We start from the raw sequence: 57671 nt of genomic DNA, 5'->3' as shown, positions 1-57671 counted from the left end.
ACCCTACCATTAAGAGTTAAATGGTCATTCGCATAGTAGTTAACAGAAACGTCAAACAGACTGTAGGCAGCTAGTTCCTCAGAAAAATCAGGTCGCTTACCCACATATTGGTAGCCAAGCGATAGGTCAAATTGCTCAAAACCGGCAACAGCGTTGTATTTATAAGTTTCTTTTGCTCTACGAATAAGCTGCTCACCTTCTTGATCTTCAGGATTTTTAAAGTCCGCACTCAATTGGTGAGATATAAAGCTAGTCTCAAACTCTGCCACAAGCTCTAGTCCTCTCAACTGGCTTTCTCCAGGAGAATTGTAGTATTTGCTTGTGCTAAAGTTATAGTCGATCAAGCTATCAACATTAGTGTCATAGCCCGTAATGGACCAATTCACGTCACTTACTACACCGCTAAATGTTAGCTCAAAAGACTCCGCCTTCTCAGCTTCAAGCGTTTCGTTGCCATAATAACTATATAATTGATACAAGTTTGGCGCTTTAAATGATGTGCCATAGGATGCTTTAACAACCAACCACTCAGAAAAACGATAGCCAGCACCAGTGTTATATGTTGATTCTGTCCCAAACTGTTCGTTGTCATCTAGGCGAGCACTCAGTTCTCCAAAAGCTTTCTCATAATCTGCATTAAGCGCAACGAAATAAGCTACATTGGTTCGATCATATTCAGTATTGGCTGGCTTAACAATGTAAGCTTCGTTGCGCCAGTCAATACCACCACTAAATACTAACGATGAACTGAATGCGTAAGATGAAGTCCACTGAAGGTTAGTCTGTTCCAATTCATCGGATGAAACTGACGAAGAGTGCTTACCTTCACTCTTTTCATAATCCCAATTATCTTGATTTTGATAGTTAACCAAGAAGTGGGAATTGAGTTGCGCTCCTGAATAATCGATACCACCTACCAACGCAACATTCTGTACTTCCGACTCCTTTAACGAATAAACATAGGTATTACTTATATAATCTAGGTAACTACCATCATACTGTGAAAAGTTTTCGAACAATCGGATGTTCGCATAACCCTTCCACTGCTGATCAATGTCGTGGACATAGCCGATTATGGCATTTCGAGATTCAAAACCATGACGATCATTATCGTTAACGCCAGAGATTGGATGAACATTATATCCTTGATCGGAATCGTAACCGACGGACAGGCTTACATGCCCATTTTTACCTACTTTAAATCCAGATACCAAGTTCAATTCTTGGTAGTCAAGGCTACCTAACCCGGCAGTGAGTTTCGTCGTTTCTTTGTTAGACTTGGCGTGTGTAATAATGTTGATGACCCCACCAATCGCCTCAGAGCCATACATTGAAGCTCTCGCCCCTCGAACGTACTCGACTCGCTCAACATAATTGATCGGTACTTGGCTAAAATCCACACCACCTTTCGCAGCACGGGCAAAACGCACACCATCAATGAGCACAAGGACTTGATCTGAGTTTGCTCCGCGAACAAAAATTGAAGCTTGCTGTCCACGGCCACCATTCTGCGTTACCTGAACCCCAGTCAACCTCTTAAATACATCAGTCAAAGACTTTGCTTGAATGCGTTCAATGTCGTCACGAGTTACGACTTCGATCTGAGCTACAACGCTCTTTGTGTTTTGCTCAAAACGATTCGCCGTCACCACCATGGTTTCATCAGCCGCGGCTTCTTGGGCCAAACTCGAGGTAGCAGGAAGTAGCGATGCCACTGCTATCGCTAGAATAGATTTGTTCATTATATTGTTCCTAAATCGCGTAAATCCTACTGAGTTCTGGCGGATGCCGTTGATGGAACTCAGCTGCTGGCAGGTATTCGGACTTAAGAGCTGTTGGCCTACTGCCTCGACTTCCCACACCTCCCGTGGTGCAGTGTCGTGTTGAGGGGTCGTTCTCTTTTACCGCTGCGCGTCAGTTCTGGATTTGCACCAGATTCCCTTTTCAGCCATCTATACATCTAGATAGCACCAGCTTGAAGGCATAGTATTGAGCCTGACGGTGTTTGTCTAGTGATAGATGGCTATAAGCTATAGTTTTACAGTGCGCATTGCGCCCGTTTCGCGACCAAGACTGGACATCAGACGGGGATTGAATAAAATCTGCGCTCTTAAATGGCAAACACCACCCAGGTAATCACCCCAAAGGTACTATTCATGGCGACTCTTGATGTAAACCCGCAGCACTACCAGCAGCAACTCGATGACAAAATCTCTCGTTTGACCGAGATGTTTTCCTGTTACGAGGCGCCTGAGTTGGAAGTGTTCAAATCTCCAGAGCAGCACTATCGCATGCGCGCCGAATTTCGCGTGTGGCACGAAGGGGATGATCTCTATTACATCATGTTTAACCAACAGACTCGTGAAAAGTACCGCGTCGATCAGTTTCCGGCGGCCAGTCGTCTTATCAATGACTTAATGCCGCTGCTTCTCGAAGCAATGAAAGATAACGACACACTGCGCCGCAAGCTCTTTCAAGTCGATTTTCTCTCGACACTGAGCGGCGAAATCTTGGTCTCGCTGCTATACCATCGTCAGCTCGATGATGCCTGGACAGTGGAAGCAAAAGCGCTGAAACAACGCTTAAATGACGAAGGGTTCAACCTCAACCTGATTGGCCGTGCGCGTAAAATGAAGATCGTGCTCGATAGAGATTATGTGGTAGAGAAACTGGATGTGAACGGCCAGCCTTATGTTTACCAGCAGGTCGAAAACAGCTTTACGCAGCCTAACGGAAAAGTGGCAGAAAAAATGCTGGAATGGGCCGTCGACTGCACCCAGGAGAGCCAAGGCGATCTGCTTGAGCTCTACTGCGGTAACGGCAACTTTTCACTGGCACTGGCACAAAACTTCGACCGTGTATTAGCGACCGAACTCGCCAAGCCTTCCGTTGAATCCGCGCAGTACAACATCGCAGCTAACAACATAGACAACGTACAGATCCTCAGATTGTCAGCCGAAGAGTTTACTCAAGCGATCGAAGGCAAACGAGAATTCCGCCGCTTAAAAGACGCCAATGTGGATTTAAGCAGCTACAACTGCAACACCATTTTTGTCGATCCGCCTCGCTCAGGCATGGATATCGATACCTGTAAGATGGTGCAAAACTATCAACGTATCGTCTACATCTCATGCAACCCTGATACGCTCAAAGAGAATTTGGACGTGTTATCGCAAACGCACAAGATCACTCGATTCGCCCTGTTTGACCAATTCCCTTACACCCACCATATGGAAGCGGGTGTGATGCTTGAGCGAATTAAATAAGGGCTCAATCAACTTATTACTGTCTAAAAAGTGACCCTGGGTACGGCTCAGGGTACGGATTCAAGAAAACACTAGAACGAATGAAAAGAACACTATCTTTAAAAGCTCTAAACAGTGTGGCATAGAGCTGACCTTTCCCCGAGATTAGTACCATCACCTCGATGAAGTTTCTTATCTTCACGCCGCTTGATTGGCATACTCAACTGGCGTCGTGTAATTGAGAGAGCTATGAGGCCGAACGTGGTTGTAATGCTCTCTACATAGATTTATTTCGTAACGTGCCTCATCCAGAGTTCTGAACCAGTGTTGATTGAGACATTCATTTCTGAATTTGCCATTTAAGCTCTCCACAAAGGCGTTTTGAGTTGGTTTACCAGGCTGGATAAAGGCAAGTGTTACCGAGGTCGCCTTACCCCAAAAGAACATAGCCTTACTGGTGAACTCTGTGCCGTTATCGCAAACAATATTGTCAGGCTTACTGCGCACCTCGGTCAGTGGAGTCAAAAATCGAGCAACCTGCTGACCACTGATTGATACGGACACCAGTTGTCCAATGATCTCTCGTGAAAAGTCATCAACGATATTGAGTACGCGAAAACGTCTTCCATTACTCAACTGATCAGATACAAAATCCATCGACCAGCGTTGATTAGCTCGGGTAGGGAGATCCATAACCAATCGAGGGCGATGTAGCTTTTTGCGCTTCTTCGTTCTGACTTGAAGCCTTTCTTCCGTGTATAGACGATAGGTGTGCTTCTTATTCACAACTAGACCTTCCGCTTTTAGTAAGCCATGGAGCATTAGGTAGCCGTAGCGAGAATATTGTGCCGCTAGCTCTTTCAAGCGTTCGCGTAACCCAATATCTGACGGGGTTTTAGGGCAGTATCGAAACGCCGTTCGACTCAAACACGCAAGCTTACAGGCCACTCTCTCACTCAGTCGATGAGTATCAATGAGATATCGGACAACAAGCTTTCGAGAAGATGGTGTTACCACTTTTTTGAGACAACGTCCTTCATCGCTTCAACTTCGAGCAGTTTCTCAGCCAACAATTTCTTGAGCTTATTATTCTCAGACTCGAGTTCCCTGAGCCTTTTTGCTTCGTTCACTTCAAGCCCAGCGTATTTGCTGCGCCAGTTGTAAAACGTGCCAGATGATATTCCCATGTCACGACAAATGTCGTCCACCTTAGCGCCAGCCTCGTGCTGCTTTATCGCCTTAATGATTTGTTCTTCCGTGTATCGTTTTTTCATTTTGAGATCTCCACTGTTTCTAGTGTATTAGAAATCTCATCAAAGTCATGGTGTTAATTTAGGGGGAAAGGTCAGAGCCACTAGCGATATTGGTGGCTTTGAGCGGGGCCTAGACTGAAGTAGTTGTGTTGCACAGCATTGTCAGCATGCGTACCGCTAGCACACCTGGAGTACTTCTGTATCCCAAAAGTCAAACAGTACAGGTTTTCCGTCACCGAAGGAAAACTCAAGTTTAAGACGTTGATCTCTGTTTGCTACACACCATCAGTTCCCTGTCCCGATACAAGCAAAGTTCTTTCACAATGCACCCTAATTAGTAATTAATTCATATTCCAGTTTGGTTAAAATCGCTGGCGCCAAATCTTCTAAGCCAACCGCACTGTAGCCATAGAAATTAGGTTTGATTTGCTGGCGTAAATTGACCAAAGCTGACGTAGAGTTTTCTTCCATCATTAACTTGTCATTAAACGTGGCTAACAGCTGTATTTGGCCCTTGGTGAGGTTAGATAGGTATTCGCTGTATCCACCGACTGAATTGTAAAGTAACGCATAGCGCCCTCCCTCCGCTTCTTCAATATAGTAATTACCACTTCTAGCTAGATTGGAAATAGCCTCTAGCGGAGTTGTTGAATCAGCGAAGGCGGTTTGCAAGTAGGTGTCGTTGCCCGCATGATACTTTATCTCTGGGACAAAACCAGGTTTCGGAAACACTAAAAATGCGTCTATTGTACCATTGGATGTAATAGCAGATAGAATAAACTTGCTGTCTTTATAGTACTTAATCTCAACTTCACCATTTGAATATTTTGTATATACGGGCGAGCCAAAGGTTTCTTCTAACACACCACTTGATGCTCGAATATATACGTTTGATAAGCGTTCATTTGACGGAGAATCTGAGAAATTTGAGACCAACAAATCCCAACCTTTTCCCGTCATATCAATGGCATCATTGAACTGACCAGCAGCGATAATAAGTGCCATAATCGCCAGAATTGGGTTGGGTGTCTTTTCCCTTAGTTTATCGAGAATAGCTTTTTCTGTTTCTACTGAAGCGATTGACGGCTCTTCAGGTACTTGCACTGCTTGTTTTTGCATCCTGACCTCTTACTCTGTCACTATCTGAGGTAGTCGAGCAACAACACGAGTACATAGATATTCGTCAACATCTTTTTCAACTGATATCGATTCAGCCACCCAAGTGTATTTCATTAGTTGGTTTGTTAGCAGCTTCGTTGTTGATGTCGCGGTTACCGTTGTTGTTACAATGTTGTCTTTGCGATCAGCTGTGACAATTTTTTTCTTTTCAGCCGTTCGGTTTGTTTCTAACTCTTGCTGCACCATAGCTTCTAAAGAAGCGGCAAGTGACGCGCGAGCTTCCATAGCAGCAACATCCATGTCTAAAGTTAGATCTCCCATACTTTCAACACATGCAACTCCAGCGATCAAACCTTCATCTAATTCTGCTTGTGGGTTCATGTGCCAGTCAGGAAACTCAGTGTTCGCAGATACTTGAAACACCAACGCTGTCATTGCAGTAAGGAGTAGAGTCTTTTTCATGTTAAATCCCTAAATCATGTTTTTTTTCGTAGTTAAGTTCTGCTTTGTGTACTTTCTTTAGGTAATTGCGAGTTTCCGCTGCAGAGTGTTTTTTCTGAATCGTGCTGAACACTTTTTCAGAAGTAAGCTGATTGATGTTTTTAACGGCAACAGAACGTTTGCCACCAAATATTTGGTAGATGGGCCCCATACCACCATTGTAGGCAGCAATAACACAGTATTTCAGGCTCTCTTCATCTTCAATGCCTTTGAAGTAGCGAGAGCGGAGAAGGTGAATGTAAGCAGTACCTACTTCAATGTTCTTTTCTGGGTCAAATAAGTAGTCTCGTTTTAGCAGCTGTTGCTCACCAAAAAGAAAGCTTGTAGCATCAAGGCCAGCAGAACTAGGAACGATCTGCATTAGACCAAAGGCTGGAATGTGTGAAACCGCGGTTGGATCAAAGGCACTTTCTGTTTTGATGATAGAAAGCACAAATTCCGGCTCAAGACCATATTTAGTTGAGTATGTTTCAACAGCGTCGTAGAAACGTTTCTCTTTGCGATTTAACCATGTAGGCGGAAAGCTAATTTGTGCTTCAATAATGCTGTTACCCTTACTGTCGATAGACTCTGTTATGACAACCTCTTCAAGGGCTTTTTCTAGCTCTTGAAGTTGAACATCCTGCTCTTCAGACACAGGGAGTAATGGTTGGTTGCTGAGTTCTTCGATTTCGGTTTCTTCGATCAAAGTGGCAGTAAACACATCCGCTTTTTGTGCTTCACCAATAGTAATTTGTGATGTGGCCCAAATCTCTTCTTTTAGCTCTTCAATACTCGTTTCTTCACCAGCGAGACTCGTTACTTTGATAACGTTCTTTTCAAAGTTCACTTCACGTCTGAGTTCCAGGGTCGGACTGTAGCTCACCCAAGAGTATTGATCACTAAAGTTAGGCTTGTCCCATTTCTTTGACACTGTGTTTTTAAATTCGTTAAAAGTCTTTTGAGCATTGGCGAGGTATTGGTCAAATTCACAGTTCTTTTGAACTTTGTATAAGTCGAATTTTGCCTCGCTGCAGAGTTTATATTTTTCAAACTCGTCTTTTGCTTCGAAAGGTTGACTAACAAAATGTTCCACGCTCGTGCATTGATTTTCAGCGATGTCAAGTTCACAAGCTTGCTGCAAAGTTTCAGCGTAGCTCAATGGGCTTGTGAGTATTAATACGAGAGGCGACAAGCACAAAATAGTATTCTTCATGATTTTCCTTTGCATTGTCCGATTAGTTTTCGCTAATCGATAGTCGTTCCATGACAAAATCGCATTGTTCTAAATAACTGAGAATTAGACCAAAGCCAGGGGTATCTATTGAAAGGCGTGACTCATCCAGCTTTTCAAATCGTGAGGTATCAATCTTAGTAGGACACAGCAATGCGATATTGGTGTCGTAAGTTTCTTTTCCTTGGTTCAAAAGTGCTTCAATTCCGTCATAGAGCTTTTTGTCTGGGAACTCGATATGCGTTTTTTTCTCTACATACTGGTTTTCAAGTAAGACACCAGTACTTCCATCTTCATAAACCTGAAATAGAGATAAGTAACCGGATTTTTTAGCTGACAGGTTAATGAAGTAGTACTCTCCTGCGTTCAATCGAGCATTGGTCGATGCAAGAGTAAGAGAAGAAGAGTGATGATTGAAAAACAGATGGTTGTACTGTGCTTCAGGTAAAACCAAATGTCCTGAGCTGTTTGTCAATTGCCAGCCACCAGCAAAACGCTCAATGTCAATATGAGGTAAGCATTGGTGCTTTTCTACCCAATTCTGAAGCAGTGCAGTCTTTGACCAATAAGGGTGGAGTTCGCTGTTGCATTGGGAGTCTTTTAACCAATATGACAGCTTTTGTGCAAAAGAAGTGGGATCATACTGAACTTCAAGATAGAACTTCCCTTCAATTTTTTCACTCTTACTGATGGTGACATTGTTTCGAAATACGATGTCAGAGAAAGAGGTCTTATTGGAAGAAGCGCTCTTAGTTAACTTACCGTTTTGAAATTCTATAGATGAACTTGTTTCACCAATCACTCGACTCTCGAGCGATTTCGCTAAATCATGGTAAGCATTGTCTTTGGCTTGTTGATAAGTACCCCCTTGACCGAAACCATAAATGAGATTGGCGTCAAAAGGCACTTCCCCGTACCACGACGGGGAAGCAAAAACACAAGAGCTAACCAAGGCTGATAGTATGACTATGTGTTTCATTAGTCTTCTTTCTTACCTGGGTAAGGGGCTTGCATAATTGTCCAACTCGCATCTAAACCATATTTATTATAAATATTAATAGCGATAGTCTTACCATTCTGGCTTGCGGACATAACGTAACTATTTCTGTAAACACCAAAATTAAGGTTGTTTTCAGAGTTTTTAATTATTTTGTTGTAAATTGTTTCTTGAGTTATAGCTAATTGATTTCCTTCTAAAGGTCCATTCATTACTTGGCCTGTACGCTTATCGTTGTTTGAACATCCAATATTGTTAGCTGGTTTAAAGAAGCTCCAAGTCAAGCGACCATTTGAAGTAGCTGAAGGCCCTTCAACAAACCAACTACAATTATTAGTATCTAAATAATGCCCAGGAATGAGTTGGTTAGCACTTGCAAACGCAACAGATTTGACAGAGCTGATATTTTTGAATATCAAGTTACCGTTTTTATCTGCTGCAAATTCAGCACTCATATCAAAGAATTGAGTTTCACCAGTATCCTTATTAGTTACAGGTACACGCAGCATAGTGATCTGGTTACCAGCACCTTGAAAATGAGCACCTTGGAAAGCTATATCAAGATTGGTATTGTCAACGTCAGCGGCAAAAGTAGAGGTTGCAAAGAGTGCAGCAGTCGTTGTTAATAGAGTTTTCTTAAACATGGATGTAAGCCTTAATCAATGTTTTCAATAAAGTTAAAGTGAAATGGTTTGGTTACCAGTGATGGTTGGGTGCTGACGTTTTAGATCACCCATCTCAAATGAAGCCGACTTTACTTGGTCGTAGACTTCTTGGTAAAGCGTACCGATATCGCGATTACCTTCGATCATGGATTTCATTAGGTAGTAGCTAAATAGGCGGTGACCTTTCTCCTGATACATATTGGAGTATTCTTTGTCTCGACCTGCTGTCATTACCACCATACGCTCAGGATCGATACTGACTTTCTTCGGAGCAAGGCGGGATGCCGCGACCCCTTTAATTACTGACACGCCATCAGTCGCGCCACTAAAGCAGCTGTCAACCATCACCACGATCTTGCCTGCTTTACTATTGGAAAGAGTTTTGTAAACGTTATCGAGCTTGAAAAACGGGTCATCAGTTACGTAATCAGGGATCTTATCTTGCGGTAGAATGTAAGGATCGTTATCTGGGATTGCAGGGATACCGTGACCACTGTAGTAGAAATAAACTGTATCACCTTCAGCTACGTTATCTAACATCAAACGTAGCTTGTCTTTGATTGCACCACTTGTTGCATCTCGGTCAATAAGCTCGTAGACATGACGTTCTGGAACACCCAATACCTTACTTGCAACGTCAGACATGAGCTCGCCACTATTACGTGCGAAGGCCACTTGGTCAGAGTTCGCGTAGTTTTCAATAGAAAGATTGAAGAACCAAGCTGATTTATTGGCTTCAACGGGTATAGCTTTGGCAAGTAGCGCTTTCAACTCATCAGCAGCTGTTTTATCACTTGCCGATAAACGCGAATCGACCTCAAAACTGTCAATCAAATTCGGGTTTTGCATCTCTAAACCCGGTACCGCCACAGATGATTTGCTATCAAGTACGACAGATATTGCTTCGGGCTTGAATTGACTTTTCGCTATGTCTCCTGCGAACTCACTCTTATGATAAGAACCTGAAATATTTACCAACTCAAGCTGATCTTGGTTGTAACTGTAGGTCAGGGCGAGATCTAATTCGTTAATCTTATTGTATAGTTCACGCGCTTGCTCCAGAGGGACATTAAGTACTATGTCACGTTGATAGTTTTGATTAGACGCCTTAAATAGCAAATGCATCTGTTGATTCTCAGCATCATAACTTTTCGTTGTAACAACGGGTTTACCCATTACATCTCTGAATGCTCGAGCAACAAGCTGAGACTTTTTCTCATCTAAACTGTCTTTTCGCTGATCAACATTGCTCTGTAGCGCGCGAATTTTTGCATTTCTTGCTTCAACCTGTTCACGATACTTCTGCTGAATTGCGGCAATTTCTTGCTGACGTTCAAGACGAATTTTATCTACGCGCTCTTCAAATTGAGCTTTCGTTTCAAATTGGTCTTTAACGATTTTTGGCGCTTCAGGTAGGTCGGGTTCAGGAATTGGGGCAGGAATATCTGCACTACTTAAACTGGTAAACTGCTTTTCGTATAAAGAAGCTACAGCACCAACCAAAGCGATAGGATCATCACTTTGAATACAGCCGATAGCATCTGTCATAAAGTGCTGTGTTGTAGAGTCTCCTTTACCAACTAGTGCAGCAAGGGAGTTACTGGATAGATTTACGCCCTCACGAGTAATTAGTGTTCCATTGATGGTAATAGGAGCATCAACCTTTAATTCTCCACCAAGTAGCCAAACATCTGGGTTTTCAGAGCAAACGGTGCCATGAAGGGTATTTGAAAACTCAAATTGATTATTAGTTGATGCCGAAAAAGCAATGGTTGGACATAGCGCGAACAGTAAGCCACTGACGATTTGATTCCGCTTCATTTGATTGAAATTCCATATGAGATTGATATCACACTAAAATACAACCTATATATCCCGTAATATGGATACAAGGATAACTTCTGAGAATGAGAGCACTGTCAAGAATATAACTATAAAGTCTGAGTCAACCTTGCGAAATTATCTGTACAGATATCTAATTTCCCTTTAAATTTATAATTTTAAACACATTGCATACGTGCTAGATGCATAGTGAGCTACGCGTTTTACAAGGTGTATAATACTTAAGTTTATCGTCCTGGCCCTTATCCTTTTTGGGGTGTTTATCGGCGTTCAGTGCTCTGATGAGATTCAAAGTGCTGTTAAAGAAAATCATATCGAGCAGTTGAGAGATAGTGCCGAAACTATTGTCGATACAGTGGAAGAGTTGTGCAACTAATGCAGGGCAACTATCAGATGCTTGAGAAGAAAGACTAACCCCTTAAATGAACAAACGAGCCGCTGGGCTCGTTTGTTGTTTAGGAATGTGTTGTCGCGTGCTTATCGCTCGGCGCCAATGTAGCCGAGCTTTTTACCGATCCACAGCAGCAACAAGAGTGAGACGATGATCGAAAAGAAGTTTGAACCGGCCTCTGGGTATTGCGCTTTCACAAATGCGGAGTGACCAAACGCACCGACGAAAAAGCACGCGAGCCCGACAAGAGGAATATCCTCAGATACCGGATGACGGAGATACTCTTGGTACAAGGCCTGTAAGGAGAGCACCAAAGCGATCAACGGAAAGATAGAGAAAGTGACCTCACTCATCGTCAACCAAGACAACATGGCATCACCGCACATACCTGCGATTAATGCCAAAATGAGGGTTTTCTTTTCAGAACCACGATCGACTGGGTTTGTTTCGTTCGACATTAGTTTATCCCACCTTTTAATCGGTTACGTTCACGTTCTTTGCGATACCAATAAGCCCCTTTGGCTATCATTCGCAACTGCATTATCAGACGCTCGGCCAGTTCATCGCGCTCACGTCTGTCTAGATCTAACGCTTCGGCCCCAGAGCTAAATACCAGCGTCACGGACGCTTGTGCCTGGGTAAATGCCTCTTCACGAGACATGCCTGAGCTGATTAAATACTCGGTCAATTCGGCGCAGAAGTGTTGCATCTCACGGGCAACCGCAGTACGAAACTCAAAAGACGTTCCGGAGCGCTCACGCAGTAGCAAACGAAACACGTTGGGACTACTTGCGATAAACTCCATAAACGTCTCGACCGAGGTGCGAATCACACTGCCTTCTTTGACGATTCTCTGCCGCGCTTGGCGCATCAATTGACGCAGCAACAATCCGCCTTCATCGACCATGGTCAACCCCAACTCATCCATGTCTTTGAAGTGGCGATAAAAAGACGTCGGTGCAATCCCGGCCTCTCGTGCCACTTCTCGCAAGCTCAGGTTCGAGAAACTGCGATCAGCACTTAATTGACTGAAGGCCGCATCAATCAATGAGCGACGAGTTTTCTCTTTTTGTTGTGCGCGTATTCCCATGGATTTCATCGTTGGTATCTGTGTTTAACCTCAATGCCAGTCAATATACAACGATTGGCTTACGGAGATAACCTCAATTCGTTGTTTAGTGAAGAATCGCTATTAAAACACGCCCGCGTAATTGAAGGCAAAATTCCCTCTCACTTGCCCGCCTATCCTGTGCGCCAGACCGAAGATTCACTTCACGCACTTATTCTCGTGATCTCATCGACTCTCTCAGTCGCTTTTTTTTCTTTGCCTCGTGGAATCAGTTAAAATCTCGCTACAGCAATGTTAACACTCTATAACAAGGATAAAACTATGGCTCAGAGCAACCACTTTGATGTGATCGTAATAGGTAGTGGCCCTGGTGGTGAAGGGGCAGCTATGGGATTGACCAAAGCGGGGCTCAACGTCGCGATAGTAGAGAAAGAGAGCAGTGTCGGTGGCGGGTGTACCCACTGGGGCACGATCCCCTCCAAAGCGCTGCGTCACGCGGTGAGCCGAATCATTGAATTCAACAACAACCCGCTATTTTGCCACAATAACAGCAGCTTACACTCGACCTTTTCCAACATTCTTGGTCATGCTAAGTCGGTCATCGACAAACAAACTCGATTGCGCCAGGGATTTTATGATCGCAACCAATGCTCGTTGATTTTTGGTACGGCGCGCTTTGTGGATAAATACACCATCGCGGTGATGCAAAGCGATGGCACCGAAGAGACCTACAGCGCCGACAGATTTGTGATTGCGACTGGCTCACGCCCCTATCAACCGGCGGATGTCGATTTCCTCCACGAGCGTATTTACGACAGCGATTCTATTTTGAGCCTGAAACACGACCCGCGCCACATCATCATTTACGGCGCAGGCGTGATCGGCTGTGAATACGCCTCTATCTTCCGTGGCCTTGGGGTGAAAACCGATCTCATCAATACACGTGATCGCTTGCTGTCCTTTTTGGACAACGAAGTGTCTGACGCACTCTCCTACCACTTCTGGAATAGCGGCGTGGTGATTCGCAACGATGAAACCTACGAGAAGATCGAGGGCACTGAAGACGGCGTGATCGTCCACCTCCAATCGGGTAAGAAAATGCGCGCCGACTGTTTGCTCTACGCCAACGGCCGCACCGGCAATACCGACAAGCTCAACTTAAGCGCGGTAGGGCTTGAAGCCGACTCTCGCGGTCAGTTGAAAGTAGATACTAACTACCGCACGCCAGTTGAGCACATCTATGCGGTCGGTGATGTGATTGGCTATCCAAGTTTGGCCAGTGCGGCGTATGACCAAGGCCGATTTGTGGCGCAGGCCATTACCAAAGGTCAAGCGGATGGCTACTTGATTGATGATATCCCAACTGGCATTTACACCATCCCTGAAATCAGCTCTGTGGGGAAAACTGAACAAGAACTGACAGCGGCGAAAGTCCCGTATGAGGTTGGACGCTCGTCGTTCAAACATTTGGCTCGCGCCCAGATTGCAGGCAAAGATATTGGCAGTTTGAAGATCCTTTTCCACCGTGAAACTAAAGAGATTCTAGGCATTCACTGTTTTGGTGAGCGAGCGGCTGAGATCATCCATATCGGGCAAGCCATCATGGAACAAAAAGGCGAAGCGAATACCATCGAGTATTTCGTCAATACCACCTTTAACTACCCAACCATGGCGGAGGCCTACCGCGTCGCCGCCCTCAATGGTTTGAATCGCTTGTTTTAACCCTTACTCGCGACTTTCATCTCATTCGACACGGCATCAGGCTCTGCTTGGCGCCGTGTTTTTTCTCAGCCGTGGCCTCAAATCGACTCAGGAAAGAACGCGCCCGCTCGCCACTGGCGATACAAAATCCACCCTAATGCCATGCCTCGCGCGGCCATAAAACAGAGCATCGATAACCAAAGCGCGTGGTTTTGCAACGCCTCAAACAGCCAGAATAGAATGAAGAACCCACAGGTGGCGACAAACATGCTGTTTCTCATTTCTCGTCCTTTCGTCGCGCCGACAAAAATACCGTCGAGTAGAAAACACCACATAGAAACCAACGGCATGGCCACCAGCCAAGGAAGAAAGTGCAGCGCTTGCTGCTGGACGGACTCAATATCCGTGATCATTGCGATCAAGGGCGATCCCAGTTGAGCAAATGCCAATGTCAGAGCGGAGCAAATGATCAGACTCCAGAAAAAGGTGCCCAGCAATGACTGCGTCAGTTGATGACGATCTCTTGCGCCGATGGCCTTACCGACCATTGCCTCCATCGCATAGGCAAAGCCATCCATTGCGTAAGAGATCATCATCAAGAAACTCATCAAGACGGCATTGGCCGCGACAATCTCATCGCCATAGTTTGCGCCTTGAAAGGTCATAAAGGTAAACACCGCTTGTAGGCAGAGCGAGCGAAGGAAGATATCTCGATTCAGTCTGATAAAACGGCTTAGCCCACGGGTGGTGGCACGCAACACATCACCAATAGGCGGTAGGTTCTGCTGGTGCCATGTTCGCCATACGCAGAAAAAACCAAAACTCATACCGGTGTAATCGGCCAATACCGACGCCCAAGCCGCCCCTTCGACTTGCCACTCCAACCCGATCACAAACAGCAGATCGAGTGCAATATTGGTCGCGTTGGTGATCACCACCATCCACATGGGCGCTTTTGCGTTTTGTGTTCCAAGCAGCCAGCCAAGCAGCACAAAATTGGCTAACGCCGCAGGGGCGCTCCAAACACGGATGGAAAAGTATTGTTCACCATAAAATTTGACTTGCTCGCTGGCCTCACTGAACTGAAAGACGATATCGGCCACTGAAGCATGCACGATGAGAAACAGCAGCGCAAAAAGCCACGCCATCGCGAGCCCTTGCGTCAACACAAGCGCCAACCCATGCCCTGACTTCCCGCCATACGCTTGGGCCGCTAAACCTGTGGTGGCCATGCGCAGAAACCCGAGCAACCAGAAAGTCACACTGATCATGGTGGTGCCTAGCGCGACACCGCCTAAATACCACGCATGTTCTAAATGACCAATAACCGCGGCATCGACCAGCCCCAACAGAGGCACAGTGATGTTGGACAGCACCATAGGAATGGCGATCCACAAGACTTTTTTGTGAAGAGAGAGATTGGAAAGAGTATCAAGGATCTGCACGGGTGGAATTCAGTTTAGGACGATGTGTCCAGTGTACCCCTATCACCAGCGCAGCTGAACCACCACGGGCGTTAAACGATGCTTAAGGCGATGAATTTTTCTCAGCCATCGCTGCCACAGTTTCCAACGATGACAGTGCTGATCTAAAGGCGAAAAGAGTTTCACTGAACTTGCCCAAGGCAGTATGCGTCTAACCGTCTCATCGGCCGACTTATAACCATGCGCGTAGTGTGATGAGCCCATTTTCTGCCCCAATGCACTGGGGGTTAGGTCTCCGGCCAACACTAAGCACGCTCTGGCACTGTCAAAGTGACACCCCATGGCTTGAATGAAACGGGCAATTTGTCGTTCATTGCCATCAAGCAGTGCACATTCGCACACAATCATCACTGGCGATTTTTCCTCGATAGGTAGAGACGACATCCAACTCAAATCGGTAACACTGCCGCATAAATGGTGGTAGCGCTCACTGCGATGAAACAGCTTTTGCCGCCACAACAGATTTTCGGTGACATCCAGTTCAAGCCAATGGCAACGGCCATTGTCCACTCGGTAGAACCGAGTATCCAGCCCAGCGCCGACATTGATGATCCAGCCGTCTGGGTTATGTTGGATAAAGTGTTTCACTTGCTGGTCACACAGCTGTGTAATGGTCGCATGGAGCAGCTGTTTTTGAGGAATATCGCCCGATAGACACTCTGGCGCTAACTCACAATGTCGGCACGCGTTAGCAGCGATAGGATCGTAAACCAAGCCATTATCGACAAGGCTTTCACGACTGCGAAGCCACAAGGGCTGCAAAAGATTGGCGGGGATTTGATAGCGCGAATGCGCGTTGTGGTGCCGGGAAGCCATGTTCATTATCTCTCTATCGCGAATGAAAAGATGATAATGAATATCAATTGCAACATCAAGCGCGAGCGAACGCATCTTGATGTTGCTCTCAAAGGCAAGACTGACTCAGCGGACTCGACGTCGAATTACATCCAGTCAGTATTGCGAATGATGCCAACCGCTAGGCCTTCAATTGCCAGGCTTTGGCTAGTTAAATCGACCTTGATTGGCGAAAATTCTTCATTTTCAGCGTGAAGCAGTACCGTTGACCCTTTACGTTCCAAACGCTTTACCGTCACGTCATCATCGACACGCGCGACAATCACTTGGCCATCACGAACGTCTTGTGTCTTATGCACCGCCAGTAGATCGCCATCCATAATGCCGATGTCTTTCATACTCTCACCGTGAACGCGCAGTAGGAAGTCAGCCTGTGGCTTAAACATACTCGGGTCCACTTGGTAGTGTGCCTCAACATGTTCCTGAGCCAAGATAGGCTCACCCGCAGCGACTTGACCAATCAGTGGCAGCCCTTCGTCGTCATTAGCGGCATCGTTCAACAACACACGAATACCTCTTGAGGCACCGGGAATGATTTCAATCACTTGCTTACGTGCGAGCGCTTTCAAGTGCTCTTCCGCTGCATTGGCAGAGCGAAAACCGAGCTCACGGGCAATTTCAGCGCGGGTTGGTGGCATTCCGGTCTCATCAATTTTACTTTTGATGAGGTCAAAAACTTGTTGTTGGCGCGGCGTTAAGGGCTTCATAAGTCACCTGTCTTTTTATACAGTTAACTGTGAGTATATCCAGTATTGAGAAAAAGGAAAGGACTAATGACGGATTTTATTTTCTGGTCGGGCTTAAGCTATTTACCTCACATTGATGCTTTCATGCTCAATTATCGTTAAAAGGTTTGACCAGTTTCTGCTATCCTTGCCAGCTGAAAACCCGCTTGGGCTTATTTCCACTTCTCAGGAGGCTCGGTGAGAGGCGTTAAACGCTCACACCCAACGGCCGTGACAGAAGTGGAAATGCGCTTTGGCATACTTTTGATTTTTGAGGCTAAGAACCTTTATGTCTTCTGGACACTCTTTCTCGCGATCTTTGTTAAAGCTGCCACTGTCAGTCTTAGTCAAAGGGACGGCGATTCCTTCCGATCCGATTGCTGATCACAATATCGATGTCGACAAACCGATTATCTACGCATTGCCATACCGCTCAAGTGTTGACTTGCTCGCCCTACAAAAGCAGACGCAAAGACTTGGCTTGCCGGATCCGTTAACGCCGCTCGAAATCAACGGCAAATGTTTCCATCGCTACGTATTCACCTCGGCGCGCAATACGGTGGTGAGCCGAGACGATGATGTGCCTCGCGAATCCGTGGCGCTATTTTCTGAGCTGCTCGAACTGCACAAATTCGATAGCGAACTGGACGTTCAGATGATCCCTGCCACCGTGTTGTGGGGACGAAAACCTGGCCGAGAGTCTTCACACAAGCCTTATTTGCAGTCGCTAAACGGCCCACAAAAAGCCAAAGCAGTGCTGTTTTCTGGTCGAGATTGTTTAGTACGCATCAGCCCTGTGGTCTCTCTACGCTATATGGCGGATGCGCATGGGACCGATTCATCCATTGCACACAAACTCGCTCGTGTGGCGCGCATTCATTTCTCGCGTCAGAAACTGGCCGCCTCTGGGCCAAACTTACCGAGTCGCCAAGCACTATTTCAACGCTTACTCAAATCCAAAGCGATTGAGAAAGCGATTGAGGATGAAGCGAAAGCCAAAGATATTTCCATTGAAAAAGCGCGCAAAGCGGCGCATGACATCATGGATGAAATCGCGGCTGACTTTTCTTACTCCTTGGTCAAAAGCGGCGATCGCATTTTGGGCTGGCTGTGGAACCGAATTTATCAAGGCTTGAACATCAACAATGCCACAGCGGTACGTAAGCTTGCTCAAGATGGCCACGAGATTGTCTACGTGCCATGCCATCGTAGCCATATGGATTACCTATTGCTCTCTTACGTGTTGTATCACGAGGGCATGGTACCGCCTCACATCGCGGCTGGTATTAACCTGAACTTTTTCCCCGCCGGACCGATATTCCGTCGCGGCGGCGCCTTCTTTATTCGCCGCAGTTTTAAAGGCAACAAACTTTACTCGACGATTTTCCGCGAGTACCTTGCTGAACTGTTTGCCAAAGGCTACTCGGTTGAGTACTTCTCTGAGGGCGGGCGTTCGCGCACCGGACGTTTACTGCAAGCCAAAACCGGTATGCTTGCGATGACCATCCAAGCGATGCTACGCGGACTCAATCGTCCGGTGACACTTGTGCCTGTCTACATCGGCTACGAGCACGTGATGGAAGTGGGGACGTACGCTAAAGAGCTGCGCGGCAAGCGCAAAGAGAAGGAAAATGCGAGCTTAGTGCTGCGAACCATCCGTAAACTGCGTAACTTCGGCCAAGGCTACGTCAACTTTGGTGAGCCGATCCCACTCAACCAGTTCCTCAATGAGCAGGCACCGGAGTGGACGAAAGATATCGATCCGATGGGCGCTTCTAGGCCTCAGTGGCTCAACCCAGTGGTCAATACGTTAGCGACCAAAATGATGACCCACATTAACGATGCGGCCGCGACCAATGCGCTGACCTTGTGTGCCACGGCGCTGCTCGCATCAAGGCAGCGAGCGTTATCGCGCGATAATCTCGTCAGCCAAATCGATTGTTATCTCTCGATTTTGCGCAATGTGCCTTACTCATCGACCTACACGGTACCGACAGAGAGCGCAGAAGCGTTAGTGCAACACGCTGAAACGTTGGATAAGTTTGTGCTAGAAACCGACTCGATGGGCGAGATTGTGTCACTCGATCGCAACCAATCGATTTTGATGACCTACTACCGCAACAACATCATCCATCTGCTCGCCTTGCCTTCATTGATTGCCCAAATGTTGGTGCGTCACCAAGCGATGAGCCTAGAGCAGATCAAACAAAACGTTGCCTTAGTGTACCCGTTCTTAAAGCAAGAGCTGTTTTTGAGTATTGAGGAGTCTCGACTCGATGAACTCACCGAGTCCTACATCGAAGAGATTGCGCGCCAAGGCCTGGTGAACATCGACCACAAAGAGCAGGTCTCCATCAACCAAGCCAACAGCCAAGTGCTGGTCCTGCTTGGTCGCACCATCAGCGAGACATTGCAGCGCTACGCAATTGCGCTCAACTTGTTGGTGGCCAACCCAGAACTAGGCAAGAGCGATTTGGAGCAGCAGAGCCAAGACATTGCACAGCGCCTTGGTCGACTGCATGGCATTAACGCACCTGAGTTCTTCGATAAAGGGGTGTTTGCGGCGTTATTCACGACGCTCAAGCAGCAAGGCTACCTCGATGTGGAAGGCAACTGCGATTTAGACAAGAGCCAAGCCTACGCATCATTGCTCTACTCGATGCTCTACCCTGAAGTGCGTTTGACCATTCAAGAAAGCATTTATCAATCGGTGGATGCGACGCGATAAACCACAAAGGGCACGATGATCGTGCCCTTTGTCTTATCTCTCCTCTCTTATCTAGAGACCCTTAGCTCTCGAAATAGGAGAGTGACGAAACGGTTACCAAAACGCGATAGCCAGTCCTATCGCGACACTCAACCCCACATAGTTGTTATTGAGGAAGGCGCGAAAGCACAAGTCTCGCTCACGATGACGAATCAAGTGCTGCTGAAACACAAACAGCGCCCCAACCACCAGTAAGCTCCAGTAGTAACTCGCGCCAAGCGCATAGTAGACACCCACATAAATCAGCATCGCTAGCGTGGTCAGTTGCAGCGCGCCAATAATGGTTTTATCACGGCGACCAAACAGAATCGCAGTCGACTTAATGCCTATCTTCAAGTCATCGTCACGATCAACCATGGCGTATTGAGTGTCATAAGCAATCGTCCACAGCGCGTTAATGGCAAAAATAAACCACGCCATCATCGGCAAGGTATTCGCCTGCGCAGCCCAAGCCATTGGAATGGACCAACTGAACGCTAAGCCAAGAAACAGCTGAGGTAGATGGGTGTAGCGCTTCATAAATGGATAGATGAACGCCAAAAACAGCCCAACAAACGACAGTTGGATGGTGAGCGGATTCATGGTCAGCACTAATAGAAATGAGGCCACGGCCAAGATAAGAAACAGACCGACCGCTTCTTTCGCCGACACGCGCCCGGACGGTAACGGACGCTGCTGCGTACGCTTAACATGGCCATCAACACGACGGTCGGCAAAGTCATTAATCACGCACCCTGCGGCGCGCATAAAGATGACGCCCAGAACAAAGACAATCAGCACCATAGGATCAGGGCGCCCTTGCCCGGCAATGATCAATGCCCATAGTGTCGGCCAAAGCAGCAGTAGCGTCCCTATCGGTTTGTCCATTCGCATCAGTTGCCAATAGGCGATGGCTTTTGAAGCGCTCATTGCACACTCTCCTTAGTGTAAATCGGGGCGGTAGGCAGAAACAGCTCGGCAACCAGCATGGGTTTATGGTTCATCCACAATCGGGAGCGGCGCGCCAATAAACGGCCTCCCTCGACCTGTGCCCAGCCAACTTGCAGCGCATCACGCTTGACGTTGTCGGCGCTAAAGACGGTCAGTCCAAGTGGGATCTCGCCTTGCGCGGTCAAATCAACATGCTGCTCTTGCAGTGAGGATTGAGGAATTAAGGTTCGCCCTAACACCCAAGCGGTCTCATCGCCTTTCAATACCACTTTACGTAACAAACACGCTTCGTGGCTCAACAAGGCGATCTCTTGGGCATTCAAACGTTCCGAGGACACAATGCGGTTGTGCAGCAAATCGACACTTAAGGTTTGGCAATACGATTCCAATAAACGTGACAATGAGCCCTGTTCTAACAACCAATCTTTGGCGATCGGCGTTGGAAAGCTAAACTGGTCGGGATCATGCCATTCGACCTCTCGTAGGGCAGACAAACAATGCGAAGTTGATGGATTCATACTAGTATTCAATAGTCAGCTTTATATCGTAAAATAAAGCTTAAATAACAACGTTAACCACGGTATCGAGTGTTCAACGCCTCTTTTAATCACAGACAGAGGCAACATTGTAACAAGACTCTGACCTTTCGAATATCGTGAAAAGAAGAAAGAAAATCGCCCACTATGATGAAACGTTACCTAGCGCAGCTTTTTGTTGCTGCGAGTCTGCTCGTTAGCCTCCCTACCTTGGCAGAAAAGGAAGGTGGGCCTCAACTCGCGTATTTCACGCTGGAACCGGATCTCACCACGAATTTTTATACCAAGGGTAAAGATTTGGGCTATGTTCAGGTGCGCATTGACATCATGGTTGCTAATCAAGCCGATTTGGCGGTGATTGAGCTGCATCAGCCTTTGATTCGTGATGCCGTGATCGAGTTGCTCGGGCAGCAGTCAAAAGACACCATCACCTCGCTGGCAGGACGCGAAGACTTGCGTAAAAGCCTAGTCGAGGAGCTCAACTCGATTTTACTGCCGGAAACCGGAAAAACCGTCATCGCGGATCTGCTGTTTACTAAATATCTCTACCAGTAAACGTGCACCCGTCAATCTCGATAGGTCTGTCAACGCCGCTAACGCGGCGTTTTCTATTTTTTTAGCCTACCTACCCTTGGTATTTGGCTTTACTCGCATCGAGTAACCCTAAGCCAACCCCAGACAACAGCCCCACCAAGTGAGCGGTATTGGCAATGGCCATAAAGGGCTGCATAAAGCCAAGCACCAACCAAACCAACATAAACCCAATCACCTGTTTTGGCATCATCAAACCGAGCGCGGGCGCCTTGTAGCCCATCATCCAGATGTAGCCGACCAACGCGTACACCACGCCAGAGAGGCCGCCAAAGTTGGCGCCTTCAACCCAATACTGCCCAGCGCCTGAGAGTGCCGCCGACAGGACAAACAGTTGCAACAGCTTCCCTTGACCCAGTCGCTGCTCTATATCACCGCCAAGTTGCCACCACCAAAGTAAATTGAACACGATGTGCAACGCCGAAAAATGCAACACCGCATGACTGAGCCAGCGCCAGAGCTGCCATTGCTGGCTAGCGTCCGCAGGGAAGTGAAGCGCGAGGAAAATCGCTCGCCCTTGACCTATCTGCTGAAGCACAAAAATCACCACACATAGCAGCATGACGGCTAAAGTGATCGGCCCGGCTTTCGCTTTGATCATCGCGATGAAACTGGGTGAACGGTACTGGAAAGGATTGACTCGGGTATCCGCCACCTCCCACGACGCAGCGTGGTACTTATCTGCATTCGGGTTAGCCAGAAATTGCTCAAGCTCCTGCATCACCAGATCATAATGCTCACTTTCTTTGAGGAATAAGACAAAATCGTCACTCTCCTCATCGCGCATCATGCCAACGGTGACTCTACGAGCCGCCATGTAATCAACAAAAGCTTGGCCCATTCTGGCGTTCTTGATGGTGGTCACTCTTACCATTAGGTTATCCTGAAAGATTGGGGTTAAGCCGTCTGCACGGTAGGTAGCCCAGCGCGATGCCAGGCTTCAAAACCACCATCCACACTGTATACCTGCTCAAACCCTTGGTTCACTAAATATTGCGCCGCACCTTGGCTGCTGATCCCGTGATAACACATCACCAAAACCGGCTGATCAAACTCCACCTCGTCCATAAAGGCCACCATGGTGTCGTTGGTCAGATGATACGCATGCGTAGCATGCGCGACGGCAAAGGATTGTGGATCACGAATATCCACTAGGCGGGCGCCTTGCTGCTCAATCATTTGCTGCGCAGAGGCAACATCGATGTGCTGAAACTGGTCCATTTACTTTCTCTTTATGCTTTTATTGTCTGCGCTCATTGTAACCTATCCAACGGAGGACAAGTACTGTCGGTTAATAAGGTTATCCACCAGCGATCAAAATGACGTCATCTGTGGATAAAATTGTGGATTGCGTTGATAAAGTGTTTGAATTAAAAAAGATCCACAATATGTAGTGATGATCATAACTATTCTGTGAGTGATTCAAAACATATCCCCATAGAAAAACCCGCCATTAGGCCTTTATTCACCCTGCTTTCTGACATCTAGCAAAGAAATTCCCCACAGAGTTATACACAGGAGCGAGCGTTGAAATGATCGCCAACTGGTTAATATAAAATGCTTTATACGATCCAAACAAAAAGCCGAGGTCACAAGACCTCGGCTTTTCATGTTTGTGTTTCGCGCTTTGCGTTAGCGGATTAAAACTCGCCGACTGCGGCTTTGAGCTTCTTCATCGCGTTTTTCTCAAGCTGGCGAATACGCTCAGCAGATACGCTGTAGGTATCAGCCAACTCTTGCAACGTCGCTTTGTTGTCATCTAACCAGCGAGAGCGAACGATATGTTGGCTACGCTCATCAAGACTTGAAAGCGCTAGGCTCAAGCGATTGTTGGTATGAGCTTCCCAGTTGGCCGCTTCGATATTTTCTGCGACGTCAGAGGCTTTATCTTCAAGGTAAAGCATCGGAGCCGAGTAAGACGTACCGGTGTCATCGTCATCACTAGACAGCTCAAAGGTCGCGTCTTGCGCGGCGAGACGAGATTCCATCTCACGCACTTCTGAAGGCTCAACACCCAACTCTCTTGCGACGGTTTCCACCTCGCCGTTGTTGAACCAGCCTAAGCGTTTCTTCGACTTACGCAGGTTGAAAAAGAGTTTGCGCTGCGCTTTGGTCGTGGCGATCTTGACGATACGCCAGTTGCGAAGTACGTATTCATGGATCTCCGCTTTGATCCAGTGCACGGCGAACGAGACAAGACGTACACCGACTTCGGGATTGAAGCGTTTGACCGCTTTCATCAAACCGATGTTGCCTTCTTGAACTAAGTCGGCCATAGGTAGGCCGTAACCAGAATAACCACGAGCCACATGCACAACGAAACGAAGGTGCGAAAGGATCAATCCTTTAGCGGCTTCAATTTCACCGTCATAGTGTAGTCGTTCGGCAAGTTCACGCTCTTCGTCCGCGGTCAGCATTGGGTAGCTGTTTACGGAGCGGATGTAGCTGTCTAAGCTATCTTGAGTTACTACCGCCATTGGATACGCTTGGTTAGTCATTCAAATCCTCATCAATCTCTGATCTGGAGTGTAATTTAACCCATCAATCTTGAACTCAAAATGAACAAGTTTCAAGCTGGGATTTGCCATTATGCATAAAGCACGCTCAGGCACAATAGAAAGTACACGCTACCGTATACTTTTTTCATTATTATGACCACGCCCTGTTAAACAGGTTCAATTTCTTTTAAATGGCGCCGCGCCGACACTTTCGCTGCCAAGCAGCCTAGAAAGATGCCAAGCATGATCAGTAAGAGCGACTCATCCCAACTGAGCCCGATAAGACGAAAACGGCTGTCATAAAGCAGCGCTAATTGCTCTACGCTGTGGTTAAGTACGATAGTAATGATGGCCGTCAGTATCCATGCGCTCAAGGCGCCGAGTAAACCAAACCACATCCCCGAGTAGAGATAAGGGCGCAAAATAAAGCTGTCTGTCGCACCAATCAACTTCATGGTTTGGATCTCTTCTTTATTTGCCAACACATTGAAACGCAGCGTGTTGCCAACAATCAAAAACACGGAGCAGAGCATCAGTACAGACAGCGTAATGATGATCCCGGTGACCAGTGTCTTAATCGCATCGAGCTTTGTCAGCCAATCTTCGTCCAAACGCACATCGGCGATGTCTTCTTGCTCTGCAACCTCAGCCGCAAGGCGTTTGATCATCGCTTGGTCGTCACTGCTTGGGGTAATAATAAGCACGCCCGGCAGCGCGTAGTTATCGAGCAATGAGATTGCCTGTTCAAAGCCAGAGTACTGGCTAAAGTCTTCTAGGCCTTGTTGCGGCGAGATGTAATCGACTTTGGCGACTTCAGTTCGGCTCTCTAACTGATCTTTCAGCACCATCACCTTCGGCTCTGGCGTCTGCTGCTTAATGTAAGCACTCACTTGCGAAGGGCTGGTCACGTCACTAGAGGCTGCGGCAATGTTTTTACCGAGCAAATAGAGCGCGGAGGGCATGGCGAGCGCCATGGAGATCACCGCTAGGGTCAAAAAGTTTGCCAGTGGTCGAAACCAGAGCGCCGCAAACGCTAACCGCGCCTGCTTAAAGTGCACCGACAAAAAGCCATCACGCTGGACTCGATTCTGGCTCGCGCGGCCTTGCTTTGTCTTCACTCGCTTATTCGCGGCCATAATCTTCGACCTCACTCAAAAAACCTTGATTCAGTTCCAAATGGCGATATTGCGGCCGAGTGTTGACCAACCCGATGTCGTGAGTGGCAAGCAATATGGTGACGCCTGCACGATTGAACTCTTCAAAAAGTCGCACCACTCGGTTGGAGAGATCAGGGTCGAGGTTGCCGGTCGGCTCATCCGCCAGTAATAACGTCGGACGATTGACCACGGCTCGAGCGATCCCGACGCGCTGCTGCTCACCACCAGAGAGTTGACTCGGCAGGCACTTGGCTTTATCCAGTAATCCCGTTTTGTCTAAGGCCGCCGAGACGCGGCGCTTAATTTCGTTTTCCGAGATGGATTCAATACGCATCGGCAAGGCCACATTGTCGAAGACACTGCGATCCATCAATAAACGATGATCTTGAAACACAATGCCAATGTTGCGGCGTAAAAATGGAATGTCTTTGCTTGGAATTCGAGTGATGTCATGCTCATTGAAACTGATTTTTCCATCCGTTGGACGTTCAATGGCACAAATCAATTTTAACAGTGTGCTTTTCCCTGCACCGGAGTGGCCACCTAAAAAGGCCATCTCCCCTCGGCGCAAATGAAAGTCTACTTTTTGCAGCGCTTGACGACCGCCTCGGTACGCCTTACTCACTTGCTGAAATTTTATCACCCGAACGTCCTCTCACAGGTCTCAGTCAGCTTAATCTTCGCGGCTAAACAGTGCGTTGATAAATTCTTGTGTTTCAAATGGGCGCAAATCGTCAATGCCTTCCCCGACACCGATGTAACGAATCGGGATTTGGAACTGATCCGCAAGCGCAAAAATAACGCCACCTTTGGCCGTGCCATCCAACTTAGTCAGCGTGATGCCGGTTAATGGCGCCACATCGCTAAATAGCTTGGCTTGGCTGATCGCGTTTTGCCCAGTACCGGCATCTAGGGTGAGCATAATTTCATGCGGCGCTGAATCATCGATTTTCTTCATGACACGCACAATTTTGCGCAGCTCTTCCATCAAGTTGGCTTTGTTTTGCAAGCGACCTGCGGTGTCGGCAATGACGACATCCACGCCTTTCGCTTTGGCAGATTCAATCGCATCATAGATGACCGAGGCGCTGTCTGCGCCGGTGTGCTGCGCGACGACGGGCACGCTATTGCGCTCACCCCATACTTGCAGCTGCTCCACGGCTGCGGCGCGGAAGGTATCCCCAGCGGCCAGCATGACACTCTTGCCTTGTGCTTGGAATTGCTTGGCCAATTTGCCGATCGTCGTGGTTTTACCAACGCCATTCACGCCGACCATCAAAATCACGTACGGCGTTTTACTGCTGTCCACCACCAATGGCTGCTCGACTTTGGCCAAGATATCCGCCATTTCGTCTTTAAGGAGATCGTACAACGCTTCGCCATCTTTTAATTGCTGACGAGTGGCTTTTTCTGTCAATGAATCAATGATTTTGACTGTGGTATCCATGCCGACATCAGCAATCAAGAGCTGCTCTTCAAGCTCTTCAAATAGCTCGTCATCAATCTGCTTACCTTTGAACAAACCAAAAAAGCCTGCACCTATGTTGGCTTTGGTGCGTGCAAGGCTGCGCTTTAAACGTGCGAAAAAGCTCTCGGTCGGTTTCTCTTGTTCAACCACACGAGGGGCCACCACCTCAGGTGTAGCGTCAACCTCAGGGGCGACATCAACCTCACTGGCTGGCTCATTGGCTGACTCACGAGGCTCTGGCGACACCTCGGCATCAGGCTGTGTCTCTTGGGCGGGCGACTCGACAGGCTGCGCTTCTTGTTGTTGTGCTGATTCACGGCTCTCGGCTTGTGTCTGCTCTTCGTCACCAAAACCTAACCAAGAGAGTAAACCGCGCTTCTTTTTTTCCGACATCTGGAGCATTCCTAGATAGTAACTATTAACTTCGCGTGCATTACAGGCTGCATACCCTGTATAAATGCACGCTAACGACCGAGTGACGCTTTCCCTGCATTCAGATGATGCGTTACACTCTGTCCTTACTGAAAATTGGGCTATATTACCGCGCTCATTGCTTGAGCGACTGGATATAGTATCACTTTATTAGCGGTCAAAAAATCTATGGTAAGACGTCGCCAGCAAAACACATCACAAAATAAGCCATCCACAGGCTTTGTTCGCATCATTGGCGGTATTTGGCGCGGGCGAAAGCTGCCTGTCCACGATGCCCAAGGGTTGCGCCCCACCACCGATCGCGTTAAGGAAACCTTGTTTAACTGGATCGCCCGCGACGTGCCAAGAGCCAAATGTCTGGATCTGTTCGCAGGCTCTGGCAGCTTAGGGTTTGAGGCGGCTTCTCGTCAGGCGGATGAGGTGACACTGATTGAACTCAACCCTACCGCTTTCAAGCAGCTGAAAGCGAACGCTGAAGCGCTAAAGGCTGACACACTCAAAGTGCACAACGGCGACAGCTTGGCGTACCTTCGCCAACCCGGCACACCGCACCATGTTGTTTTCATCGATCCGCCGTTTCGCCAAGGTTTATTGAATGAGGTGGTGACCCTGCTTGAACAAAACGGTTGGTTGGCCGACGATGCGATGATCTATATTGAAACAGAGAAAGAGTTGGCGCTCGATTGCATTCCGGCCCATTGGCACCTGCACCGCGAAAAGGTGGCCGGTCAAGTGTGTTACCGTCTGTATGAGCGACAGCACACCGAGAACTAACAAGCAGAGAACAAAAGGACGAGATCGATGCCTCTATTTATTCTGGCCGGAAAAGCCCTATTTAGCCTAGTGTGGTTGGTGCTGGTGTGGAACCTCATCGCCCCCTTCCCAGGCAACACCGCTTATGCCCTGTACGCGATGTTTGCCTTTATGCTGATCATGCACGGGATCCAATCTGCGATTTTTATTCGCGCGTTCGCTAAGCCCTACAACCTGAGCGCTTGGGAGAAGTGGTCTTTTCTCTTTTTTGGCGTGTTTGCCTTACTACATATTCGTCAAAAATACATGCAAAACCCCTGATAGCGTTTTCAGATATCATCTTCTTTAACGACACACGCCGCCCAATGGGCGGCGTGTGTCGTTACAGCGAAGTCGTCTTAATGTTGCGCGAGTTACCCCAGATAGCCTTTAACACCATCTAAGAACATCTGAGTTGAAATCATGATCAGCAACAGCCCCATCAGGCGTTCAACGGCTTTCAAACCGCGCTCACCCAAAATTCGGTGGAAGAAGTTATAGAACATCAAGATAAAGAAGGTCGCGCCCCAAGCGAGCATCACCGCTCCCGACAGTTGCAGTAGTTTGTCAGGGTGTTGACTAGAGAGCAGCAAAATCGCCGCGATCACCGATGGGCCCGCAATCATAGGGATGGCCATCGGGACAATAAACGGCTCTTCCCCTGCCGCCAAGCCAGTAATGCTACCCGCACTAGGGAAGATCATCTTGATTGCGATGATAAAGAGGATAATACCGCCGGAGATACTCAAGGTTTCAGGCTGCACGTGAAGGAAGTTCATGATGCCCTTACCGGCAAACAGGAACAGCAGCAAAATCGCTAACGCGAACAGCAATTCACGAATCAGGACGCGACGACGACGTTTCGGCTCTAAGTGCTTAAGAATCGACAATACAATCGGCAAATTGCCCAGCGGATCCATGATCAAAAACAGCATGGTCGCGGCAGATAAAATGTCCATGACTCACCTCCAAATAAAAAGTCGGCGAAGTATAACAATGTCGCGATCAAATTGGCAGTAAAGCGGTAACCTCAATGTTACAGCCCGTTGACGCTAGAGGATCATCGCCGAAGTAATCAGAGAGTGAGCCAAAATATAGCTGCCCGAAATCAGGTAACGCCCCCCTTTCACTGGATGACGATAATCATGCAGGGCAAGCAGAGCCGCGGAGACCGTCAGCACAAGTGTCCCAACAAAACCCAGCGCTGAGGAGAGCGAGTGCTGAGACAACCACACTTCACCCGCCGCCCAGTTGAGCTGCAATAACACGCTGCCCATGACAACAACCGGGAAAATCAGTTGGTCCAATTTCGGTAACAAAAGGAAGAAGGAAACAATCCCGATAGCAAGCAGCATGGCCGGTAACCACCACACCATCTCTCCCGAGAGCTGTAACCAAAATGATGTGCTATAGCAAAGTTGGGCGACAATAAACGCAGAAAAACACCATTTGGGCCACCTGCCGAGCAAATAGAGGCTATCTGCCGCGACGGAAACCAGAAGGCCCAACGTAATCCATCCAGCAATGACCGGCGCAGCGCCGCCATCACTCCATAATAAGACGACCAACATCAACAACGACATTGTTTTAAACAATGCCGCTTGTCTAGGGTTATTGCTTTCATCGGCAGAGATACTAATAAAGCTCGATAATGCGACCGACAGCCAGCTCCACATGTGTTCACCTCTTTTAAACTGAGGTGCCAGTGTAGGCAGGGGATAGCGGATGTCCAGATCGCGCCATCAAAACTTCGATCTTGATTAGGCTTCTCAACGATTTTCTCTGCGAGGCGCTCAAGCTTAACGCAACCAAGCAATGCCAAACGCCAGCTTGTAGGAATAATCTGAAAAACAGACGAACTCAGCCCCTATTGAGTGATGTAACAATGAAACGATCATTTCCAAGCAAAAACCCAGAGAACAGATAAGAGAAACAGAAACAAATCCAACTATATTAATAACTTAAACGAAAATTTTTGAGTACAAAAAACCGTCTTTACAAATTATCTCTTTTCTAGACTGTGCACTGCCACCCTTCACCCTCTCATTCACGACAAAAAATGATAATCATAACGACAAAACTACGACTTTAACCAAAATAATTCCACCAGCCAAAAATAAGCCCCATAAAAAACAAAAACCAGAAAAACAGAACGAATACATGAGAACAAAAACATTATAATACAATAACTTAAAATGAAAAATCACACACAAGAACAAATAAAAGCCAACACAAAAAACAAACATTCACCGGATAAAAAAAGGCAAAAATCGGCAGTTTTAACAGAAAATTAACGGCACTTTTTCTCTATAGGGATAAAATAGCTTGATAACCCCCCAAAACTATTGCTATTCTAAAAGTCATAGAGTTAAGCATCACTATTAAGGAGCAGTGTTATGATTACTTCTTCACAAAAACAAGGACTTGTAATGATCGCGGTTGTTGTTGGCCTAATGACACTGCCGATGTTGTACTAGTCTGAATTGTAAAAAACAAAAAAGGGACGCCGTAGCGTCCCTTTTTTGTTTTTGCCTGTTTTACCACCTATCTATGGCGACCTTATCGACACCTGCGCTGTTTATCCGCAAATCACAAAACATCGATTAATGGCCTTTTAACCAAGGTGCTTAGTTAAAACATCCCAATGTGCATAATAGAAGAACAGCGCCGCTAAGGTCGCCATGGTCATCAGCACAATCGCCGTTCGCCAAATAAACCGACTGCTTCGCGGGATCAGTTCTTTTTCACACTCATCACACGTGTTGAGAAAACTCGCTGGGTCTTCAAGCTGGTAATCGTATTCGTGTACCACTTTGTTCCGAATCGTCGCGATATAACGCAGCTTGCCAATCACATCATGAGGTAAACGCTCTTCGCAACTTGTAACGAGCTGATGCAAGCCTTTCCCCTCTGCGTGATATTGTGTCCGAAGGAGCTTCTCGATTTTACGAGTTCTCGTAATGACACTCTCAATATCAGACATAATTTCCCTCCGTCTCCGTTAGTTTAGGGAGAATTCAATCAATGCGCTATCCAGTTTTGGCAAATTTTTCACAGTTTCGAGTAAATTTGTGTAAAGGAATCAACAAGTAACTAACATGAACGGACACGGCATCACCGCCTGTGATATCGCTCGAGAAATGTGAGAAATCCACTGAAACGTCACTAAGATATGTGGGCTGGATCTGACATCCCCGCCTGAAGCGGATTACACTAACGCGGTACTTTTGAGGAGCCCGTTGTATGCCTATTACTCTGTTTGTCGCAATTGTGCTGTTTGTGCTGATCAGCGGCGCACTGTTTGTTCGCTTTTATCGCCAACACATGCAAGGCGAAGGCTCGCAGGAGCAGAGCGCACAGGTCACGATACTCGATAAACAGAGTGTGCCTCTCGAGCATGCCGCCCCCGGCGAAGATGATTTGGAATACTGGATTTATGTGCAAAAAGGTCGGCTTGGGCCTAAGCGAGAATTTCAAGTCGGCGTCCACTACTACCATGCGCTAAACCCAGGGGACAAAGGCACCCTGACCTATCAGGGCGACACCTTTCTTCACTTCGCACGCCAGCGTTAGGGGAGTAGCCAGCGCGTTTTACTCGATAGAGAAAGACAATGACTCATGAGCAGTGCGCCCGCGCCGCTAAGCAATATCCACAATGGGATCACCCAGGCAGGATGGCCTTGATACCAACCGTACTCTTTCATTGGCCACAAAAAAATAGGATGCAACAAGTAGATCCCCAAACTGTACTTGCTCACCACGCCTACCCCTTTGGCCACCTGCGGCGATAAGCGTTCTCCCAGCCCTCGACACAACATGAACACCATACTGGCAGCCAACACCACATTGAGGGTTTTATAGGAGAGCCAGCGACCGACCGTGTATTCGCCCGACGCAACACTGTACGTCACCACCATGTGCACCGTCACCCACAAGGCCACACCACCAAGCAACATGCTCACCACTAACAGGGTCCGGTTGAGCGGTACTCTTTGATAGAGCAAGTAGCCAAGAGGTAAGTACCCACTATAGAGCCAAAGCTCGTGGCTCCATGGCCCATCAATTCGAAATAGATATAAGGTCGTGGTAAGCAGCCAGATGGCGACATACGCCCACAACGCGCCATCGCCATACTGCTTCACCACATACTGAAAAACAGGAATGACAAAATAGAGCGGGATAAAGTAATAGAAGAAGCCAAGGTGATAGTAGGTTTCATGCTGGGCGCTACCTAACAAGACCGCTTTGACCGTCTGCGCATCAAAACCTTGCGCGCTCCACCCTGAAAGATAGGCATAAAAAATCGACCATACGACAAACGGAATCAGCACCTTACCCAAACGGCGCTGAACGTAATAGCGCAAATCAAACGGGCGAGTATCGCTCAGCATCAAGGCGCCACTGATCAAAATGAACACAGGAACGGCCCAACGCGTCACCCCGTTGACTGCCACCGCTGTCCACCATTGCTCAAAAGGGATAACGCCCAATTCGTGCCGGTAAGGGGCGAGCACATGAATGGCAATCACAGCGACAGCCGCAACACAGCGAAGCAAATCAAAAAAGAGGACTCGTTGGCGCATAGGATGGATCTCTTGTCTGGGATCTCTCGACTATAACAAGAAAAGCGCTGACAAAAGGGAAAACTTCGTCAGCGCTTTGTGAAGACTCCTACCAAGCGATTAAGCAATGGCGGGCTGTTTCACTTTCGGTAGTTTCAAAGAGATCAGCGTCGTCAGAGCCAAAAACGCAAACGACACCCACAAGCAGGCCGCCAAGCCCGCCACCTGAAATACCCAGCCAGAAAGAATGGTGCCGATCAAACGCCCCATCGCATTGGCCATATAGTAGAAGCCCACATCCAGTGAGACACCATCGCCCTTGGCATAACTGACAATCAGGTAAGAGTGCAGTGACGAGTTGACCGCGAATATCGCGCCAAACACCATTAAGCCACCAACAATCACCCATTCCGGTTGCCAACCGATCTGCACGGCATAGGCGATAGCCGCCGTCACGATGGCTAATGCCCCGGCCCAGACTAACGCCGCATGACCATCAGGCACGCGGCCCTGCGCTTTGCCGGTAATCTTCGGCGCCAAGCCTTGCACTATGCCGTAAGCGATGGTCCAGGCAGCGAGAAATCCCCCTACCCACAAATGCTGCCAACCAAAAACAGAACCTAGGTAGATAGGTAAGGCGACCACAAACCACACATCACGAGCGCCAAACAAGAATAGGCGCGCTGCTGAGAGGATGTTGATGGACTCTGATTTAGAGAAAATCTGCGTAAACTTGGGTTTGTTTTTGGCTTTGCCCATACCACTGTCTAAGCTCAGCACACTGCCAATAAAGACCAAGCTCAGCACGCCTGCCATCAGCAATACTGCGGACTTAAAGCCCACCAGCGAGAGCAGTAAACCACCGATAAAAAAGCCCGCCCCTTTAAGGGCATTTTTGGAGCCGGTTAAAATCGCGACCCATTTATACAGCGCACCTTGCTGCTCATCCGGCACTAACGTTTTGATCGAACTTTTCGCGCTCATCTTGTTCAGATCTTTAGCAATACCCGATAACGCCTGCGCCGCCATCCCCCAAGGGATGGTCAGCCAAACGTTCGGCACCGCCAACATTAATAACGCGCCGATTTGCAGCGCCAGCCCTAGATTCATGGTCTTGTTGAGGCCCAAACGCGCACCGAGCCAGCCGCCGACCAAGTTGGTGACGACGCCAAAGAACTCGTAAAACAAGAACAGTGAGGCAATTTCGAGCGTGCTGTAGCCCAGATCATGAAAGTAAAGCACCACCAACATACGCAGTGCGCCATCGGTGATGGTGAAATTCCAGTAATTAAACGTGACCAACATGTATTGGCGGACGCTTTTGCTCAGGTTAGCGAACATAATTCACCTATCGCGATGTTTGAGCGCTTTTGAGTTGCCATATTCCAAAAGCGCTCTTCGGTTGTTAGCCAGCTACGGATTGAATGTAATCCACTTGCACAGGCTTAGTGAATGCGCCCGGGCGCAGCGCCTGCACTTCTTTAATGATGGTCTCTAGTGGCCAGTTTTTTTCCAGCAACAGATGGGCAGCGAATAGACCGGTACGACCCGAACCGCCCATGCAGTGCATCGCTACTTTGCCGCCATTATCGACAATACGGTGCAGCGTTGGGCTGGCGAGTTGCCACTTAGCCGCAAATTCACTGCCAGGGGCGCAGTCGTCTTCTATTTCAATTTGAAACCACTGCATACCGAGCGCTTGGGTTTTTTCGCCCAACGCCGCGACATCTTTACTGGCTAATTCCGCATCGTCGAGCGCAGTGACGATCGCTTCAACACCTTGTGCTTTGAGCTGTTCAAGCGAGGCATCAAGGTCTGCGTCTTTTGTACCTGGACACGGCGTCAGCACCAACGCACCTTGTTCTAAATCCAGTTGCCATGTTGGGTGTGTCATGATCAATCCTCCTTATGCCAAACCGACTTTGCGTACCAACTCAGCAGTGCGAGTGGCGTAACCCATTTCATTGTCATACCAAGCGTAGATTTTGACCATGCGGCCACCAACGACCATAGTCGAGAGCGCATCTACGATGGTTGAGCGTTGGTCACCCTTGTAGTCGATTGACACCAGTGGACGCTCTTCAAAACCTAAAATGCCTTGTAATTCACCTTGTGACGCTTCTTTAAGTAGCGCATTCACTTCTTCCGCGGTGGTCTCTCGGCTGACATCGAAAATAATGTCAGTGAGCGAGGCGTTAGCCAGCGGCACACGTACGGCGTGACCGTTAATCTTGCCTTCTAACTCTGGGAATATTTCGACGATCGCTTTCGCCGAGCCGGTAGTGGTTGGGATTAGGCTCATCCCACACGCGCGCGCGCGGCGTAAATCTTTATGCGGCGCATCCAAGATGGTTTGCGTGTTGGTCAAATCATGAATGGTCGTGAACGAAGATTGCTCAATACCCAGTTTTTCATGAATGACTTTCACCACGGGGGCAATACAGTTGGTGGTACATGACGCTGCCGTCACAATCTGATGGACCTCAGGATCGAAAATATGATCGTTTACGCCCACCACGATGTTCGCCACCCCCTCTTCTTTGACAGGTGCAGAGACCACAACACGCTTCACGCCTTGCGCAAGGTATTGGTTCAAAAATGACGTTTTGCGATGCACGCCCGTTGATTCAATCACGACATCACATCCTGACCAGTCAACGGCATCGATGTCGCGCGATTGAGTGGTCTTGATACGCTGACCATTGATGATCATGCTATCGCCCTCAACGCCCACTTCATGATGCCAACGGCCTTGCACGGAATCGAACTCTAGCAAGTGCGCTAACGTCGCGGTATCACCCGCCACATCATTGATTTGAACAAACTCCAGCTCATCCCAATCAAACGCAGCGCGCAGCGCCAAACGGCCGATACGACCAAATCCGTTAATCCCTACTTTAATTGTCATGTTGCACTCTCTCTCAATTGGCAATCTGTTTCATCATTCATTTAGACCGCTACACGCAGCACACAGGGCGAGCCTGAATCGCGTGTAACCTTTGTTGATCTTGTTGGTACTGCGTCTTTAAGCAGTTTGAAGCCACCAGATCATCGATCAGTTTGTTCATCCATCCCGGCAAATCGGCGGCCAGTCGATAAAAGACCCACTGGCCCTGACGTACATCGACCAAAATGCCATTTGAGCGTAGCAACGCAAGATGACGAGAAATTTTCGGTTGGCTCTCTTGCAGCGCCTCGGTTAACTCACCGACACACAAACACTCTTCGCGCACGATCAGCATTAAGCAACGAACACGAGTCTCGTCCGACAGCAACTTGAAGAATTGGTGAGGTAACATTGTCTACATTCTCATATATGGATATGCGAATATATTTATCTATCAGGAGAGGAAGATCAAGAGGGAGAGTGGCGATGTCATAAAAGTTTCAAACAAGGTCGCGCGCTGTCAATGGACGCGCCTGACATTAGGCGCTTTACACTAGACGGTTAACGTCTTGGCTCCAGCGCTGCGCTTCGTTGATACGCGGCATGACGTCATCCACGCTGAGGTTGAGTTTTCTACACACTTGCTGCATACCGTGCCAGTCGCAGCGTTCGTAGCACTCTTCCAGCAGCAATAAGTCACCGTAAGGGCCTTGGCGCTCCAATAGGGCCAATTTAATCGCACGATTGAGTGGCAACTGCCCCACCAGATCCTCAAGCGGTAAGTCAAGCAGCGCATCCAAAACTGAGAATAAACCAATTAAGAAGGCTTGATCGCGATAAGGCTGGAACGGGTTGTCATACGACATCAGTAAGCAGAATTGTGCGCGCTGCAACGACAAGTTATACAGCTCTGCGGGTTTGTTGGTCGAAATGTATGACGCCACCGCCAACGAGACAAAGACACGCAGCTTATCCTCACCGAGGTAAACCAAGGCTTGGCGAAATGAAGAGATGGTGACCGAAAGCCGCTCCGACATGGTATTGACGAACCGCAGCAATTGATAAGACAACGCGATGTCTTTCGCGACGATCGCTTCGACCTTGTCAAAATCAACACGAGGCTGGCACACCTCTTTGAGCAGCTCCATTGCAATCAAGTGCTCCGGTGTGACGTATTTCTGCCGGGAGAGAATCGGCTTACTGAAAAAGTAGCCTTGAAACAAGCTAAAACCTGCCGAGCGCGCGGCGACGTATTCCGCCTCTGTCTCTACTTTTTCTGCTAAATATTGCCGTTTAATACCACGATTTTTTTGTTCTTTGACGATTTGACACGCCGCCTCCAAACCCAATGCCAACACATCCAACTTGATGATCTGCACATACGGCAAAAAGCGTTTCCACTGTGGGGTATAAACAAAATCATCCAGTGCGATCACATACCCTTGGCGGCTAAGATCTTTAATGGCATCAAACAGCTCATCGGTTGGCTCGCAGGTTTCCAGCACTTCGACCACAATCTGCTCTTTGGGCAGCGATTCGGGCAAACGGCGGATGAGACTCTGGTAAGGGAAATTGATAAAGCAGCGCGACTTCGCAAGCGACGGGTTGGTGCCGAGCGAGAGGAAGTTCTCCACAATCAAGCGATAAGTCGCTCGATTGGAGTTAATGTGCGCCGGATACGCGTTGTTTTCTCCATCACGAAACAACAACTCGTAACCGACGGTTTGTCTTTTAGCGTTAAAAATTGGCTGGCGGGCCACATACGTGTCACGCATGACTACGACCTAACGGGTGTCCATTATGCTTTGGCAGTGGCCAATAATGCCCCACAACCGACAAACATGGAACCAAACAGCTTATTGATTTTACTCATAACATGACCGGAACGAATAAATTTTCCCATTTGAGCTGCCAAACTGGTGTATCCCAGCATCACGACAGAATCGATCACTACTGTCGTCGCCCCCAACACCAACAGCTGAGTCAGCTGATCGCCCTTAGGATCGATAAACTGAGGAAACAAAGCGACCAAAAACACGATAGATTTAGGATTGGTGAGATTAATCAAAGTGGCATTGCGAAGCAGCTGACCACTGGTCAGTGCCGCGCTGACCTCGGCAGTGGCAAGCGTTGATTTGTCGCGCCATTTTTGAATGCCTAGCCACACCAGATACACCACACCAACCCATTTGATGATGCTAAACGCCAGAGCAGACTGAGCGACAATCGCACCAATGCCCGCCCCGACTAAGGTGATATGGATGGCGAGGCCAAGCTGCAAGCCCGCAATGGCCGCAAGTGACTTACGCGTGCCATAGCTAAGACCATTACTGATCGAGTTCACTGTGCCTGAGCCAGGGGCTAAGCTAAACACAATCGCCGTCAGCACATAAGCCAACCATAAGTGCATATCCATTTTGTTTTCCTCTCGACTAACGTGCGTTTGCCCAACATAATTGAGTTTCTACTTTGGTGCAGCAATAGGTCTCCATACCATGAATCCTTCTCCTTCACCCATCAGACCTCGTTATACTCAAGAGACAAATTTTGAGCAAGCGATCCATGCCGATATTGCGCAATTATGGCAGAGCCGCCAAGAAGGCTACCTGGCCATGCGCGATAAAAAGAAGCTCTATTGGGCCGCATTGACGTCAGAGCATCACAACAAAGCCGTGGTGGTGGTGAATGGTCGCATTGAGTGCGCAATCAAATACCAAGAGCTGTTTTACGATCTCTATCAGCAAGGCTTTGATGTTTACTCTTACGATCACCGCGGGCAGGGGTTGTCAGACCGGTTAATCGATGACACTGAGATGGGCTTCGTGCAGGAGTTTAACGACTACGTCCTTGATTTGGATAGAATGGTGACGCACTTTAACTTAGAGCGTTATAACGAGCGCTTTATTCTCGGCCACTCAATGGGTGGCAATGTGGTGACACGTTACTTACAGACCCAAGGTATTGAGAACAAAGAGGCCTTTTTCCACGCCGCCGCGCTGAGCGCGCCGATGTTTGGCGTCAATATTGCGCCCTACCTCAAGCCTTTCGCGCCTATGATTGGCCAGTTCCTCACCGCCGTCTACCCCACTCCTAGATTTGCCCCCGGCCAAGTGGCGTATTATCCCAAACCGTTTGAGGGCAATTTTCTCAGCCAAAGTGAGGCGCGCTACCAGTGGTTTCGTAATCTCTACGATGAGATGCCACAACTGAGAATTGGCGGCGCCAGCACCCGCTGGGTCTGGCAGAGTTTAATGGCGTGCAAACAGTGTTTGTTGATGACCCGCCACCTGAAAACTCCGCTGCTGATTTTGCAGGCGGGTGACGATCAGATTGTCGCCAACGACGCGCAAACTCAGCTCGCTCGTAAACTCATCAAAACCAACCCTCGCAGCAAACTGGTGACCATTGACGGAGCGCGCCATGAACTGCTGTTTGAACGCGACGAATACCGCAACCGCACCCTAGATGAGATTTTGGCCTTCTTTGACCAATATGGCAGCGTGTAAGCTCGCAATGCACTCTCTCAGAAACAGGTCAATGGGCAGTGTGAAAACAGGAAAAGGGCAACAGAGAAAATTACCCTCTTTTTCTTGCCATGCATGACGTAGAATAAGCACTCTTGCCCATTGGCCAACAACATGTTGGCCCTCCTATATGGCACACGGCAACCAATCATTAAGAGGGTGATATGACCGACACACGTACCGACACGCCTTTTCGCATTGTCGCTTCTGATCTCGATGGCACGCTACTGGCACCCAACCACCAGCTGAGCGCGTTCTCCAAACAAACATTGAAGGACCTACACGCCAAAGGTTACACCTTTATCTTCGCCACCGGACGCCACCATGTTGATGTCGCGGGTATTCGTGAAATTGCTGGCATCCCAGCGTACATGATCACCTCAAATGGCGCGCGTGTTCACGATCAGCATGATCAGTTGATGTACAGCAAAAATATTCCCAGTGATCAGGTGCAAGCCGTGATCGATGTGATCAAGCAAGATCCCAACCTCTTTATCCACATGTACCGCAATGAAGAGTGGTTGCTTGATCGCGATGACGAAGAGTTGGCCAAATTCCACAGTGAATCCGGCTTTGGTTATCAACGTTTTAGCGCCAATGCCGCGCCAACCGAGGGTATTGCCAAGATTTTTTGTACCCACCCAGAGAAAGATCATGACCGTTTGGTGGAATTTGAAACCCAACTTCGCGCCAAATTTGGCGATAGCCTAAGTATTGCTTTCTCCACCCCTTGGTGTCTGGAAGTGATGGCAGCAGACGTATCAAAAGGCGAAGCGCTGAAAGTGGTGGCCGAGTCACTTAACCTGACACTCGACAACTGCATCGCATTTGGTGATGGTATGAACGATGTGGAAATGTTGTCGATGGCAGGCAAGGGACTGGTCATGGCGACCTCTCACCAGAAAGTGAAAAATGCGCTGCCCAATAACGAAGTGATCGGCAGCAACGCAGACGATGCCGTCGCGCATTACTTGCACGACCACCTGTTTTAAGCGCTCCCGTCAGCCCGAGACTCTCGGGCTAAAATAGCCTGCCATTGAGATTCCGTGACCGGCATGATCGACAAGCGATTGCCCTTTTTCACTAGGGGCATCGCTTCCAGCTCAGGCATGGCTTTCATCGTCGCAAGCGAAATTAAGCGATCGGTTTTACGCACAAATTCAATATCGACCATAAACCAGCGCGGGTTGTCTGGGCTCGATTTCGCATCAAAATAGGCGCTTTGTGGGTCATGGGCAAAGTGATCGGGGTACGCTTCTTTGACGACCTTCGCAATCCCCGCGACGCCGACTTTCTTGCACGAGCTGTGGTAAATCATCACCAAATCGCCCAGCTTCACCTCATCACGCATCATATTTCGCGCTTGATAATTGCGAACACCTTCCCAACACGACACCTTTTGTGTGCGAAGAGTGTCAATAGAGAAGGTGTCTGGTTCAGTTTTAAATAACCAATATGCCATAATAAAATCCATTACGTTTACGCTAAGGAAGATATAGCATGAAGGCGCTTCGAAACCCAGTCGCTCTGTCCATCATATTGTTGTTACAAGCGTGCAGTTCTCAGCCATCACCCAGCAGTGTACAACCTTCGCATGTAGCGCTCGATAGCGAAACGCCCACGCCTACCCAAACCTTCATGCTACGCGGTGAAGTGGTGCTCGGCCACGAAGTACGCAGCCTCACCCCTTGCGGCAGCAATCAGCAGTACTGGCTGGATCTCTCCAATGACCGATTTGCCCAAGGCATGAAACTGGTGCGCTCACCGTACAGCCCTTTGTATGGTGAAATCGTCGGTCACCTAGAGCCCACAGGGCAACAAGGGTTTGCGGCCAATTACGCCGCCAAGTTTGTGGTTGAGAGCATTAACCTTCTCAGCGCTGAAAATCCTAAACGCTGTCAACAAGCGCTAAAACCGACCCGGGCGTTTGGTAATGAGCCGTCTTGGTCTGCCCATTTTGAGTCAGACCAATTGGTCTTTCAGCGTATGGGGTTTGAAGCGCAGTCCTTCACCGTCGAGCGCAAGCGTCTTGAACAAACCCGTCGCCGTTACAGTTGGCAAGATGGCTCACTCGAACTCAATCAACGCAGTTGCGTCGATGGCATGAGTGACAGCCTGTATGGTTGGACCTCCACCCTAACGATCGGTGATAAGCAGTATCAAGGCTGCGCCACGCTTGCTAACCAAGACAACACCCAACACTGGGTCGATGACTATCACGCGGCCTCGACCAAAGCACAGCACTTCACCGTGACCATGGCACTCAACCCTGACCATACCGCCATGACGACCTACGCCTATAACAATGGCGATGGCGATTCGGTGGAACACGGCTTTTGGCAGCAGATTAATCCTGATCAGGTGCAAGTGGTGATGACTCATCTTCAGCAGCAACCGTTACTCTCAGAGCGTATCTTTACTCGTGATGGTCATCAGTTGAATGCGAAGAAAGAGCGCGTTGGCGACGTGATTTATGCCATTAATGATGGCGGGCTAACGTTATACAAAGCCAAGGTGGCCTTGACGCAAACAGGCGCGCAGTCCGCTGCGGCGGCCTCTAGCCTCACCCGCCTACCGCAAGGCGATGACATTCCTTCTTCAGCCAAGTTTGATGCAGAGGTCGATAAAGCACTTCGCGACTATTTCGCCATGCACAATACCGATCCAAACGGGACAAAATACCGCTGGCTGACCTATGATCTCAATGGTGATGGTCAACCGGAACTTCTGGCACAACTGGACTGGTGTGGCTCTGGCGGCTGTACAGTGCTGATTTTTGAACAGCACCAACAAGCGTGGCGATTCAACAGTAAAATCACCTTAGTGCAAACCCCATTTAACCTCGGCACTCAAGTCCATGGTCAATGGCAAGATTTGGTGATGTTCGTCAGTGGCGGCGGCGCCGTGCCTAATCAACACGTGTTGCGTCACAATGGCATCAGCTACCCGATTAACCCCAGCGTTGAGCCTGTCGCCAATTACGATGAGCTCAGCCCAGTGCAGCTTTTCTCCGATGGGGTCACGCCGCATCAAGAAGGGCTAATACTAAAATGAGTAGCACCCCTTGCCCGCGATGTAAACTGCGACATCAATGTGTGTGCGTTCGTCAACCACACGTTGAATTGAACGCCCACATTGCCCTGCTGACGCACCCAAACGAGCAGCAGCGCGATACCAATACCGGAGGGCTGCTCAGTCACACTCTGTCAACGTGTAGCGTGCATACGTGGCAACGAACCTCGCCTTGCGACACCTTGCTAACCCTGATGCAAAACCCACGCTATCGGCCGTTTTTGCTTTACCCAGGTGAGCAAAGCCTAACGCCTCAGCAAGCGAGCGCCGACGCTGATACGCACGGTGCAACGCCACTGTTTATTGTGCTGGATGGCACGTGGCAAGAAGCGCGCAAAATGCTCAATAAGAGTGCGTGGCTCGCTTCACTGCCTTGTGTGCAGCTCTCGCCTCAAGCCGCTTCTCTCTACGACTTGCGACGCAATCAATCGGAAGGGCACCTGTGCACCTATGAGGTGGGCGCTGAGATCGTGCACGCGTTAGGCGCCCCCCAAGAGGCAACGCGCATGAGAGAGTTTTTCAGCTACTACTTAGCAGCCTTTCAAGCGGATAAAAGTGGCCATGCATTGAGCACTTGAGCACTGAAACAACAGTGACACTAATCGGTCAGTAACAGCAAATCCGACAATTGGTTAATTTCTACATCAGGCAGCACCCGCGCATGTCGAGCCTGTCTTGGGCGGATAGCGGTATCATTAAACCAGCACGCTTGAAAACCACTGGCTTTTGCCCCTTGCACATCGGTATTGAGATGATCGCCGACATGAAGAATGCTACCGGCATCCAGCGCCAGATGCTGCGCCGCTTTGCGAAACATTTCGCCATGCGGTTTTGCGTAGCCATCCGGCCCCGCTTTGAGCGTCAGGGTGAAATACGCCGATAAACCGATTCGTTCGACATCAACGTTACCATTGGTGATGGCCACCAGCGGCATCTGCGCTGCTAGCCGAGTTAACACACGATGGGTCTCTTCTGGCACACTAAAGTCACTACGCAGTCTCAGCACTTCCTCAATCGCGCTCGAAGCAGCGCTGTGCGCTTGTTGCTCGTCATAACCTAGTCTCACCAAGCCACTCTCTATCTGTTGAAAGCGCCACTTGGTGACATCATTAGGCAACCAAGGATCGCGCTCGGCCAAGCGTCGCTTGTGGCTCTGCCACCAGCTCAGTGGCACCGTCGCGCTGACGGGGTGGTGATGGTGTAGCCACTCGACCATACGCGCTTCTAAGGTACGAATGATCGGCCAATTGTCATACAGGGTGTCATCAAGATCGAACGTCATCGCCTTGATGGGTTTGAGATGGCGATAAAATTTCACTCATCCTCCTCTTTTTTCGGCCTGCCCTTTTTTCGCGCTCTTGGGTGCGCTTGGTCATAGACCTGCGCCAAGTGCTGAAAATCGAGGTGCGTATAGATTTGGGTGGTGGAAATGTTTTCGTGTCCCAAGAGCTCCTGCACGGCACGCAAATTGTTGCTCGACTCCAGCACATGCGTCGCAAACGAGTGACGCAATTTATGCGGACTGACATGACTGGCAATGGCCTGCTTCTGCCCCCACTCCGCCATGCGTTTTTGTACGCTGCGATGAGAAATTCGACCACCCAGCTTAGAGACAAATAACCCAGGCTCATCGGGATGCGCTAAATCTCCGCGCACTTTGAGCCATTTCGCCACCCAATCGGCAGCCATGCCCGAAAACGGCACTTTCCGCTCTTTGTCTCCCTTACCGACGACACGAATTTCACCGTCCGAAAGACCCACGTCTTTGACATTCACGGCGATCATTTCAGCCAAACGTAAGCCAGCACCATACATCAGCTCCATCATGGCGCGATCGCGTATCGCCAACGGATCATCTTCATTGACTTCAAGCAGCTGCCCCACTTCATCGACATCAAGGTTCTTAGGCAGTGGCCGCTGTTTGCGCGGCGCAGAGACGCCTTTGGCTGGATTCGCCGCAAGATCACCTCTCAGCACTAAAAAGTCAAAAAAGCTACGCAAGCAGGAAAGACGTGTCGCAATACTGCTTCCTTTCATCCCTTCACGCATTGCTTTACCGGCCACCTGTCTAACCCAGCCCGCATCCACTTGGGTCCACTTTTTTATACCCAAACCCGCTAGGTGCGCAGCCATGGTTTCCAGTTGCTGTTTGTAGTTGCGTTGAGTATGCAAACTCAGCCCTTTTTCACTTCTTAAATAATCGTAGAAGCGTAGTAAGGGCTGCTGCAAACCATTAGGCAGAGGTGGTGGAGCGTCGCTCATTATCTTGCGCCTGCCAAGGCAGGGTATCAATCAGGTGAGAAAGGACGAGCGCCAGATGGCGCAAAAAGAGAGTATCCATGTGTGGCTGAAAATGGCCACCGTCGGAGCTGGAAAAGGCCAAGATACCTTGGAGCGAGGTCTTATTCAGTGGCATCACCACGTAAGATCCCATTTCCGGCGCTGGGCTGTGCGGCCCAAACAAAAGTTCACGATCGCACGAACGCATACGGCCAAGGTAGGCACTCTTGCCATTCAGGTGGTTGGTGACAAAACGTTGATAGCTCTCTTTGCTCAGGCGATACTTATCTTGTCCGCCCTGCACACCCACCAAGCGAATATATGCCACTAAGCCCAGAGAGATCGCCATGTCTTCGATCGATTTGAGCACCGAGCTCAAACTATCGCTGCGCAGAATACGCTCTTGCAGCTCCATAAATTCATGGAAGGTGCGATCGTTATTTTTCGCCAGCGACATCAACGTCGTGATCTCTTCTTCAAGCTCTTCAATACGCTGACGTTGGCGGTTCAACTGAACATGGACGAGAGAGACTGCGCCTTGCTCTTGGTGAGGCAAAGCCAATCTGTCCACCAGCGCTTGACGCTGGGCGAAAAAATCCGGGTTGTCACTGAGGTACTCGGCAACCACTTCCGCGGTCAGTGCGTCCGCTTCAATTTGAGACACAATTCATCCCTTTACTTGTTATCTATCGAGGTGTGGATTGAGCTAGCAGCTCAGCTGGCCGTCAAACACATGTGTGGCTGGGCCTGTCATGTAAAGCGGTTTACCTGGCCCCTTCCAGCGAATGTTGAGCTCGCCACCGGGCAGAGAGACTTTGACATTCTCGTCCAATAAGCCTTGGACGATACCGACGGCCACCGCGCCACATGCGCCACTGCCGCACGCCTGCGTTTCCCCAGCGCCACGCTCGTACACACGTAGGTTGATCGCTTGGCGGTTAACCACTTGCATAAAGCCAGCGTTCACGCGTTCAGGAAAGCGCTCGTGCGACTCCAGCAGCGGGCCTAGATTATCCACATCTGCGGTTTGAACGTCATCGACAACCGTCACAACATGAGGGTTACCCATGCTCACCGCTCCACAAAATAGCGTTTTATCTGCGGCGCGTAAGATGTACGTTTTCTCGGTTTGCTTGGCTTTAAAAGGGATCTTGCTCGGCTCAAACTCTGGCACGCCCATGTTGACCGTCACTTGATCGTCCTCTTCAATATTGAGGACCATCTTACCTTTCTTGGTGCTGACACTGATGCTGTACTTGTTGGTCAAACCTTTCATGCGGACAAAACGCGCAAAGCAACGAGCGCCGTTACCGCACTGCTCAACCTCACTGCCATCGGCATTGAAAATTCGGTAGTGAAAATCGGTTTCTGGATCGTACGGCGCTTCGACCACCAACAGTTGGTCAAAGCCCACGCCAGTATGTCGATCCGCCAAACGGCGGATCAGATCCGGTGAGAAAAAGATGTTTTGGGTAATACAGTCAACGACCATAAAGTCGTTGCCTAAACCGTGCATCTTGGAAAAGTGAAAATGCATAACCCTTTCATTACTCCGGAAGAATATTTTCTAGTGCCCACAAACTGGACAGCTCTTCACGCTGGCGAACCAAATGCAGCTTATCACCATCAACCATCACTTCCGCCACACGAGCGCGAGTGTTGTAGTTGGATGACATCACAAAGCCATATGCACCGGCAGAACGCACCGCAAGCAGGTCGTTCTCTTTCAGCACCAAGGCGCGATCTTTACCTAAGAAATCACCGGTTTCACAGATAGGCCCGACCAAATCGTAGGTCACCGCTTCACCCTCGCGAGGTTTCACTGGAACGATGTTTTGCCACGCTTGGTATAGCGCAGGGCGCATCAAATCGTTCATTGCCGCATCGATAATGGCAAAGTTTTTGTGCTCCGTGTGCTTCAAAAACTCGACCTTGGTGAGCAAGACACCCGCGTTCGCGGCAATCGCACGACCTGGCTCAAAAATCAGCTCCAAATCTTGATGATTGTCCAAGCGGCCAAGTAGCGCTTTGGCGTACTCCGAAGGCTGCGGTGGTAATTCATCACGATAGACGACCCCTAAGCCACCACCGACATCAAGGTGCGCAATATTGATGCCTTGCGCTTTTAAGTCATCGATCAATGCCAGCAAGCGATCGGTCGCGTCGATAAATGGGTCGATGTGTGTCAGCTGTGAGCCAATATGACAATCGATGCCTTTGATCTCCAGGTTGCTCAAGCTTTGCGCAAACTTGTAGACATCCGGAGCGCGTTCAAAAGCAATACCAAACTTGTTGTCACGCAGACCTGTTGAAATGTAAGGGTGGGTATTCGCATCCACATCCGGGTTAATGCGCAGTGAAATAGGCGCTTTCACCCCCATCTCGGCGGCGACTTGGTTCAAGCGCTCAAGTTCCGGCTCAGACTCAACGTTAAAACACTTAATGCCAAGCTCAAGTGCGCGTTTCATCTCTTGTGCCGTTTTGCCCACACCAGAAAAGACCACCTTGCTCGGATCGCCACCGGCAGCAATCACGCGCTCCAATTCTCCACCAGAAACAATATCAAAACCCGATCCTAGACGCGCCAACGTATTCAATACCCCAAGGTTGGAGTTCGCTTTCACGGCGTAACACACTAGATGAGGGTGCTCACCCACCGATTTGTCGAAGGCATTCCAATGGCGCTCTAACGTCGCTCGAGAGTAGACATAAAGTGGCGTACCAAACTGCTCAGCCACATCACTAAGCGGTACGTTTTCGGCCCAGAGCTGGCCATCGTCCTGATAATTGAAGTAATCCAAAGTACTTTCCCTTAAATAGTCGTTTTAATTGCGATGAACACCGTTAATGGCGATGGACGCGTGGCGATTAGGAGGATTGCTCGTTCGTTTGCGTCTCTTCTGGCATGTACAAACCGCCCGTCTGACCACATCCTGCCAGACCTAACACTGAAAGAAGAAACAGAGCAAGGATTGATTTTTTCATGGGTTCTATCGTGATTATTTGTTCAATGCCCCCTATAATCGCACCACAACCAAGAAAAGCAATAGGATAGATAGGATGAACGAGACTGAATTTCATCAGTTGGTGGATGTTCAAATGCAAATCATTGAAGAAATGATTGATGACTCAGGCGCGGACATCGACTACGAGGTCACAGGTAACGTGATGACACTGGAATTTGACGATCGCAGCCAGATCATCATTAACCGACAAGAGCCGATGAAAGAAATCTGGCTCGCATCGAAATCCGGTGGTTTCCATTTCTCCTTGGTCGAGCAGCAATGGATCTGTTCAAAAACAGGCAAAGAGTTGATCGCCATGGTCAAAGAAGAGTGTGAAAAGCACGCCAATGAAGAGATTGACTGGGTTTAACCCCATTCAGAATCCAAAAAAGAGCACGCGGTGCTCTTTTTTTATCTCTTTACTTTGCGGGTTCAAGCATTCACAACTCGGCTTGGCTTGGAGTAGTTTGAGCCATCATTGCGATAAGGGACGATGTAAGAGTCGCCCTCTTCAGGATGCACGATTTGATAATACTGCGGCAAATTGAAGTTAATGAATTTAGACGCCAATTCGCTTTCGGTTTTGACGGATGAGTAGAAGCCATTCACGCTCGCGATCATCTCGTCTTTTTCACCGCTTAATTGGTGATACACCTCAACTTGGTTTGACTCATCCAGCACATAGATGTTGAAGCCTTTGTCTGTGTCTTCAAAGAAGAACTGAATCAAACCTTCACTGGCAAAACCATCAATGACCTCTGGCATTTGATAATCTTGCTCTTTATCGAGCATCAACAAGGGCGAGCCTTTCAGTTTGTTGGTTGAAATGCTGCGATAGAAATCGACTGAGTTTTCCAGCATTTGCACCGACACCCCACGGCGTTCAAAGAACAAGCCATAGGTCTGTTGACCAATCTTAAGCGCTTTGAAACGACGACGTTTTTCTTGCTCAACCGGCTTCAAACGCAAATCAATGCATTCGGCCAATAACTGGTAGACCATGTTGCGCATCACACCGCGCAAGTTCTTGCTGTAGCAGAACACATCCACCGACTCCGGTGGCAACGCATCTTGGTGCATCTTACCAAGTACCGTTTTGAGCGCATCCAGCATGGCGGTCTCCCCTTTGAAGTGCAAGGTACGCACTTCATGCCATGAGTTGCGATAGACCAAGTCCACGCTACCCACAAGGCAGGTTTGGTCAGGGCCAAAGCTAAAGATGTCTGTGCTCTTTTGATCCAACTTCAGCGCACGGCCGCTCAGTTCTGAGGTCGGGTCACTTTCAAAGTTGATGAACATGGCCAACTGGCTGATCTCACACGGACTCGCCAACGCCTGCATCGTAGGGCGACGCTTGCGCAGTGAGAAGGTATTGCGTAGATCGCTGACCATTTGGTAGAACTTATCTATGTCCAACTCGGCATCACGAATCACAGAGTGCAAACGGGTGGATTCCGTGATCAAACCGTTAAAGAAGGACCAAGCCACCAATTTACTTAAGTATTCGTTGTGCTCAAGTGGCGCACGACCGATGATTTTCTCAGCCTCTAACGGCTGTTTATACAAGTACCATCCCGCTTTGTTCGTTCTACCCGGGCGTACCTCAATAAAGCTCAAATCAGGTTCATGCAGATCCGGAGAAATTTGCGGATTGAGCAACGTCACCTTACCCGGCAACACCTCAAACGCAGCGTACAACTTACGCGCCAAGATGCTGATATCTTGCGGACTAATCGCAGAGGTGATGTCGTTACGACGTGCAAATTGGATAAGGTTTCGGTAACTCTGCATCAAGGCATCTAACAAGGCGTGGTGTACCACTTTCACTTGCTCGACTTTCCAGTTGCGGCGATCATCCAATTCAGCGATCACGCTCGGTGACCAGTCCCATTTTTGGATCATGTCAGACAGCGCTTCACGGCGCCAAGCCACCGAACCTGCGCCAGGCTGGCGAGAGAGTTTTTCATGGGTTTTGAGATAGAAACAACGACGCACCAAATCCAAGCGGGTGTGATCACCTATCCGCTCTAAATAGCGCGTCACTTTCTCAAGCATCAAATAGTACGCGTCCATCCCATAGAGATCGGGCTTGTGCGCGAAGAAGCGGCGTTTGGTATCAAGGCTCAACAACTGGGTGTGCGGATACTCCCACGAGTACGCCTCAAGCAAAATCGCTTTCAATACCGATTTGTAGGGCGAATCGATGCTCTTATAGAGTTGCCATAGGTTTGAGCCAAAGTACTCTTCTGCCGGGATACGGTTCAATTTACCAAAATCAATCCACTCCGAGCAGTTAATCACATTCTGGCTACAGAGATGCGTCACGTACTCGTCGTAACACTCTTCCATTTCTGGTGGCACGATTTGCCACAGCAGCCTTTGGCCAGCTAAACGTACCGCACTGCGATAAAACTCATCGAGTAACAACAGGTGCTGCGATGATCCGCAGTTATCCCCGGTCATCTCTTCACACTTATTGCTGCGAAAACGGCTTTCGTCCATCAAAAAGAAGTTGGCTTCAACGCCACGGCTCAGCGCCCACTCGGTGATCAAGAGACATTTGTTGGTCAAGCTGTCTCGTTCGTCAGCACTCATCTTCGAGGACACGCACACCCAAATGTCTAAATCACTGGAGGTACTCTGGCCAATTGAAGAGGTGCTGCCCATAGTATACAGACCCAAAATCATTGGGTTGTCTGCGGTGGCGAGCGGTTGACCGATCGTAAGCTCAGTGTCCGACACAAACTGACTTTGAGGTTCACTCAATTCAAAATTGCGAATACCGTAAGGGACTTTGGATGCGTAGTAGCCGGGAATTAAAGGATGGTTGTAGTGCAGAAGAGTAGGAATCAGATGGAAAACACGCTGGGCCTGCGCATCCATAAGCGCTAACGCACGTTCAATGCGTTGCTGATTGAGATCATCAAGTCTATGGATTAGCGATTGGGTGTAAGCCAGCAAGGGATGTTCCTTGGTTAATTATCTACAGCGTGCTGTGTTTAATAATTATTCTAAAGCACTATCAAAACGTGATCAATTTAACACTTTTCTTTGGACTGGTAAAGAATTGTACGATCGATTCAACACTATTTTGTATCTCTTGACTGACGAGTTGTTCTCTTTTTATTACGCGCTACAGTGTGGTCTGGATACGTGATGAGTAACAATAGCGCAGCTCATAAACGAGATTGCAATCACACTTTTTTGATGATTTTTTGCTACGGATTGAGGATTGCCGCTTAGGACTCATATTGCATTGAGCATTTTTATCTCAGAGTGATACGATGGAGCCATCATTTGGTTTATCTGTTTCTATCATGACTCAAACGACTCCGATCCGTATTGCAACGCGCAAAAGCCCCCTTGCTCTTTGGCAAGCTCATTATGTGAAAGACGCCCTTCAAGCCGCTCACCCTGGTCTAGAAGTCGAGTTGGTGACTATGGTCACGAAAGGCGACATTATTTTAGACACGCCGCTCGCCAAGGTCGGCGGAAAAGGGCTGTTTGTGAAAGAGCTGGAGGTGGCGATGCTTGAAGGTCGCGCGGACCTCGCCGTGCACTCAATGAAGGACGTGCCGGTGGAATTCCCCCAAGGCTTAGGTCTCGTCACTATCTGTGAGCGCGAAGACCCGCGCGATGCGTTTGTTTCGAATCAGTACAGCAACATCGACGATTTACCACAAGGCGCAGTTGTCGGTACATGCAGCTTGCGTCGTCAGTGTCAGATAAAAGAGTATCGTCCCGATTTGGTGATCAAAGAGCTACGCGGCAACGTCGGCACCCGACTCTCTAAGCTCGATGCAGGTGAGTACGATGCGATCATTTTGGCCGCAGCTGGCTTAAAACGACTCAAGCTTGAAGAGCGCATTCAGAGTTACATCGAGCCAGAGCAATCCCTACCCGCGGTTGGACAAGGTGCCGTCGGCATCGAATGTCGCCTTGATGACGAGCGTTTAATCGCGTTACTTGAGCCTCTCAATCACCCAGACACGGTCGACCGCGTGTTGTGTGAACGCGCCATGAACCTCACCCTTGAGGGAGGCTGCCAAGTTCCTATCGGCAGTTATGCACTGCTGGATGGCGATCAAATCTGGCTTAGAGCCTTAGTCGGTGAACCGGATGGATCCACCATCGTTCGTGGTGAGATCAGCGGTCCTCGAAGCGAAGCGGAGCAACTGGGAGTCACACTTGCCAATCAACTGCTCGATAATGGCGCCAAAACCATTTTAACTAAGCTGTACGCAGAACAAGAGTAATGCCATGGCAGTATTGGTGACCCGGCCAGGTCAGCAAGGCCAATCGCTCTGCCATCAATTGCAACACCTCGGTGTCGCGAGTGAGCATCAACCGCTCATCTCGCTTCACCCGGGGAGACAACTTAGCGATATCGCACATGCGTTACATCGCGCCGATCTCATTATTGCTGTGAGCCAACATGCGGTGCACTTTACCGATCAAACCCTTCGCCAACATCAGCAACACTGGCCACATTCAGCGCGATACATTGCCGTTGGTCAAAAAACTGCACAGATCTTAAGCACAAAAACGCAACAAAACGTAGACTATCCTCAAGTGGGCGATAGCGAGCATCTACTTGCGCTTGAACCCCTTCATGACGTCACCAATAGGCGTATTGTCATCCTACGCGGAAACGGTGGCCGAGATTTGATTTTCGATACCTTGCAGGCACGAGGGGCCTTAGTGGAGTATCGAGAAGTCTATCGTCGTGAAAACATTGCTTTGTGCTCAGATTTGCTCGTCCCTCTCTGGCAAAATAAGCACATTGATCAGCTAGTCGTTACTAGCTCGGGTCAGCTTGAACACCTTGTCTCGCAAATCGGCAAGCGCTATCAAGCCTGGCTATTTGGATTAACGCTATACGTTCCTAGTGAGCGTATCGCTCTAGACGCACACCAATGGGGCTTTGTCGATGTCATCACGACCCCTAGTGCCTCTAATTCGGACTTACTGGCCGCTCTCCAGCCAAAACAACAGGACAAAACATAATGACAAGTAAAAAAAACAATGGACATGTTGAACCCGAAGAAAACAAAACCGCGCCAAACCAAGCAGCGATGACCGAGGAAAACAGCGCGGTAGACACTGAATCTCAAGATGTGACTTCACCTGAAACCGCATCAGAGCCAAGCCCGGACGACACAGCGCCAGTTGATAGCCAGCCCCAAAGTGGAGAGCCTGAAGAAAAACAAGGCAAACGCGGCGTGAAGCTAGCTACGATCGCCATCGTTATTGCTGTGCTGATTGGGGGCGGACTCACCTTTTACATCCAAGAGAAGAATCAGCAGCAGCAAGCGCAAATCGCTGCGCTGCAATCAGAGCTCAATCAAGCCAAACAGGCCATGCAGGCTCAGTTGGATCAGAACCAACAGCAAATCTTATCGAAGGCCACTGAGCTTAGCCATCGCGCAGATACCGTTCTAGAGCAGCAGCAAAAAAGCATCGAGAGCTTACAGCTCGCCATGGCAGACGTAAAAGGCCGTCGCCCCAATGATTGGTTACTGGCTGAGGCTGACTACCTCGTCAAGCTCGCTGGACGAAAACTGTTTTTAGAACACGACGCGGTCAGCGCCACTAAACTGATGGAAAGTGCAGACCAGCGCATCGCAGCACTGAATGACCCAAGTCTTGTACCTCTGCGCAAATCCATGGCGAATGACATCACCAAACTCAAAGGGGTCCCCCTTGTAGATCGAGAAGGCTTGGTGCTAAGACTTACCGCTCTTCAGCAACAAGTCGATAGCTTACCGCTCGCCAATGCCATTCTTCCAGAGGCGCAAGCGGTGGAAGCTCGTCAAGTCTCGCAAGACGTGGCAGATTGGAAAGACAACCTGATGACCTCGTTACAAGAGTTCTCAGAGAACTTTATTACGTTCCGAACTCGTGATGGCAATGTCATCCCACTGCTCTCTCCCGAGCAGCATTTCTATCTCAAAGAAAACATTAAAGCGAAGCTAGAAACCGCCATCAAAGCGGTATATGTCGAGCAACAAGAGATCTACACCACAGCGCTTGCCACCGCAGGTGACTGGTCTCAAGCGTTCTTCAACCAAGATGCCAACAATGTTCGTGAGTTCAATCAAGCCCTAGGCATGCTAGGCCAACAAACCATCCAAGTCGATTACCCGGTAAAACTCGACACACAAGAAGTACTGTCTGACGTTATTCGCGATCGCCTACGCCGCGAAGTCACCACATTAATTACGGAGGAGAAATAATGTTTAGACTGATTTTCCTCTTTGTCATCTTAGGTGCGGGGCTGTTTGTCGGCACTCAATACTCGGGGCAACAAGGTTATGTCCTAGTCTCTATCGCCAACACCACGATTGAAATGAGCGTCACCACCTTAGTGATTTTCTTAATTGCGACGTTGGCCGCCCTCTTTGCTCTTGAGTACCTCGTTAAGAAAATGCTCTATGCCAGTTCTGCCACTTGGAATTACTTTAGCGTACGTAAAATGCGCCACTCTCGCAGGCTGACGAATGAAGGCTTAATTAAACTGATTGAGGGCGACTTTAAAACCGCAGAAAAAAAGGTCACGCGCTGGGCAAACTATCATGATATGCCTGTCGTTTGTTACCTGATTGCCTCAGAAGCGGCGATAGGTCTCGGAGACAACAAAAAGGCCGATCACTACCTTGAGCTCGCAGGTAAACAGCCTGGTTCTAACTTAGCGGTGGAGCTAACACGTGCCAAGCAGCAGGTGAGAGAGGCCAACTACGCTGGCGCACTGGAAACCTTACATCTTCTTAAGGTCCAGCATCCCAACAACGTGGTGATCGTTAACCTACTTAAGCAAGTCTATGTAGAACTGAAACAGTGGCAGCCACTGATTGATCTGACGCCCCAGCTAGGCAAACTTGGCTTGATTAGCGAACAAGATCAACAAACCTTGATCCAAAGAGCGCAATGCGGCTTATTGGCTGATGTCGCCGAAAACAAAGGAAGTGAAGGCCTAATTGGTCACTGGAACAGCCTACCGAGAAAGCTCAAGCAAGACGCCCATCTAGTAGAGTGTTTTGTGAAACAATTGATTGCGCGCAACGCCGATCACGAAGCCTTCACCGTCATTAAAGAAACAGTGAAAAAGCACCCGAACTCCACACTGATCACCTTGCTACCAGAGATGAAATTGTCCGACACCCACCCAAGCAAACTACTGCTAGAGGAAATGGTGCGTAAAGACGCCAATAACGCCGAAGCACACAGCGCTTTAGCGCAATTGCAAATGAGAAACGAACAGTGGCAAGAAGCGCAGCAACATCTTGAGAAAGCCTTATCTGTCCGCTCTAACGTTTCCGACTATGCATACTTGGCAGATGTACTGGAGAAACAAAACCTCAACAAGGCAGCGCAGGAAGTATCGAAAAAGGCGCTGAGTATTATCCAGTCCTAGTTTCTACCGTGAATAAAGCGGGTCATTAGCCCAATACCAAAACTGGCCAACACGGCCAGTTTTTTTGTCCTTAAGAAAGCGTTTAAAGCATGGTTACTGAGTAACGACGTGAGCCTATTGACCACGAGGTAAACGCGTTGCTGAAAGCCTATCGTAGACCAACGGCTTGCCCTTTATTCACGCTAGTATCCGACACGATTTGAACAACGACATCAAGTTTGATGGAGGAAGGTGCACGTGTGAGAAAACTACGAGCAGCGGGTGCTAGATAATCCAAGGACGCTGTCGCACCATTCGTCGCATTAAATCGACACACTACCTAGAACGCAAAGATCCTGAAGTGCGAGACACTATTCTTTAATCTCGCCTTGCTCTCTCTTCGAAGCCAGCACTTTCAGGAGCGTTAAACGTGAAAAAGCCTCAGTCTTTCGACTAAGGCTTAGTATAAGTGGCGGAGTGGATGGGACTCGATGGTCCGGCATTCCGGCCCGCGAAAAAGTACACAGCACTTTCGGGAGCGTTAAACGTAAAAAAGCCCAGTCTTTCGACTGGGCTTAGTATAAGTGGCGGAGTGGACGGGACTCGAACCCGCGACCCCCGGCGTGACAGGCCGGTATTCTAACCAACTGAACTACCACTCCGCAGTGGTCTATTTAAAGTCTTATCTCAATCGTGCTTCAAATAGATAATGTTCAAAGCCTGGCGATGTCCTACTCTCACATGGGGAAGCCCCACACTACCATCGGCGCTAATTCGTTTCACTTCTGAGTTCGGCATGGAATCAGGTGGGTCCAAATCGCTATGGTCGCCAAGCAAATTTTGTTTAAGTTCCTAGAAGCTAGTGCCTAGTTCCTAGAACTTAATAATTCGGAAAGCTGTGCTTATCGTTTCTAGCTACTAGGAACTAGACACTCGTCTCTTTTACACATTCAATGTTCTTACATTGAGTCCATCAAAACCCTTTGGGTGTTGTATGGTTAAGCCTCACGGGCAATTAGTACAGGTTAGCTCAACGCCTCACAGCGCTTACACACCCTGCCTATCAACGTTCTAGTCTCGAACAACCCTTAAGGATACTTAAAGTATCAGGGAAGACTCATCTCAGGGCTCGCTTCCCGCTTAGATGCTTTCAGCGGTTATCGATTCCGAACTTAGCTACCGGGCAATGCGTCTGGCGACACAACCCGAACACCAGAGGTTCGTCCACTCCGGTCCTCTCGTACTAGGAGCAGCCCCCTTCAATCTTCCAACGCCCACGGCAGATAGGGACCGAACTGTCTCACGACGTTCTAAACCCAGCTCGCGTACCACTTTAAATGGCGAACAGCCATACCCTTGGGACCGACTTCAGCCCCAGGATGTGATGAGCCGACATCGAGGTGCCAAACACCGCCGTCGATATGAACTCTTGGGCGGTATCAGCCTGTTATCCCCGGAGTACCTTTTATCCGTTGAGCGATGGCCCTTCCATTCAGAACCACCGGATCACTATGACCTGCTTTCGCACCTGCTCGAATTGTCATTCTCGCAGTCAAGCGGGCTTATGCCATTGCACTAACCTCACGATGTCCAACCGTGATTAGCCCACCTTCGTGCTCCTCCGTTACTCTTTGGGAGGAGACCGCCCCAGTCAAACTACCCACCAGGCACTGTCCTCACCCCGGATAACGGGGCTAAGTTAGAACATCAAACATACAAGGGTGGTATTTCAAGGTCGGCTCCACAGATACTGGCGTACCTGCTTCAAAGCCTCCCACCTATCCTACACATGTAGGCTCAATGTTCAGTGCCAAGCTGTAGTAAAGGTTCACGGGGTCTTTCCGTCTAGCCGCGGGTACACTGCATCTTCACAGCGATTTCAATTTCACTGAGTCTCGGGTGGAGACAGCGTGGCCATCATTACGCCATTCGTGCAGGTCGGAACTTACCCGACAAGGAATTTCGCTACCTTAGGACCGTTATAGTTACGGCCGCCGTTTACCGGGGCTTCGATCAAGAGCTTCGACCGAAGTCTAACCCCATCAATTAACCTTCCGGCACCGGGCAGGCGTCACACCGTATACGTCATCTTACGATTTTGCACAGTGCTGTGTTTTTAATAAACAGTTGCAGCCACCTGGTATCTGCGACTCTCAATAGCTCCATCCGCGAGGGACTTCACCGTCAAGAGCGTACCTTCTCCCGAAGTTACGGTACCATTTTGCCTAGTTCCTTCACCCGAGTTCTCTCAAGCGCCTTGGTATTCTCTACCCGACCACCTGTGTCGGTTTGGGGTACGATTCCAACTTATCTGAAGCTTAGAGGCTTTTCCTGGAAGCATGGCATCAATGACTTCACGCCCTTGGGCGCTCGACGTCGTGTCTCAGCCTTAAAGAGAGCCGGATTTACCTAACTCTCAAGCCTACGCACTTGAACCTGGACAACCGTCGCCAGGCCCACCTAGCCTTCTCCGTCCCCCCATCGCAATAAGTTGAAGTACGGGAATATTAACCCGTTTCCCATCGACTACGCCTTTCGGCCTCGCCTTAGGGGTCGACTTACCCTGCCCCGATTAACGTTGGACAGGAACCCTTGGTCTTCCGGCGAGGAGGTTTTTCACCCCCTTTATCGTTACTCATGTCAGCATTCGCACTTCTGATACCTCCAGCATGCTTTACAACACACCTTCAACGGCTTACAGAACGCTCCCCTACCCA

General features: G+C 48.8%; 55 protein-coding genes, 1 tRNA gene, 2 rRNA genes and 1 riboswitch (1 of these 59 running past the window's edge). Of the genes, 16 read left to right on the top strand and 42 right to left on the bottom strand.

Annotated features, from left to right (window positions below):
• On the bottom strand, positions 1-1742 hold the 5' portion of the coding sequence (gene btuB, locus AC6R0R_RS18810; protein ID WP_500627827.1) for a TonB-dependent vitamin B12 receptor. 91 nt of this gene lie to the left of the window's left edge; the window shows 1742 of its 1833 coding nt (coding positions 1-1742); its start codon is at positions 1740-1742; the stop codon falls past the left edge of the window.
• Positions 1743-1793: 51 nt separating this feature from the next.
• A riboswitch (cobalamin riboswitch) is annotated at positions 1794-1990 on the bottom strand.
• A 166-nt stretch (positions 1991-2156) separates the two neighbouring features.
• Here btuB and trmA point away from each other — a divergent pair.
• Positions 2157-3266 (top strand): tRNA (uridine(54)-C5)-methyltransferase TrmA, encoded by a 1110-nt coding sequence (trmA, locus tag AC6R0R_RS18805; RefSeq protein ID WP_500627826.1) that lies wholly within the window; start codon positions 2157-2159, stop codon positions 3264-3266.
• Between the two features lie 177 nt (positions 3267-3443).
• On the opposite strand, the gene AC6R0R_RS18800 is transcribed toward trmA, so the two are convergent.
• From AC6R0R_RS18800 to fabR, 9 genes are all read right to left on the bottom strand, one after another.
• Positions 3444-4519, bottom strand: a protein-coding gene (locus AC6R0R_RS18800) for an IS3 family transposase (protein WP_500627825.1) whose coding sequence is annotated in 2 segments (ribosomal slippage) — positions 3444-4270 and positions 4270-4519 — 1077 coding nt in all. Because the reading frame shifts where the segments join, the coding sequence is not laid out codon by codon here.
• Between the two features lie 309 nt (positions 4520-4828).
• The gene (locus tag AC6R0R_RS18795; RefSeq protein ID WP_500627824.1) at positions 4829-5617 is read right to left on the bottom strand and encodes an ETEC_3214 domain-containing protein; all 789 of its coding nucleotides are present in this window, start codon (positions 5615-5617) and stop codon (positions 4829-4831) included.
• 9 nt (positions 5618-5626) lie between these two features.
• Entirely contained in the window at positions 5627-6079 is a 453-nt protein-coding gene (locus tag AC6R0R_RS18790) for a hypothetical protein (protein WP_500627823.1), read from the bottom strand.
• Between the two features lies 1 nt (position 6080).
• Positions 6081-7313 (bottom strand): transglycosylase SLT domain-containing protein, encoded by a 1233-nt coding sequence (locus tag AC6R0R_RS18785; protein ID WP_500627822.1) that lies wholly within the window; start codon positions 7311-7313, stop codon positions 6081-6083.
• A 22-nt stretch (positions 7314-7335) separates the two neighbouring features.
• Entirely contained in the window at positions 7336-8310 is a 975-nt protein-coding gene (locus tag AC6R0R_RS18780) for an LPP20 family lipoprotein (protein ID WP_500627821.1), read from the bottom strand.
• Positions 8310-8972 carry a hypothetical protein gene (locus tag AC6R0R_RS18775; RefSeq protein ID WP_500627820.1) on the bottom strand — a complete coding sequence of 221 codons (663 nt, stop codon included), beginning with the start codon at positions 8970-8972 and terminating at the stop codon, positions 8310-8312. The genes AC6R0R_RS18780 and AC6R0R_RS18775 overlap by 1 nt, the downstream gene beginning before the upstream one ends.
• Before the next feature lie 33 nt (positions 8973-9005).
• The gene (locus AC6R0R_RS18770; RefSeq protein ID WP_500627819.1) at positions 9006-10814 is read right to left on the bottom strand and encodes a caspase family protein; all 1809 of its coding nucleotides are present in this window, start codon (positions 10812-10814) and stop codon (positions 9006-9008) included.
• 498 nt (positions 10815-11312) lie between these two features.
• The gene (locus tag AC6R0R_RS18765) at positions 11313-11684 is read right to left on the bottom strand and encodes a YijD family membrane protein (protein ID WP_500627818.1); all 372 of its coding nucleotides are present in this window, start codon (positions 11682-11684) and stop codon (positions 11313-11315) included.
• A complete protein-coding gene (gene fabR / locus AC6R0R_RS18760) occupies positions 11684-12325 on the bottom strand; it encodes an HTH-type transcriptional repressor FabR (RefSeq protein WP_334555580.1) in 642 nt (213 codons plus the stop codon). Before fabR ends, AC6R0R_RS18765 begins: the two co-directional genes overlap by 1 nt.
• Before the next feature lie 291 nt (positions 12326-12616).
• Between fabR and sthA the strand changes: the two genes are divergently transcribed.
• The gene (gene sthA / locus AC6R0R_RS18755; protein ID WP_334555581.1) at positions 12617-14017 is read left to right on the top strand and encodes a Si-specific NAD(P)(+) transhydrogenase; all 1401 of its coding nucleotides are present in this window, start codon (positions 12617-12619) and stop codon (positions 14015-14017) included.
• Positions 14018-14094: 77 nt separating this feature from the next.
• Here sthA and dinF read toward each other — a convergent pair whose 3' ends face one another.
• The 3 genes from dinF to lexA form a co-directional block, all read right to left on the bottom strand.
• The gene (gene dinF / locus AC6R0R_RS18750) at positions 14095-15441 is read right to left on the bottom strand and encodes an MATE family efflux transporter DinF (protein WP_500627817.1); all 1347 of its coding nucleotides are present in this window, start codon (positions 15439-15441) and stop codon (positions 14095-14097) included.
• A 42-nt stretch (positions 15442-15483) separates the two neighbouring features.
• A complete protein-coding gene (locus tag AC6R0R_RS18745) occupies positions 15484-16296 on the bottom strand; it encodes a class I SAM-dependent methyltransferase (protein ID WP_500627831.1) in 813 nt (270 codons plus the stop codon).
• 125 nt (positions 16297-16421) lie between these two features.
• A complete protein-coding gene (lexA, locus tag AC6R0R_RS18740) occupies positions 16422-17042 on the bottom strand; it encodes a transcriptional repressor LexA (RefSeq protein WP_334555583.1) in 621 nt (206 codons plus the stop codon).
• Between the two features lie 307 nt (positions 17043-17349).
• Here lexA and plsB point away from each other — a divergent pair, with 307 nt between their 5' ends.
• A complete protein-coding gene (plsB, locus tag AC6R0R_RS18735; protein ID WP_500627816.1) occupies positions 17350-19788 on the top strand; it encodes a glycerol-3-phosphate 1-O-acyltransferase PlsB in 2439 nt (812 codons plus the stop codon).
• Positions 19789-19881: 93 nt separating this feature from the next.
• On the opposite strand, the gene ubiA is transcribed toward plsB, so the two are convergent.
• Together ubiA and AC6R0R_RS18725 are read right to left on the bottom strand one after the other, a co-directional pair.
• Entirely contained in the window at positions 19882-20736 is an 855-nt protein-coding gene (gene ubiA, locus AC6R0R_RS18730; protein WP_487902842.1) for a 4-hydroxybenzoate octaprenyltransferase, read from the bottom strand.
• Positions 20733-21275, bottom strand: a complete 543-nt coding sequence (locus AC6R0R_RS18725) for a chorismate lyase (RefSeq protein ID WP_334555586.1) — start codon at positions 21273-21275, stop codon at positions 20733-20735. The genes ubiA and AC6R0R_RS18725 overlap by 4 nt, the downstream gene beginning before the upstream one ends.
• Before the next feature lie 165 nt (positions 21276-21440).
• Between AC6R0R_RS18725 and AC6R0R_RS18720 the strand changes: the two genes are divergently transcribed.
• Positions 21441-21848: a flagellar basal body-associated protein FliL gene (locus tag AC6R0R_RS18720; protein ID WP_334555587.1), complete on the top strand. Its 408-nt coding sequence runs from the start codon at positions 21441-21443 to the stop codon at positions 21846-21848.
• 70 nt (positions 21849-21918) lie between these two features.
• On the opposite strand, the gene glpG is transcribed toward AC6R0R_RS18720, so the two are convergent.
• The 6 genes from glpG to ftsY form a co-directional block, all read right to left on the bottom strand.
• A complete protein-coding gene (gene glpG, locus AC6R0R_RS18715) occupies positions 21919-22758 on the bottom strand; it encodes a rhomboid family intramembrane serine protease GlpG (protein WP_500627815.1) in 840 nt (279 codons plus the stop codon).
• Between the two features lie 23 nt (positions 22759-22781).
• Positions 22782-23105 (bottom strand): thiosulfate sulfurtransferase GlpE, encoded by a 324-nt coding sequence (gene glpE / locus AC6R0R_RS18710; protein ID WP_334555589.1) that lies wholly within the window; start codon positions 23103-23105, stop codon positions 22782-22784.
• 419 nt (positions 23106-23524) lie between these two features.
• Complete coding sequence (gene rpoH / locus AC6R0R_RS18705) at positions 23525-24382, bottom strand: RNA polymerase sigma factor RpoH (protein WP_334555590.1); 858 nt, start codon at positions 24380-24382, stop codon at positions 23525-23527.
• A gap of 167 nt (positions 24383-24549) precedes the next feature.
• Entirely contained in the window at positions 24550-25518 is a 969-nt protein-coding gene (gene ftsX / locus AC6R0R_RS18700) for a permease-like cell division protein FtsX (RefSeq protein ID WP_500627814.1), read from the bottom strand.
• On the bottom strand, positions 25505-26182 hold the full coding sequence (gene ftsE, locus AC6R0R_RS18695) for a cell division ATP-binding protein FtsE (RefSeq protein WP_334555592.1): 678 nt from the start codon (positions 26180-26182) through the stop codon (positions 25505-25507). Before ftsE ends, ftsX begins: the two co-directional genes overlap by 14 nt.
• Before the next feature lie 30 nt (positions 26183-26212).
• A complete protein-coding gene (gene ftsY, locus AC6R0R_RS18690; RefSeq protein ID WP_500627813.1) occupies positions 26213-27400 on the bottom strand; it encodes a signal recognition particle-docking protein FtsY in 1188 nt (395 codons plus the stop codon).
• Between the two features lie 207 nt (positions 27401-27607).
• On the opposite strand from ftsY, the gene rsmD reads away from it, so the two are divergent.
• Both rsmD and AC6R0R_RS18680 read left to right on the top strand, forming a co-directional pair.
• The gene (gene rsmD / locus AC6R0R_RS18685; RefSeq protein ID WP_500627812.1) at positions 27608-28213 is read left to right on the top strand and encodes a 16S rRNA (guanine(966)-N(2))-methyltransferase RsmD; all 606 of its coding nucleotides are present in this window, start codon (positions 27608-27610) and stop codon (positions 28211-28213) included.
• 27 nt (positions 28214-28240) lie between these two features.
• The gene (locus AC6R0R_RS18680; RefSeq protein WP_500627811.1) at positions 28241-28513 is read left to right on the top strand and encodes a DUF1145 domain-containing protein; all 273 of its coding nucleotides are present in this window, start codon (positions 28241-28243) and stop codon (positions 28511-28513) included.
• A 92-nt stretch (positions 28514-28605) separates the two neighbouring features.
• On the opposite strand, the gene AC6R0R_RS18675 is transcribed toward AC6R0R_RS18680, so the two are convergent.
• The 3 genes from AC6R0R_RS18675 to AC6R0R_RS18665 all read right to left on the bottom strand — a co-directional run bounded on the left by AC6R0R_RS18675 (position 28606) and on the right by AC6R0R_RS18665 (position 31214).
• A complete protein-coding gene (locus tag AC6R0R_RS18675; protein ID WP_334555596.1) occupies positions 28606-29190 on the bottom strand; it encodes a YhgN family NAAT transporter in 585 nt (194 codons plus the stop codon).
• Positions 29191-29283: 93 nt separating this feature from the next.
• Complete coding sequence (locus AC6R0R_RS18670) at positions 29284-29907, bottom strand: lysoplasmalogenase (RefSeq protein WP_500627810.1); 624 nt, start codon at positions 29905-29907, stop codon at positions 29284-29286.
• Positions 29908-30845: 938 nt separating this feature from the next.
• Positions 30846-31214, bottom strand: a complete 369-nt coding sequence (locus tag AC6R0R_RS18665; protein ID WP_487902836.1) for a DUF4145 domain-containing protein — start codon at positions 31212-31214, stop codon at positions 30846-30848.
• Between the two features lie 260 nt (positions 31215-31474).
• On the opposite strand from AC6R0R_RS18665, the gene AC6R0R_RS18660 reads away from it, so the two are divergent.
• The gene (locus AC6R0R_RS18660) at positions 31475-31804 is read left to right on the top strand and encodes a DUF2500 domain-containing protein (RefSeq protein WP_500627809.1); all 330 of its coding nucleotides are present in this window, start codon (positions 31475-31477) and stop codon (positions 31802-31804) included.
• Here the strand turns inward: AC6R0R_RS18660 and AC6R0R_RS18655 are convergent.
• From AC6R0R_RS18655 to rhtB, 7 genes are all read right to left on the bottom strand, one after another.
• Positions 31801-32814 (bottom strand): acyltransferase, encoded by a 1014-nt coding sequence (locus AC6R0R_RS18655; protein ID WP_500627808.1) that lies wholly within the window; start codon positions 32812-32814, stop codon positions 31801-31803. The two genes, AC6R0R_RS18660 and AC6R0R_RS18655, sit on opposite strands and share 4 nt — an antisense overlap.
• A gap of 99 nt (positions 32815-32913) precedes the next feature.
• Entirely contained in the window at positions 32914-34134 is a 1221-nt protein-coding gene (arsJ, locus tag AC6R0R_RS18650) for an organoarsenical effux MFS transporter ArsJ (protein WP_500627807.1), read from the bottom strand.
• A 64-nt stretch (positions 34135-34198) separates the two neighbouring features.
• Complete coding sequence (locus AC6R0R_RS18645; protein WP_487902833.1) at positions 34199-34687, bottom strand: cyclin-dependent kinase inhibitor 3 family protein; 489 nt, start codon at positions 34685-34687, stop codon at positions 34199-34201.
• A gap of 12 nt (positions 34688-34699) precedes the next feature.
• Entirely contained in the window at positions 34700-35701 is a 1002-nt protein-coding gene (locus AC6R0R_RS18640; RefSeq protein WP_500627806.1) for an ArsJ-associated glyceraldehyde-3-phosphate dehydrogenase, read from the bottom strand.
• A gap of 49 nt (positions 35702-35750) precedes the next feature.
• On the bottom strand, positions 35751-36092 hold the full coding sequence (locus tag AC6R0R_RS18635; protein ID WP_487902831.1) for a metalloregulator ArsR/SmtB family transcription factor: 342 nt from the start codon (positions 36090-36092) through the stop codon (positions 35751-35753).
• 136 nt (positions 36093-36228) lie between these two features.
• Positions 36229-37455 (bottom strand): EAL and HDOD domain-containing protein, encoded by a 1227-nt coding sequence (locus AC6R0R_RS18630; RefSeq protein ID WP_500627805.1) that lies wholly within the window; start codon positions 37453-37455, stop codon positions 36229-36231.
• Between the two features lie 23 nt (positions 37456-37478).
• Positions 37479-38096, bottom strand: coding sequence for a homoserine/homoserine lactone efflux protein (gene rhtB, locus AC6R0R_RS18625; RefSeq protein WP_334555606.1), 618 nt, complete (start codon positions 38094-38096; stop codon positions 37479-37481).
• 79 nt (positions 38097-38175) lie between these two features.
• On the opposite strand from rhtB, the gene AC6R0R_RS18620 reads away from it, so the two are divergent.
• Positions 38176-39186 carry an alpha/beta fold hydrolase gene (locus AC6R0R_RS18620; RefSeq protein ID WP_500627804.1) on the top strand — a complete coding sequence of 337 codons (1011 nt, stop codon included), beginning with the start codon at positions 38176-38178 and terminating at the stop codon, positions 39184-39186.
• Between the two features lie 182 nt (positions 39187-39368).
• On the top strand, positions 39369-40196 hold the full coding sequence (locus tag AC6R0R_RS18615) for a Cof-type HAD-IIB family hydrolase (protein ID WP_500627803.1): 828 nt from the start codon (positions 39369-39371) through the stop codon (positions 40194-40196).
• On the opposite strand, the gene AC6R0R_RS18610 is transcribed toward AC6R0R_RS18615, so the two are convergent.
• Entirely contained in the window at positions 40193-40666 is a 474-nt protein-coding gene (locus AC6R0R_RS18610) for an EVE domain-containing protein (RefSeq protein ID WP_334555609.1), read from the bottom strand. The two genes, AC6R0R_RS18615 and AC6R0R_RS18610, sit on opposite strands and share 4 nt — an antisense overlap.
• Before the next feature lie 38 nt (positions 40667-40704).
• On the opposite strand from AC6R0R_RS18610, the gene AC6R0R_RS18605 reads away from it, so the two are divergent.
• Together AC6R0R_RS18605 and AC6R0R_RS18600 are read left to right on the top strand one after the other, a co-directional pair.
• Positions 40705-42258 carry a COG3650 family protein gene (locus tag AC6R0R_RS18605; RefSeq protein ID WP_500627802.1) on the top strand — a complete coding sequence of 518 codons (1554 nt, stop codon included), beginning with the start codon at positions 40705-40707 and terminating at the stop codon, positions 42256-42258.
• On the top strand, positions 42255-42854 hold the full coding sequence (locus AC6R0R_RS18600) for a tRNA-uridine aminocarboxypropyltransferase (RefSeq protein WP_500627801.1): 600 nt from the start codon (positions 42255-42257) through the stop codon (positions 42852-42854). Before AC6R0R_RS18605 ends, AC6R0R_RS18600 begins: the two co-directional genes overlap by 4 nt.
• Positions 42855-42874: 20 nt before the next feature.
• Here AC6R0R_RS18600 and yigB read toward each other — a convergent pair whose 3' ends face one another.
• From yigB to lptM, 6 genes are all read right to left on the bottom strand, one after another.
• The gene (gene yigB, locus AC6R0R_RS18595) at positions 42875-43594 is read right to left on the bottom strand and encodes a 5-amino-6-(5-phospho-D-ribitylamino)uracil phosphatase YigB (protein WP_500627800.1); all 720 of its coding nucleotides are present in this window, start codon (positions 43592-43594) and stop codon (positions 42875-42877) included.
• Positions 43591-44538: a tyrosine recombinase XerC gene (gene xerC / locus AC6R0R_RS18590; RefSeq protein WP_500627799.1), complete on the bottom strand. Its 948-nt coding sequence runs from the start codon at positions 44536-44538 to the stop codon at positions 43591-43593. Before xerC ends, yigB begins: the two co-directional genes overlap by 4 nt.
• The gene (locus tag AC6R0R_RS18585) at positions 44510-45220 is read right to left on the bottom strand and encodes a DUF484 family protein (protein ID WP_500627798.1); all 711 of its coding nucleotides are present in this window, start codon (positions 45218-45220) and stop codon (positions 44510-44512) included. The genes xerC and AC6R0R_RS18585 overlap by 29 nt, the downstream gene beginning before the upstream one ends.
• A 42-nt stretch (positions 45221-45262) precedes the next feature.
• Positions 45263-46093 carry a diaminopimelate epimerase gene (dapF, locus tag AC6R0R_RS18580; protein WP_334555615.1) on the bottom strand — a complete coding sequence of 277 codons (831 nt, stop codon included), beginning with the start codon at positions 46091-46093 and terminating at the stop codon, positions 45263-45265.
• Between the two features lie 10 nt (positions 46094-46103).
• Positions 46104-47357, bottom strand: a complete 1254-nt coding sequence (gene lysA, locus AC6R0R_RS18575) for a diaminopimelate decarboxylase (RefSeq protein WP_487902823.1) — start codon at positions 47355-47357, stop codon at positions 46104-46106.
• Positions 47358-47424: 67 nt separating this feature from the next.
• The gene (lptM, locus tag AC6R0R_RS18570) at positions 47425-47541 is read right to left on the bottom strand and encodes an LPS translocon maturation chaperone LptM (protein ID WP_420378243.1); all 117 of its coding nucleotides are present in this window, start codon (positions 47539-47541) and stop codon (positions 47425-47427) included.
• A gap of 75 nt (positions 47542-47616) precedes the next feature.
• Between lptM and cyaY the strand changes: the two genes are divergently transcribed.
• Entirely contained in the window at positions 47617-47931 is a 315-nt protein-coding gene (gene cyaY, locus AC6R0R_RS18565; protein WP_334555618.1) for an iron donor protein CyaY, read from the top strand.
• 62 nt (positions 47932-47993) lie between these two features.
• Here the strand turns inward: cyaY and AC6R0R_RS18560 are convergent, their stop codons facing one another.
• Complete coding sequence (locus tag AC6R0R_RS18560; RefSeq protein ID WP_500627797.1) at positions 47994-50522, bottom strand: class I adenylate cyclase; 2529 nt, start codon at positions 50520-50522, stop codon at positions 47994-47996.
• Between the two features lie 356 nt (positions 50523-50878).
• Between AC6R0R_RS18560 and hemC the strand changes: the two genes are divergently transcribed.
• The 4 genes from hemC to AC6R0R_RS18540 are packed head-to-tail and all read left to right on the top strand — an operon-like array spanning position 50879 to position 54975.
• A complete protein-coding gene (hemC, locus tag AC6R0R_RS18555) occupies positions 50879-51817 on the top strand; it encodes a hydroxymethylbilane synthase (protein ID WP_334555620.1) in 939 nt (312 codons plus the stop codon).
• Between the two features lie 4 nt (positions 51818-51821).
• Positions 51822-52568, top strand: a complete 747-nt coding sequence (locus AC6R0R_RS18550; RefSeq protein WP_500627796.1) for a uroporphyrinogen-III synthase — start codon at positions 51822-51824, stop codon at positions 52566-52568.
• Complete coding sequence (locus AC6R0R_RS18545) at positions 52568-53797, top strand: uroporphyrinogen-III C-methyltransferase (protein WP_500627795.1); 1230 nt, start codon at positions 52568-52570, stop codon at positions 53795-53797. The genes AC6R0R_RS18550 and AC6R0R_RS18545 overlap by 1 nt, the downstream gene beginning before the upstream one ends.
• Positions 53797-54975, top strand: a complete 1179-nt coding sequence (locus AC6R0R_RS18540) for a heme biosynthesis protein HemY (protein WP_500627794.1) — start codon at positions 53797-53799, stop codon at positions 54973-54975. The genes AC6R0R_RS18545 and AC6R0R_RS18540 overlap by 1 nt, the downstream gene beginning before the upstream one ends.
• 564 nt (positions 54976-55539) lie before the next feature.
• On the opposite strand, the gene AC6R0R_RS18535 is transcribed toward AC6R0R_RS18540, so the two are convergent.
• The 3 genes from AC6R0R_RS18535 to AC6R0R_RS18525 all read right to left on the bottom strand — a co-directional run.
• Positions 55540-55616, bottom strand: a tRNA-Asp gene (locus AC6R0R_RS18535).
• A 56-nt stretch (positions 55617-55672) separates the two neighbouring features.
• Positions 55673-55788 (bottom strand): 5S ribosomal RNA (gene rrf, locus AC6R0R_RS18530).
• Between the two features lie 160 nt (positions 55789-55948).
• A 23S ribosomal RNA gene (locus tag AC6R0R_RS18525) occupies positions 55949-57671 on the bottom strand; the annotation flags it as partial.

This window comes from Vibrio sp. R12-SW3-ISO1 (genome assembly GCF_059834005.1).
Note: the sequence above shows the minus strand (reverse complement) of the source record. Positions and strands in the feature narration are given on the sequence as shown.

Coding starts and splice junctions, on each gene's coding strand:
- trmA (WP_500627826.1), top strand. CDS start 2,157: ATGGCGACTCTTGATGTAAACCCGCAGCACTACCAGCAGCAACTCGAT.
- AC6R0R_RS18795 (WP_500627824.1), bottom strand. CDS start 5,617: ATGCAAAAACAAGCAGTGCAAGTACCTGAAGAGCCGTCAATCGCTTCA.
- AC6R0R_RS18790 (WP_500627823.1), bottom strand. CDS start 6,079: ATGAAAAAGACTCTACTCCTTACTGCAATGACAGCGTTGGTGTTTCAA.
- AC6R0R_RS18785 (WP_500627822.1), bottom strand. CDS start 7,313: ATGAAGAATACTATTTTGTGCTTGTCGCCTCTCGTATTAATACTCACA.
- AC6R0R_RS18780 (WP_500627821.1), bottom strand. CDS start 8,310: ATGAAACACATAGTCATACTATCAGCCTTGGTTAGCTCTTGTGTTTTT.
- AC6R0R_RS18775 (WP_500627820.1), bottom strand. CDS start 8,972: ATGTTTAAGAAAACTCTATTAACAACGACTGCTGCACTCTTTGCAACC.
- AC6R0R_RS18770 (WP_500627819.1), bottom strand. CDS start 10,814: ATGAAGCGGAATCAAATCGTCAGTGGCTTACTGTTCGCGCTATGTCCA.
- AC6R0R_RS18765 (WP_500627818.1), bottom strand. CDS start 11,684: ATGTCGAACGAAACAAACCCAGTCGATCGTGGTTCTGAAAAGAAAACC.
- fabR (WP_334555580.1), bottom strand. CDS start 12,325: ATGAAATCCATGGGAATACGCGCACAACAAAAAGAGAAAACTCGTCGC.
- sthA (WP_334555581.1), top strand. CDS start 12,617: ATGGCTCAGAGCAACCACTTTGATGTGATCGTAATAGGTAGTGGCCCT.
- AC6R0R_RS18745 (WP_500627831.1), bottom strand. CDS start 16,296: ATGGCTTCCCGGCACCACAACGCGCATTCGCGCTATCAAATCCCCGCC.
- lexA (WP_334555583.1), bottom strand. CDS start 17,042: ATGAAGCCCTTAACGCCGCGCCAACAACAAGTTTTTGACCTCATCAAA.
- plsB (WP_500627816.1), top strand. CDS start 17,350: ATGTCTTCTGGACACTCTTTCTCGCGATCTTTGTTAAAGCTGCCACTG.
- ubiA (WP_487902842.1), bottom strand. CDS start 20,736: ATGAGCGCTTCAAAAGCCATCGCCTATTGGCAACTGATGCGAATGGAC.
- AC6R0R_RS18725 (WP_334555586.1), bottom strand. CDS start 21,275: ATGAATCCATCAACTTCGCATTGTTTGTCTGCCCTACGAGAGGTCGAA.
- AC6R0R_RS18720 (WP_334555587.1), top strand. CDS start 21,441: ATGATGAAACGTTACCTAGCGCAGCTTTTTGTTGCTGCGAGTCTGCTC.
- glpG (WP_500627815.1), bottom strand. CDS start 22,758: ATGGTAAGAGTGACCACCATCAAGAACGCCAGAATGGGCCAAGCTTTT.
- glpE (WP_334555589.1), bottom strand. CDS start 23,105: ATGGACCAGTTTCAGCACATCGATGTTGCCTCTGCGCAGCAAATGATT.
- rpoH (WP_334555590.1), bottom strand. CDS start 24,382: ATGACTAACCAAGCGTATCCAATGGCGGTAGTAACTCAAGATAGCTTA.
- ftsX (WP_500627814.1), bottom strand. CDS start 25,518: ATGGCCGCGAATAAGCGAGTGAAGACAAAGCAAGGCCGCGCGAGCCAG.
- ftsY (WP_500627813.1), bottom strand. CDS start 27,400: ATGTCGGAAAAAAAGAAGCGCGGTTTACTCTCTTGGTTAGGTTTTGGT.
- rsmD (WP_500627812.1), top strand. CDS start 27,608: ATGGTAAGACGTCGCCAGCAAAACACATCACAAAATAAGCCATCCACA.
- AC6R0R_RS18680 (WP_500627811.1), top strand. CDS start 28,241: ATGCCTCTATTTATTCTGGCCGGAAAAGCCCTATTTAGCCTAGTGTGG.
- AC6R0R_RS18675 (WP_334555596.1), bottom strand. CDS start 29,190: ATGGACATTTTATCTGCCGCGACCATGCTGTTTTTGATCATGGATCCG.
- AC6R0R_RS18670 (WP_500627810.1), bottom strand. CDS start 29,907: ATGTGGAGCTGGCTGTCGGTCGCATTATCGAGCTTTATTAGTATCTCT.
- AC6R0R_RS18665 (WP_487902836.1), bottom strand. CDS start 31,214: ATGTCTGATATTGAGAGTGTCATTACGAGAACTCGTAAAATCGAGAAG.
- AC6R0R_RS18660 (WP_500627809.1), top strand. CDS start 31,475: ATGCCTATTACTCTGTTTGTCGCAATTGTGCTGTTTGTGCTGATCAGC.
- AC6R0R_RS18655 (WP_500627808.1), bottom strand. CDS start 32,814: ATGCGCCAACGAGTCCTCTTTTTTGATTTGCTTCGCTGTGTTGCGGCT.
- arsJ (WP_500627807.1), bottom strand. CDS start 34,134: ATGTTCGCTAACCTGAGCAAAAGCGTCCGCCAATACATGTTGGTCACG.
- AC6R0R_RS18645 (WP_487902833.1), bottom strand. CDS start 34,687: ATGACACACCCAACATGGCAACTGGATTTAGAACAAGGTGCGTTGGTG.
- AC6R0R_RS18640 (WP_500627806.1), bottom strand. CDS start 35,701: ATGACAATTAAAGTAGGGATTAACGGATTTGGTCGTATCGGCCGTTTG.
- AC6R0R_RS18635 (WP_487902831.1), bottom strand. CDS start 36,092: ATGTTACCTCACCAATTCTTCAAGTTGCTGTCGGACGAGACTCGTGTT.
- AC6R0R_RS18630 (WP_500627805.1), bottom strand. CDS start 37,455: ATGCGTGACACGTATGTGGCCCGCCAGCCAATTTTTAACGCTAAAAGA.
- rhtB (WP_334555606.1), bottom strand. CDS start 38,096: ATGGATATGCACTTATGGTTGGCTTATGTGCTGACGGCGATTGTGTTT.
- AC6R0R_RS18620 (WP_500627804.1), top strand. CDS start 38,176: ATGAATCCTTCTCCTTCACCCATCAGACCTCGTTATACTCAAGAGACA.
- AC6R0R_RS18615 (WP_500627803.1), top strand. CDS start 39,369: ATGACCGACACACGTACCGACACGCCTTTTCGCATTGTCGCTTCTGAT.
- AC6R0R_RS18610 (WP_334555609.1), bottom strand. CDS start 40,666: ATGGCATATTGGTTATTTAAAACTGAACCAGACACCTTCTCTATTGAC.
- AC6R0R_RS18605 (WP_500627802.1), top strand. CDS start 40,705: ATGAAGGCGCTTCGAAACCCAGTCGCTCTGTCCATCATATTGTTGTTA.
- AC6R0R_RS18600 (WP_500627801.1), top strand. CDS start 42,255: ATGAGTAGCACCCCTTGCCCGCGATGTAAACTGCGACATCAATGTGTG.
- xerC (WP_500627799.1), bottom strand. CDS start 44,538: ATGAGCGACGCTCCACCACCTCTGCCTAATGGTTTGCAGCAGCCCTTA.
- dapF (WP_334555615.1), bottom strand. CDS start 46,093: ATGCATTTTCACTTTTCCAAGATGCACGGTTTAGGCAACGACTTTATG.
- lptM (WP_420378243.1), bottom strand. CDS start 47,541: ATGAAAAAATCAATCCTTGCTCTGTTTCTTCTTTCAGTGTTAGGTCTG.
- cyaY (WP_334555618.1), top strand. CDS start 47,617: ATGAACGAGACTGAATTTCATCAGTTGGTGGATGTTCAAATGCAAATC.
- hemC (WP_334555620.1), top strand. CDS start 50,879: ATGACTCAAACGACTCCGATCCGTATTGCAACGCGCAAAAGCCCCCTT.
- AC6R0R_RS18550 (WP_500627796.1), top strand. CDS start 51,822: ATGGCAGTATTGGTGACCCGGCCAGGTCAGCAAGGCCAATCGCTCTGC.
- AC6R0R_RS18545 (WP_500627795.1), top strand. CDS start 52,568: ATGACAAGTAAAAAAAACAATGGACATGTTGAACCCGAAGAAAACAAA.
- AC6R0R_RS18540 (WP_500627794.1), top strand. CDS start 53,797: ATGTTTAGACTGATTTTCCTCTTTGTCATCTTAGGTGCGGGGCTGTTT.